This is a genomic window from Mariniflexile aquimaris (assembly GCF_042676825.1).
Taxonomy (GTDB): Bacteria; Bacteroidota; Bacteroidia; order Flavobacteriales; family Flavobacteriaceae; genus Mariniflexile; species Mariniflexile aquimaris.
The window spans coordinates 1-57,671 of sequence record NZ_JBHTIB010000012.1; the positions used below are offsets into that span (position 1 = coordinate 1).

The following is a 57,671-nucleotide window of genomic DNA, read 5'->3' on the forward strand; positions in this document are numbered from 1 at the left end:
AGTCCCCCATAAAAAGATACAACGGATAGCGCGGTTTTTATGTTTTATAAAAACTTGCCATAATAACACTAGAGCCGATTATTTAAAATAAAAAATCCCGTAAACAATTAAGTTTCGGGATGCTTTTAAGTTTGACTTCTTGCGATATAAGTTCTACATCATTTTATTCTAGATTTTTGAATTATGAAGGGTTTATTTACACTATCGATATATTTTGTTTACTTTCTTTTATGGCGATCCTTTTTAAGGTAAAAACGGCTAGTGTAAAATATATGAAAGTTAATAGCCATAAAGATTTCCATTCTGGAAGGATATTTGAAAATGAGGCTTCCATTTGTGAGAGTTTTATAAATCCGTCGATGCCAGAGGTTGAAGGTAATAATTTGCCTAAGTATTGATAGAAAACAGGAAAGCTTTCGGTTGGAAACGATAAACCACTGAGCATTAATGATGGAATGGATAGTAGTACTAAAAATATAATGGAATCTTCCCGTTTTTTGAAAAAGGACGTAATAATTATTCCAAGAAATACAACTGCCAGTATGTAGGGAATTAAAAATAAGTATATAAGAAATATGGATGATCTTATTGGGATTCCGAAAAGACTATATACAATGCCAATTTGAATTGGAATTATTAGTATAAATAACATGAGATACAAAAATGATTTACCTAGCAAAATTGGAATTGTACCACCAAAATGTAGTAATCTGGGGTAATGTGTTGTTAGATTAGAGTTTTCGTTTCTTGACCCATATAATAAGCCCATAGCCATGAGTATGACTAGTTGAACTATCAACGCTGTGAGCATGGGTATTAAATAGGTTGCATAACCAGAATTAATATTGAATAAGCTTGTTGAGATTGGTTTTATGGGTGCATAATATTCGGTTGCTTGGGCGATAGATTTTCCTTTTAAAATTTCCTTTTTTATGGCAATTCCGGCATTAAAATAGCTCGTTATAATAGAAACATCGCCTAGCACCTTTTTATAAAATAGCATGTTGGAAGCATCTGAAAAACTGATTACATCTGTTTGCTTTCCTTGTTTTATGAATTTTTCAAAATCCTTAGGTATAATGATTATACCCATGACCTTTTTAGAATAGTAGGCTAATTTAGCTTCTTCTAAATCACTATAATTTGGGAATGTTTGTATTCCAGACGAGGCATCTAGCATAGAAATATAATCTCTACTTAATTTAGATGCGTCTTCATTAACTATTGCTACAGGAACTTCTCTAATAACTTGTTTGGAATAAATTGACGTATAAAGTACAAGAATTACAAAACAAACAGAAAAGAAAATGGCAAAAACAGCTTTGTCCTTATAAATAGCATCTAGTTCTGTTGTTACAGTGTTCCAAAATGATATTTTGGTTTTGTAATATGTTTTAATGGTTTTTTTCATTTTAAATGCTCGATTTAAACACTCCGTATACAAAAAGATTTTTTAAATTTTTCCAAGCTAGAAATAGGGTAATGGTAAATAATATGAGAAGTATTGCTAATGAAACTAGCGAATAGTATACTGGGAATCCTTGTTGTGATTGTTCTAGAAGAAAATTAAAAAAATGGGTGAACGGAAAAATTTGACTCATCCATTGTAATAGTTTTGGCATTCCAAAAATAGGGAAGGTAATACCTGAAAACGATAAGCTTACCGCTGCAAAACCGGAGCCTATTGTTAAGGCAGTTCTAAAACTTTGACTAACAGATAAAATTAAAAGCGCAAAAGATTGGGTAGTAATAATGAATAATAACAATCCTATAATGATTGCTAGTTTACTACCGTTTAATGGAAAATCATGCCATACAAACATGCTATACAGCATTATTAAACCCACAAAGAAGAACCAAATGGTATAGGGGATTAGTTTTCCGAGAATTAATGGTGATAAATGTCCATTAGATATTCTTAATAATTTAGTTCCTTTCCCATATTTTAAATCTATTCCGAAAATATAAATGGTGGTAAGTATGACGAAAATGTGGAAAAACAAGGTTAAAAAGCCAGTATTTAAATAATATGAATAATTTGTATAGGGGTTTGAAATAACATGACTATTTAAATTTACTGCTTGATAATTGATTAATGCCTGTTGTTTAGACATTCCAGATTTCATTTTTTTTTGAATAAAAATGCCGGCGGAAATTGTTCCAATTACTTTATTGAATGCTTTATTTTCTAAACCGCCAGGTAATAAAATATTGCTATTATATTGATTGATAATATTTACTTGCTTACCATTTTTTAAATGATTTTGTATGTCTTTAGGAATGGTAATTAAACCAATAGCTTTGCCTGTTCTAATTAATTCTTCACCGTCTTTTTCGCTTAATGGATAAAAGTCAACTTGTAATTCTGGGGTGGCATCTATTTGGGCAATGATATTTCTTGACATGGCACTGTTGTCATGATCTATAACAGCAATGGGTAAATCGCGAACAACCCCATTTTTAAATAATCCATGAAAAAATAAAAAAGAAACAAAAGGAAGAATAATAGCAAAAATAATTATTGTTCTATTGTTTAGTAACAGCGCAATTTCTCTTTTTGCTATTCTTTTTACAGGATTCATATTATTTATTAAATTGAGAATAATCTATTAAAATACTCATACCTGGTCTTAAATCTGTTTCTTCTGAAATCGGAGACGCTTTAATTTCGAATGTTCTTATATCGAAATCTCCAGTGGCTTTTGTGGCATTCCATGTAGCATATTCGCCTAATGGGGCTATGTAATAAACTTTAAATTTTACTTGTTTGTTATTTAAAGCGGGTATGGTAGCGACAAATTGGGAGTTTTTCTTAAAATTTAAAAAATAGGTTTCCTTTATATTTAATGTTGCATAGCTGTTTTTTAAATCTACTAAATGAACGACGGGATAACCTGCCGAAATTAACTCACCTTCTTCTGGTAAAAAGTTTAAAACTTCGGCATCAATCGGAGCATTTATTCTGGTTTCATTTTTATAATCTTGAACTTCATTTAAAGCACCCGTAGCTTGTTTCACTAATCCTTCTGCAGCAGTAATATCTTCTTTTCTGGCACCATTTGTAGCCATTTGATACATGCTAAAAGCAGCTTCTTGATCGTTGATAGCTGCTTTCATTTTTGCAAACACTTCATCTTTCTGTTGTTCAGAAATTAAGCCGTCTTTAAATAAATTATCGATTCTGCTATATGTTTTTTGCATCACATTAGCGGCCGATGTTGCTTTATCATAAACGCTTTTAGCAGCTTTAATTTCTTCAATTCTGGCACCATTTGTTGCCTTGGTTTTTTGTGCGTTTGCTGCTTGTTGTGCTCCCAAGGCTTGTTGTTCTTTGGCTAGTATTTCAGGACTTTCAAGTAAGGCTAATAATTCGCCTTTTTTCACACTTGTTCCTTCTAGAACCATAAATGTTTTGATTCTTGTTGGCAATTTAGAGGATAAATATATTTCTTTCGCTTCAATTCTCCCTTGTAATACGATGTCTTTAGGTTTAACCAATAGCCAAATACCGGTTAACACTAAAATAGCAATACTTATTATTGTTAAAGTTAATTTTATTAATCTTGGATTTTTCATTTTTCTATTGATATTGATTTAATAATGTGTCTGTTTTTCCGGAGAGTACCATGAGTTCACCGTATGCAACGTTATATTCGTAAAGTGCTTTTATTTTCTTTAATTGAATTTCTGATAATTTTAAAGTAGCATCTACGACGTCTATTGAAGTTCCTGTGCCTTCTTCAAAAGCCCGTGTTCGCATGAATTTTAATCGTTGTGCGTAGGATTCGTTCGTATCTAAACTTTCATATTGCTCTAACTCCTTTTGCATGGTATTAAACAGCTTTTCAGAATAGGTAGTCAAATCCAGTTTTGCTTGCTTTTCAATGGCTTCAACTTGATTGATTTTGAATTTGGAAGCTTTGATTTTATGTTCTGTTTGAAAGCCATTAAATATTTCCCATTTCGCACCAATTCCAACCATCCATTTGGTGTTTTCTGCCAAGGGTAAATTATCTGTATATGGAATATAATTACTAAAAACGCCAATGCTAGGGTACAAATGACTTTTTTCTAACTTTACGCCAATTTCTGCCAATTCATGATTTTTCTCTATTGTTTTCAGTTGGGTATTGCCAGTTAATACATCGGTTTTAAATTCCTCAAATGAATTGATAATAGATGGTTTATTAAAGTTTGTAGAAATTTGAGATATATTAGTAATTCCGATGGTGTTTTCTAAAGCAGTAGTGGCCAATGCAACATCTTTTTGTGCAGCTTTAAGTTCTGTTTCGGCGTTTGATAAGGCAACTTTGGCATTTAGTGTTTCTACCTCTGGAATGATACCGTTTTCATAAAATTTTGTGGCTTGATTGTAATGCAGCAGAACGGTTTCATATACCTGTTGCCTTACGTGCTCTAATTCTTTGGCAAGTTTTAATTTAAAATAATAGTCGATTAGTTTTATAGTAAGTTCGTCTTCTGTTAATTGCGATGCGTTTTTAGCTAAATCAACCTTTATTTTTGTGGCTTTATTGTAGTTATTTATTTTACCACCTGCAAAAAGGGGCATTGAAAGTTCTACAACACCAAAGCTTAGATCTTTTTCCTGAAGTGTAAAATTCCAATCACCTAAAACCGAAGCGGGATCAGAAATACTTAATAAGCCTCCAACCATGTTTCTGGTGGAATTTAAATCCATCGTAATATCATTTTCTAGTCTTAAGTACGTCGCAGAAGCGCTAAGAGTTGGATATCGTAATCCCTTCGCTGCTTTTTGTTCTTCCTGCTTTTCACTAACTTCAAATAAGGAGGCTTTAATGTGGCCGTTATTTTGCAGCATGATATTATGTGCGTCTTGTAACGTTATTTCTTGGGCACTAAGTATGTTTATAGAGAGGAATAAAATGACAATGATTAAATTACTTTTTGAAGTTGAAATGTGTGAATTATAAAGTGTCATACTTATTAACTTTTTAGGATTTTCATAATATTCTGTGTTAGAAATTCTACGTCGTTATCGATTTTTTCTTTTAAATCAAAAATGTTTTTACGCTTAAAATTGAGATAGTCGATGGTGTAAAGAAAAACATGGTAATACACTTGATACAAACTTATTGACTCGGATATTTCACCAGATTTCAATCCGATTTCGTGGATTCTAGCCAATACTTGAAGGCCTTTTTTTGATAAGTCTTCAGTAAGCGTAAAGTTTTCGTTATGCAGTAATTGGTAATAAAATTGCGAGGCTATAGGTTCGTTAATATAGTTTACAATTCTATTTTGAATAAATGCTTTAATTAGGTTTTCAACCTTAGATTCGTTTAATGCAAGAAGAAATGAGATCTCAGTATAAATGGAATCCATTTTTTCATAATATAATTCATTTATTAAATCTTGTTTTCCGGCGTAGATTCTATACAGATAGCCACCACTAACGTCGGCATTTTTAGCTATCATGGCAATGGTTGTAGCTTCAATACCGTTCTCTACAATGGTTAACATGGTAGCTTCTTTTATTCTTTTAATTTTATCCTGATCGATTTGTCGAGCCATAATTAGTGCATTAAAATTAATAATTACAAATATATGAATAAACATTCATTCATTTAAAAAAACAACAAAATTATTTAATTTGGTTAGTCCCTCATATTTTATTTAGAATTAATTTATATGATTGAAAAACTCAACACAAAGGAATTTAGTAGGGCTTAAATTGTACCAGTGATTGATGATTTGGGACTTGTGAAAACGGAAAACAGTAACACTTACCTAATATTATCGCAGGCTAACTGCCATGCAATACAAAACATATTTTGGATGGGATATAAATGCCTATTAAAGATTATGAGTTTGGTTATAATTTTAAAAGCATCGAAACAAGGTCGTTAAATTAATTGTTCTTTTTGAACATGCTATTTAAAATAATTTTAAGTCCTTTAAAAATAAGAAATACAGCAAAAGCAGAAATTAAACTTCCAAAAATAAGAATTGGCATGTAAAGTGGTTTTTCAGGATTACTTAAAGCTACATGCAGTAGGGTAGGTCCCATAAATAAGCTTAAAAGCGCAAATATTAAAGTTTTTACACCTTTAAAAAGTAATTTTTTATCTGTTCTACTCGTTTCCATCTTTGTAAATTTTAATTGCTGTGCGTACGTTTTTATGTGTGTTTAAAAGAATTTTGGCTTCTTCTTCAGAGATATTAAGTTCCATCATAATCATTTTTGTACCCCTATCTACTAGCTTATTATTGCTAAGCTGCATATCAACCATTTTATTACCTTTTATATGACCTAATTGAATCATGGTTGTGGTTGTAATCATGTTTAGCACTAGTTTTTGAGCTGTACCAGCTTTCATTCGTGAACTTCCAGTAACGAATTCAGGACCAACAATAACCTCGATAGGATACTGTGCTGTTTGGGAAAGCGGACTGTATTTATTGCAGGTAATACACCCCGTAATAATATGATGATCATTGCACGCCTTTAAGGCTGCAATAACATAAGGTGTGGTTCCAGAAGCTGCGATACCTACCACCACATCTTTTTTAGAAATGTTGTAGGATTTCAAATCTTCCCAACCCTGTGTTGTAGAATCTTCGGCGAATTCCACAGCTTTTCTAATAGCGGAGTCGCCTCCAGCAATAATGCCAATTACTAAATTATGTGATACGCCGAATGTTGGAGGACATTCTGAGGCATCTAAAATGCCTAAACGTCCACTGGTTCCTGCACCCATATAAAATAAGCGACCACCATTTTTTAATTTAGAAACAATAATGCTCACTAAAGCTTCAATTTGAGGTAATGCTTTTTCTACAGCTTGAGGTACATTTTTGTCTTCATTATTAATGTTACTTAACAATTCAGAAATGCTCATCTTTTCTAGATGATTGTAATTAGAATCTTGCTCGGTTGTTTTGGTAAAACTCATGCTTCAAAAGTACATATTTTTTAGTTCTTAACGCTGTTTGAATTTGTAGTTATTGGGTTTGCATTTTTGACAAAAATTAAATACATCTAATTTACAATGTATCTAAAAGTAGATACTTCTGATACTCTGAAATACCCTAGCGGAAAATTGTCTGGATTAGTTTGATTAATGCAATTACCTCTAATGGTAGTGGGTTGTGTTTGAAATGGATCGCCAGAGTTATTATCGTCGTTCTGTTGAAGCAAAATACTCATGTATTCAAAATGTTGTTTTGATATACCGTGGTTTTTAATTATCAGTTCGTCTCCAGACTTAAGATCTTCATACGATTGAAATGCAAATATTCTATTGCCGTCTGTAAATTCATCATCATACACATCGATATTTAATTCGTTAGCATTTGTATTTACATATTCGAATAGGTAATAATTTTTTGTATTTGCTGGGTCTGTATAGTATGCTTTTATTTCCGTGTCTTCGCCCGAAAATCCAGCATCGTTTTTTTGTTCTACGTATTCTATTGGAACCACGGGCATTAAAGTTTCAGTACCCGTATAAATTTCGTTGTTGTATAAAATTGTAAGCGTATACACACCATTTATTTCTGGTATAAAATTAAAATTTCTATAAATACCAGTGTTTTCTTCTTCAATAAATTCAAAAGTGTTGTTTTTTGTGTCGGTTACTTTCACGACAGCACCTGTTGCAGGCGGAACACTCGTATCGTAATATGGAGCCGTGAGACTCAATTTAATAAATTGGGTTTTGCCATTAGTGTTTTTAATCCAACCTAACGATGCATCTATTACTAATTTTTGTTCTGATGTTTTTAAATTCAATTCAACTACTTCTTCACAGTTAAAAACTGAAAGACAAATAAATATTATATATATTAAATTTTTCATAGCCTAAAATTTAAAATTATATGAAATGGATGGTACAATTCCAAAAATGGAAAGTTGAGTCGCTTCATTAACTCTGCTGTCCTCGTTCTGACCAAATGCGATGGATGCGGCATTTTTACGATTGTACGCATTATAAATACCAAAAACCCAATAGCTTTGCCAATCTTTACTTTTGTTAACTTTTGGGGTGTAGGTGAAGGAGATATCGAGACGGTGATATGAGGGTAGTCTGTCTGAATTTCTCGCATTGTAGGTCGGTACGCTTATGTTATTATAAACATATTGCCCGTTTGGAAATGTAGCAGGTTGCCCGGTTTGAAATAAAAAATTGGTATTTAGTTGCCAGGTTTTATTGAACTCGTAGCTTCCTGTTACAGAAATATCATGAGTTTTATCGTAAGCTGTTTGGTACCATTTACCATTATTTATACCCAATTCGGTGTCCGTTTTACCTTTGGTTTGCTGTTCCGATTTTGATAGGGTATACGCCAACCAACCTTTTAATTTACCTTCATTTTTCTTAAAAAGCAGTTCTAATCCATAAGATCGGGCTTTCCCATTTAAAATAACCTGTTCAATAGCGTTATTGGCAATAAGATTGGCACCATCTATATAGTCAATTCTGTTTTTTACGGTTTTATAAAAACTTTCAACTTCTAAAGAATAGTTCTGGTTATTAAAATTTTTAAAGTAGCCAATTGCATATTGATCGAGTAATTGCGGTTTTACATATTTACCACTCGGTGTCCAAACATCTAAAGGCGTTGGTGAACTGGTGTTAGATAATAAATGTAAATATTGACTCATTCTGTTATAACTCGCTTTCACAGAATTATCAGAATTAATTAAATAAGAAAACGATAAACGAGGTTCTAAATTGAAGAATTTAGCAATAACATCACTTTTTTTGTAATACAGTGTGTCGATTGGTTCTGCCTTTTCATAAATTTTAAAATCTTCATTAAATAGCACAGGTTGGTTATTTTCGTAGATGTTGAGTCCGTTTTGCCCTAATCTTAAAAAAGAACTAAATCGCAAACCATATGATACTGAAAGTTTGTTGGTTACCTTGTGTTCGGCATCTATATATACAGCATTTTCTAACGCAAATTTATCTGTAAGTTTAAATGAGTTTATTCCTGAAGTTGGGGTAGTTGGATTTATTTCTCCTGGATTAAACTTGTAATAAATACTGTTTAAACCGTATTGAAGTCTAAACTTATCGTTAAGATAGTGTTTGAAATCGTATTTTACATTAAAGTTTTTAATGGCTGAAACCCAATCGAATTCCACAAAATTTAGCTTTAATCCGTAGTAATAATCGGAATAAATTAAAGACAAGTTTGTAAATAGTTTATCTGAAAATAAATGATTCCATCTAAAATTTAAAACCGAATTCCCATAGGTGTTTTCGAACGTGTCGTTAATGTTAAACACGTCACGACCAAAATATCCCGATAAATAAATATTGTTTTTATCGTTTAATTTGTAACTTAATTTGGTATTTAAATCGTAGAAGTAGGCAATGTTATCAATGTCAAAAAGAGGTAAAAATAAGTGTGCATAACTCGATCTGCCTCCTAAAAGAAACGATCCTTTATCTTTTTTTAAAGGACCTTCAAGTAATAATCTGCTGGAAACTATACCTATGCCGCCATTGGCATGAAACTCTTTACTGTTTCCATCTTTTTGATAAATATCTAAAACCGAAGACACTCTTCCGCCATATCTCGCAGGAATTCCACCCTTATAAAGTTTTAAATCTTTAATAGCATCGGGGTTAAACACCGAGAAAAAACCAAATAAATGAGACGAATTATAAATAGTTGCTTCGTCTAAAAGTATTAGATTTTGATCTGCCGAACCGCCACGCACATTAAAACCAGAAGATCCTTCACCTGCAGACGTAACACCTGGTAGGAGCGTAATGGCTTTAATAATATCGGCTTCGCCTAAAACAACAGGTATTTCTTTTATAGTTCCTGAGGTTAAGCTGTTAATACTCATTTGTGGTTTTTGAATATTAAGACTCTCCACATTTTGAGTAATTACAACTTCTTCTAAATTCTCTAAAGCATCACTTAAACTAAAATTTTGAGTGCTGTTTTCGGTAAGTATGATGGTTTTAGTTATGGTTTGAAACCCTAAATAACTAATAACAACTTTATAGGTGCCTTTTGGAAGTGTTATCGAATAAAAACCATATTCATTGGTCGATGTTCCAGTCTGTGCCTCAGGAAAAAATACACTAACACCTATTAAAGATTCGTTGCTTTTTTCTTCTGAAATAGTTCCTTTTAAAGTAAATTTTTCTTGTGCTGCTGAATAATGATTACTAAAACTGAAAATAAAAAGAAAACATAATACTATGTTTTTCATATAATCCTTTTTTTACAAAAGTATAAAAAAAAAGCTCCTTGAAAAAGAAGCTTTTTAAATTGATATTTTAATTCTTAGTTAAGAATTTTGTTTAATGTTTTGCTAGGTCTCATGGCCGCATTTACTAATGCCTCATTTGGTTCGTAATAGCCGCCAATAGTTACAGGTTTTCCTTGAATCTCTATAAGTTCTTTCACTATAACAGATTCATTTTTAGCTAATTCCTTGTAAATGGTGTCGAATTCTGATTTTAATTCGGCGTTTTTAGATTGATTTGCCAGAGCTTCTGCCCAATATAAAGCAAGATAGAAATGGCTTCCTCTATTGTCTAATTCTCCCGCTACACGCGACGGTGATTTTCCGTTGTCGAGTAGTTTTCCGGTAGCCTCATCTAAAGTATCGGCTAATATTTGCGCTTTTTGGTTGCTCTTAGAAATCGCTAAATGTTCTAAGGAAACGGCAAGGGCCAAAAATTCTCCTAAAGAATCCCAACGTAAATGATTTTCAGATAAAAATTGTTCAACATGTTTTGGAGCAGAACCACCTGCGCCGGTTTCAAATAAACCACCACCATTCATTAATGGAACAATTGATAACATTTTTGCGCTCGTTCCAACTTCTAAAATCGGGAATAAATCTGTTAAATAATCGCGTAACACATTTCCTGAAACCGAAATAGTATCTTTTCCTTCTTTAAGTCTTTCGCAAGTAAATAGGGTAGCTTCAGCAGGTGCTAATATTCTTAAATCTAAACCAGTTGTATCGTATTCTTTTAAGTAAGTATTTACTTTTTTAATTAATTCTGCATCGTGTGCTCTTTTTTCATCTAACCAGAAAACGGCAGGAGTTTCGGAAGCTTTTGCACGTGTTACTGCTAATTTTACCCAGTCTTGAACTGGTGCATCTTTAGTTTGGCACATTCTCCAGATATCGCCAGCTTCCACATGGTGTTCTAATAGTGTGTTTCCTGAAGCATCAATAACGCTTACTTTACCATTTGAAGCAATTTCGAAGGTTTTATCATGCGAACCATATTCTTCAGCTTTTTGAGCCATTAGTCCAACATTAGGAACAGTTCCCATGGTTGTTGGATCAAAAGCACCGTGTTTTTTACAAAAATCGATGGTTGCTGAATATATTCCGGCATAACTACTATCTGGGATAACAGCTTTGGTATCTTGAAGTTGTCCTTCGGCATTCCACATTTTTCCAGATGTACGAATCATTGCTGGCATAGAAGCATCAATAATTACGTCACTTGGTACGTGTAAGTTTGTAATACCTTTATCACTGTTAACCATTGCTACGGCAGGACCATTTTTAAAAGCAGCATCTATATCGGCTTGAATTTCACTTCGTTTTGACTCTGGTAATTGTTGTAGTTTTTCAACCAGATTTCCAAAACCATTATTAACATCAACACCTATTTTTTCGAGTGTTTCAGCATGTTTTGCAAACACATTTTTGAAAAATACTTTTACCGCATATCCAAAAATTATTGGGTCGCTCACTTTCATCATGGTGCCTTTCATGTGTAATGAAAACAACACGTCTTTTGCCTTGGCATCATCTATTTGAGCTTCTAAAAAGCTTAACAACGCTTTTTTGCTTAATATGGTAGCGTCAATTATTTCAGCTTTTAATAATTTAAAACTATCTTTTAAAACGGTAGCTGTACCATTTGAATCGGTATGAACAATTTTAATACTTGTTGCTTCTGGAACGGTTACAGATTTTTCGTTATGGAAAAAATCACCCGATTCCATGGTGGCAACATGTGTTTTAGAATCGCTGCTCCACGCACCCATAGAGTGTGGATACTTTTTAGCATAATTTTTAACGGCTTTTGGAGCACGACGGTCTGAATTTCCTTCGCGAAGTACCGGGTTTACAGCACTTCCTTTTATTTTATCGTATCGCGATTTAATATCTTTTTCGGTATCATTTGAAGCTTCATCCGGATAATTTGGAATGGCAAATCCTTGAGATTGCAATTCTTTTATCGCTGCTTTTAGTTGCGGAATAGAAGCACTTATATTCGGTAATTTAATAATATTAGCTTCAGGACTTTTAGCCAATTCACCAAGAATAGCTAAGTCGTCTGAAACTTTTTGATCTTCTTTCAAAAAATCAGGAAAAACAGCTAAAATTCTTGCCGCCAAAGAAATATCTTTCGTTTCAATGTTAATATCAGAAGACTTTACAAAAGCCTTAACAATTGGTAAAAAAGAACGTGTTGCCAGGGCTGGAGCTTCATCGGTTTTTGTATAAATGATTTTTGACATTAATGAGATGGTTTAAATATTATTAATTAGCTGTTTATATTGAACACGATTTACTATATCGTTTTCGCGCTGCGAATATACGAAAATTGAGATTTAAAAATACCCATGGGCATCTTATAAAAGCTACAATGTTACGAAGTTTTAATATAATATCAAAAATGCTAGGTGCCAGTAAGAATTTATTAAAAAACTAATGAAGATGTTATAAAAAACAAAAGCCATATCACTGCAGATGTTACTCTCGCTTTGACATGGCTTTCTTTGAAATAACATAACTTAATCTATTTAGTATTGCTACTAAATCAATTTAAACTGTCGCTTAAATTTTTTCAATTCAGTGCTATTATTTCAACGAAACATTCTGTTTTTGTAATTTTCAATATGCATTGACCTATTACCAAAATGTTTCACATAATTGTTTTTTTTGATGCTGTTAATCTCCCTGTTCGTTTTCACGTCTAGCTTGGTTCGTTTTCACGTCTAGCTTGTTTAAAGCATTGCTTTTATTATAGCATTTAACTTTTCAGTCTTAATGCTTTTTATTGCTTTCAATTAAATTAGTTTCCATCTGTATGCACATATGGTCTTTTTTAATCTCATGGTTTTTTGTTTGTCATGCTTACACATGCTCCCAAAACAACCTCAAAAAACAATTAATAAATAAAGAACGTTACCTTACTAAGAAAAACACTAATTCATTGTTTACATGAAACCAACTTTCGTTGTTGTTATTTCTTAAATGCTAAGATACTACCCAAATTCAAAAAAACAAACATTTTAAGCCTATAGATATCAACGAGTTATAAACCAAAGTTATTAACAAAAGTTAATAAAAAAAGCCTCGAGAGATTTCTCGAGGCTTTAAAATTGCAATGTGCAATAGTAGTTTATTAATGTCTACGCTCTTTAATTCTTGCTTTTTTACCAGTAAGACCTCTAAAGTAGTAGATTCTAGCTCTACGCACTTTACCGCGTTTATTAACTTCTATTTTTTGTAATGCAGGTAAATTAATTGGGAAAATACGCTCCACACCAATAGTACCAGACATTTTTCTAATGGTAAAAGTTTCTGATGCTCCAGATCCTCTTCTTTGTATTACTACGCCTCTAAAAAACTGAGTACGAACTTTTTCGCCCTCTCTAATTTCATAATAAACAGTAATTGTGTCTCCAGCTCCAAACTCTGGAAGGTCTTTTTTTGTTACAAATTCGTCTTGTACAAATTTTACTAAAGATTCCATATCTTTAAATTTTAATAATGATTAATTCGAAACAACATTCACGATTCTCGCCAGAGGTTAACCCGAAATTGGCTGCAAAGATAATTATTAATTCATAATCTACAATTAATAATTATTTTTTTTATTTGGGTGTTTCCCTCCTTTGGTCGGGTCAGGCTATCCGCTATATCTTTTGTTCCGTAAAAACGGAAACAAAAGGATGCCGCTGCTATCCTTAACACAAATCCAGTTTGCAGTCTCAGTCTCAGGCTACAGTGTTCAGGCATTTTTAAAAATATATTCCAAATAAAACAAATTTACCTATAGAACATAGAGATTTACCTAACACCTAACACCTAACACCTAACACCTAAAAAACTACTCCTCCAATAAATCTGGTCTGCGTTCTTTTGTTCTTAAATAAGCTTGCTCTTCACGCCACTTTTCAATTTTGGGTAAATTTCCACTAAATAACAATTCGGGGACTTTTAATCCTTTATATTCTCTTGGTTTGGTGTATATGGGAGGCGCCAATAAATTATCTTGAAAGGAGTCGGTTAGGGCAGAAGTCTCATTACCTAAAACCCCTGGGATTAACCGTATAACGCTGTCGCAAAGAACTGCTGCGGCCAATTCGCCACCAGACAACACATAATCGCCTATAGAGATTTCTCTTGTAATATATGCATCACGAACGCGCTGATCGACGCCTTTATAATGCCCACACAGTATAATAATGTTTTCTTTTAATGAAATCTGATTCGCAATGCCTTGTTTTAAGGTTTCACCATCGGGTGTCATATAAATAACCTCGTCGTAATCTCGCTCGCTTTTTAATGCCGAAATGCATTTATCTATAGGTTCTATCATCATAACCATTCCCGCACCACCACCAAATTGGGTGTCGTCTACAGATTTGTATTTATCGCTTGTATAATCGCGTAAATTATGAAAATGGACTTCTACTAAATTAGCTTCGATAGCGCGTTTTAAAATAGAGGCTTGAAACGGACTTTTAAGTAATTCTGGTAAAACGGTAATAATGTCAATGCGCATGGTTCTGTTTTAAGAACTGCAAAGATAATTGAATTAATCAATTTTTCTTTTTTGAAACCAGATACCTTCTAAACTTAAATTTAAAGATAATAAGTGATAATTCTCTTTAATTAATCCATTTGTAACTAGTCCTTTGTTACCATACGAGTATCCAAGGTTTATCATAGAACTTGTTCCGTTATTTAAAGGAATACCGATGCCAAGGTTTAATGCAGAATTTTGAACACGTTGGTGGTTTACCTCTAAATTACCGTTGTTATAACTGTAACCAACTCTGTATTCTAAATTATTAAAAAATTTAGACACTTTTTTTTCTGCAGCATATTGAAGACCAATACCAAAAGCATCTTGGTCTACGTATTCTCCAAGTCCGTCGGTTTGGTTGGTATCGCTCCAGTAACTTTTTTTATAGTCTGCATTCAAGGTAAAGTAATTTTTAAATGTGGTTTGAAAACCGAATGCGAGTTCTAGGGGTAGTTTAAAATCATCGATATTACTATCGGTATTTTCGGTTAAATCTGCTGTTGAATCTGTTGTGTATAAGGTTATTGTGCTCGATTTACTTCCGTTAAGATAGGTTGGGAAATTTACGGTACCACCAATGGAGGTATTTTTAAAAACATCATACTGAAATCCGGCGCCAAAACGGAATCCGGAATAGCTATTTATATCTTCAATAACAAATGTGTTATCTGGTAAATAATCGGTTTCGGTTTCTGTTATTTGACCAAATAGGGCAGAAGCAGTTACACCCAGTCTCAGTTTACTGGTTAGCGCATAACCGTAATTAAGTTTTAAATCGTTAATACCTCCTTCACCGTCTATGTCGGTTATAAAAATATCTGTAATGCTTCCTTCAATATTCGATTCAATTCCAGAAATGCTATAGCCTACGTTGGTTAAAGGAATAAGTGTTACGCCAAATCCAGATTTTTTTGTCACAGGAAATGCCAATGCTATGTTTGAAAAATTGCCCACAAGATTGGTGTTTGTACTACCTCCTTCTTTTAGGGTATTAGTTTGTCCTTTAAAGCCAAAATCAAAAAAGAATGAATTTGGCAACATGCTACCAAATGAGGCAGGATTGGAGTTGTTAATAAACGTGTTAGAGGGCATTGCTATACCCATTCCGCCTAATCCGTTAATTTTTCCAGTAGTGGTTTCATTACTTAAACCTAAACCATATAAAGAATAGGGTGAGCTAGAAAGTTGATTTGCTTGTGCGTTTACTTGTGTTGTAACCAGCAAAAGTATCAGGCACAAAGGTATATACTTAGTTATCATAGATAGCATACGTTAATTCGAGTTTAGATTTTATTGTATTAGAAGCTGCTTCACCATTAAAAATATATCGGTCTACCGACTGGTTAAAATCATTTGGATAAATAGCTAAATACAATTTGTCGCCATTCAAATCTGTCAATTTTAAGTTTAAAAAATATTTAACAGGAATGGTATAGGTGGTAAAATTAAATTCTGAATCTTCACTCTCAATCGTTGCATAAACGGTGGAGCCTTGGGTGTCTGTTAATACTCCTACTATATCTGAGTATTGATCAATTATATACACATTGAGATTGTCGCTGGTGTGCAAATTGTCTGTTGAAGAATTTTGTTTTAGTTTAAATTTTAAATTGGCGTCTATTATAATTCCAGTTCCTGGTATGTCGTATAGCGATTCTACATTTGGGATATCTATTCTCGTGGCTATACCTGTTCCTGCCTGCATAAAAACATTGTTACTGGTATACTTACTCGATAAATAGGTTTCTTGGTCTGTTAGCGAACTAAAAATAGTTGTTTCAATAGCGCTCGAAATGTTATGAAAACTATTGGTTTCATCAAAAGGCATATCTAAGGTGAGCGATTCGGTTGTTATTTCTTCTGTATCGGAATAATATATTCTTATAAAGCTACTTTTTAAGAAACCTAATATAGCTGTGTTACTGGCATCGGGTTCAATAAGTAGTCCTTTATAAACTCTTAAAAAATCCTCTGAATCATTAATTTTATTATCTCGTAAGTTTTCAAACAATGTTTTTCCAAAGGTATTGCTCATAGTAACATGAAGCGAATCATCCTTATTAGGTTTTGCATAAAAACTTTTAGTAGCTATTGCAGTAGTGCTGGAAGAAATTTTGGTTGTGTTGTAATAACTGGTCGCATCTTCATCTGGTTCAATATCGTTTAAAACTTCATAAACGTTTATTTTTTGAACGGGTATCGTGTCGTTGTAAAAATAGGTATCGTAGTTTAAAATGAGTGCAATCGAATCGAACGTCGTAGAACTTTCTAGCGTATAGGTGCTATTTGTAAACTGCGTATAGACTTTGCTTTTTGTTAAACCAAAAACAGCGTCTGTATAAGCGCCAATTAACAATCTGCTTGTAGAAGAAACAGAGATAGAGTCAAATTTAAACGTAGATGCTTTAACCGACATGGTATCGATAAAGTAAACCTTAGTATCTAAGTTAATCCAGTCTTCACCAACGGGGAAGTTTTCGTCGTCTTTTTCACAAGATATAAATGATGCACACAGCACTATTATAAAAATAGGTACTGCAAATACTTGCTTTATGGTCATAAAAAATATTTTTGGCGAACTTAATTAATCACCATTTCTCAATAAAATTAGTTATACAAAGGCAGGGATTTAATATGCCAATTGGACAATTGTGACGACAAACTTGAATTTTTATAGTTCGTCATCAAAAAAGAGGCGTTTGTATAGACTAAACCTTAGAACAGCTATTATCTTTTTATTTAAAAGATGTTAAAAATAAATTTGTCGAAATTTTATTTGATACATGAAGAGATTTATCATGGTGGCTTTTATTATTACTATTGGAAACCAAACCTATGCACAGTTAAACGAAAACACATTTTCATTTAACTATGGTCTGACACCAATAGGGCATGATGACATAGATTTTTATAAAACCGATTTTAAGTTTAACATACCAATGAAGGTTAATAATGGGGTGTTAATACATAGTCTTGGTTTTGAGAACTATTGTGTTAATTATACCAAAGATTTTAGTTTTTCAACCGAAGATATTACCAAGTTGTACAATATTAATTATGGTTTAAAATATAAACTACCAATAGCACAAACATGGTTATTAACCACAAGTGCCGAGGTAGCCATAGTTTCTAACCTGGTAAACACTATTAATAGTAATGACTTATTAGTAACCGGTAGTCTTTTAGCATCGAAGACTTTAGGAGCTGAAGATCATGCTGAATCATTAACATTTGGACTCAGTTATACCACAATTACAGGCAAACCAAGCATTTTGCCAGTTGTAAGTTATACGAAACAAGTAAATGATAAGTTTTCGTTTGGTGTCGGGTTTCCTGAAACGTTTGCTTATTATAAAATCAACAACATAAGTTCTATACAATCGGTATTGAAGATGGATGGTGTGTATGCCAATTTAAATAATGCAGTGGGGATTAACACAACAACCAATGCCGAAAAACTGTCATTGTCATCTACCTCTTTGGGCTTAGGTTATAATTATGCGATGGACGATTCGTGGAGTATTTCCTTTAATGGTGGGTATGCACTTTCTAACAATTTTGAGCTGCTGAATATAGATGATGATACGGTATATAATTTTGAAACAGAATCAAAACCTTTTTTCTCGGCAGGAATAACATTTAATATAAAAACACAAACAAAAAAATAAATTATGAAAAACAATAAAACACGTTTAATTGCCATAGTAATTATTACACTAAATGCGATCACTTTTATGAGTTGCTCGTCCGATGATGATACGGATAGAGGAAACTGGCAAGAACGATCGGTTTTTGATGGAACACCAAGAAGTAACGCTATAAGTTTTACTATCAACGATTTTGGTTACATGGGAACTGGTTATGATGGCGATGATTATTTAAACGATTTTTGGCAATATAATATTGAAGGCGATTATTGGGTACAAAAAGCTAATTTTCCAGGGGTTGGAAGAAGTGCGGCATCCGGATTTGCTATAGACGACAAAGGTTATGTTGGCGTTGGTTATGATGGCGATGATGAACTTAGCGATTTTTGGGAATATAACCCAAGCACAAACACATGGACACAAAAAGCTAATTTTGGCGGGGGTGTTAGACGTGGTGCAGTACAATTTGGTATAAACGGTATGGGATATGTTGGTACTGGAAATGATGGTGATAACGATAAAAAAGATTTCTGGAAATACAATCCACAAACAGATACATGGTCAGAACTTGTTGGTTTTGGAGGTGAAAAAAGAATTAATGCTACAACATTCATTATAGACAATAAAGTATATTTAGGAACAGGTTCAAGTAACGGTCTTTATAAAGTTGATTTTTGGGAATTCGACCCTTCAACTGAAGTTTGGACGCGACTAAATGATTTAGATGAAGATGATGATTATTCAATCGCTAGATCTAATGCTGTTGGGTTTGATATGGATGGCTTAGGATACATAGCAACTGGTTATTATGGTGGCGCACTTTCATCTATTTGGGAGTACACACCGGCATCAGATGAATGGGAAGAGATTACAGCTTTAGAGGGAACTGTGCGTCAAGATGCTGTAGCTTTTTCTAATGGAAGTAGAGGTTACGTATTGATGGGTAGAACAGGAAGTTTATATTTAGATGATATTTATGAGTTATTCCCTCAGGATGATTATGACGATGAAGATTAATATTGATTAGTAGTTTATTTCTGAATCCAAAGCACGACCTCATTTAGTATGTTATAAATTGAGTGCTTTGGATTCTTTTTTTTAATTTAAAATTACGCATATGAAAGCAAAATATTATATACCAGTATTATTAGTTCTTGGCGTTTTGTTAGTTGGTTTCATTGTAATAAAAACTACGGCAACAAACAAAAAAGAACCGTTTACAACATCGGTTTATAGTACCAATACAGGTTTTGGTTATAGTATAAGTTATAACAAAGTGCTATTAATTAAACAAGATCATATTCCTTCGATACAAAAAAATCAATCTTTTTGCACTGAACAAGACGCTCAAGCAGTAGCCAATTTGGTATTAGAAAAACTATATAAAAAAGTAAATCCAAGCGTTTCACCTTTAGAGTTAAAAAAGCTAGGTATTAAAATAAACTGCATAAATTAGTACCATGGAAAAACTAAGTTTAAAAGATAACCGTAAACGAAAACAAATAATATTACATGTTTCAATTTGGGCTGTTTTTATAACTTTTAGTTTAATGCAACCCAGATTAGAACCAGAACTAATATCAAAGGGTGTTATCGTGGGTTTAGTATGTAACTTGTCGCTTTTTTATAGTAATTATTCGTATTTAGTTCCTAAATTTTTACTTAAAAAGAAGACACTCATTTACATTAGTAGTGTTTTACTACTCATTATACTATCAACAGTTGTTTTAAATGAGTTTGCTGCAGAATTTAGACCTAATCCAGATTTTAAACCACCTTTTCCAAAAAATAAGTTTGATATTTTTTTTCATAGAAAATTAATAGGGCTATTTGTATTTAATGTGTTATTAGTTGTTACAGGAACAGCGCTGGGTGTTTATTCCGAATGGAATACAAACGAACGCAAGAAAAGGGAAATTGAAGTGCAGAAATCCTCCACAGAACTTCATTTTTTAAAGAATCAATTAAGTCCGCATTTTTTATTCAATTCATTAAATAGTATTTATTCGCTTACTACAAAAAAGTCTAACGATGCCCCAGAGGCGGTGATAACCTTGTCGGAATTAATGCGATACATGTTATACGAAACTAATAATGAATTTGTAAGCTTAACAAAAGAGTTAGAGTATATTCAAAACTATTTAAAGTTACAGCGGTTAAGAATAGCCAACAATAAAGATGTCACGCTAAATATACATGGCAATGTTGCTGGTCAAAAAATAAGACCTTTGTTATTTATTTCGTTTATAGAAAATGCCTTTAAATATGGAACAGATTTTACAGGACATACCGAAGTTAAAATAGAAATTACTGTAAGTGGCGATGAATTGCATTTTAATTGTATTAACATAATAGGTAGTAGAAAAACAGATAAAGATAGGTCGGGTATTGGTTTGCAAAATACCAAAGAACGTCTAGAACTTTTATATCCTAATAAGCATGTTCTTGAAGTAACTGAAAAAGACAACCGATTTATTGTAAATTTGACCCTAAAATTGAGTTGATAAAACCTTGCATTGTATAATGTGGTAGCTAAGAAGCAACTTTTGGAAGTTACCAACATGTATAAGTAAATGGGATTTGAGACCGACAGAAACCAATAAATATAAGCAGATGAAATGTGTAATTATAGATGATGAACCTTTAGCGATAGATGTTATCGAGTCTTATATTAAACAAGTTGGCGGTCTTGAAATTGTGGTTAAATGCACCAATCCGTTAGAAGCTATCACGGTATTAAATAAGCACAAAGTCGATCTTATTTTTTTAGATATTGAAATGCCTAACCTTTCGGGTATCGATTTGGTGAAGGCCTTAGATAATATGCCGCAATTTATTTTTACCACGGCTTACCCACAATATGCTTTAGATGGGTTTAACTTAAATGCGACCGATTATTTAGTAAAACCAATTCCATTTCATCGGTTTTTAAAAGCTGTAACACGCGCTAAAGAAAAGTATGAGTTGGAGAATAAGAGTGGAATTACTCAAGATGTCGCTGCAGATACTATATATACAAGAATTCAGGATAATTTTATTTTTGTGAAATCGGAATACGAAAACATTAAAATAGATATCGATAGCATCAAGTATATTCAAGGCTTGAAAGATTATATAAAAATATATACATCAAAGTCTGATAAAGCCATTTTAACACTCTCCAGTTTTAAAGATATTTTAAGCAAGCTACCATCGTCAAATTTTATAAGGGTTCACAGATCCTTTGTGGTAAATATCGATTTTATTACCGCCTTACAAAAAACGAAAATTATTGTGGATGGTATTCACATTCCTATTGGCGATACTTACAAAGAAGATGTTGTAAAACGATTTGGCGTTTAATAAGCCTTAAGTCTTCACATAAAATACAAGCATTCGCTGTCTCAAAATTTTTAATTCTAAATTACTTAATTACTTTTGCGGTTTTAAATATGAGAAAATTAATTATTCAATTTATAGATACGTTCTACTTTTTATTTAAACGTATCATGCCTTTAAAAACCTTTAGGTATGCCTTTTGCGGCGGAAGTAATCTAGTCTTCGATACTATTCTATACTTTGTATTTTACAATTTTATTTTTGCCAAACAAAACATAGATCTATATTTTGTTGTGCTTAGTCCGCATATAGCGGCCTTGTTTTTTGTTTTCCCCATAACATTTGTTACCGGTTTTTTACTTAACAGATTTATTACTTTTCAAGATTCTAATTTGCCCTGGAATGTTCAGTTTTTTAGATATTTTCTAGTGGGCATGGGAGCAATTTTAATAAGTTATATTTCTATGAAGCTTTTGGTAGATTACTTAAAATGGTATCCAACACCCTCGCGATTAATTACCATTATTTTCACAGTGGTTTATGCCTATATTTTGCAAAGCAAGTTCAGCTTTAGAGTACAAAAAAAATCTGCAATAAAAATTACAGATTCTTTAAAGCCTTTGTAAATAACCTTTAATTTATTTTTTAGGTTTTACTATTTTTTGCTTATTTATTTCGTCTTGTAATTGGCGACGAACTTTCTGTTCACGCTCAACGGCAGTTTTGCGGTGTTCTTCATATTCATCTTCCAAATCTTGAAGCACTTGCTTCGCGTGTTTGGTAACAGCATTACTGTTATTAAATTTATAGATAAAAAATAACAGTGCCACCAGTAAAAATCCAATAATAGACCACATAAGCGCACTGTAACTACTTTTACTTATTTGAGCGCCCAAGACCGAAACATTATCTTTTTCGTCTTTAATTTTATTAAGTGAATTTTGATAATTGGTAAGGTTTACCTTTAAATCTTCTATTTCTTTAGCTTGTGCTTTTATGGTATTATTGGTGCTAACAAATTCTTTTCTTAGCGATGCAATCGAATCTAAAGTACTTTCTTTTAATTTAGTTAACCAAAAGGTTTTTATAACTCTATAATTTTGTCCACGCTCATCGTTCCATCCAGTAGATTTTGTTATTACATATTCAAACTGATTATCAAGAGTTCCACCATCTAAAGAAAGGTTATCGTCCTGACTGTTAGTATTTTGTGAGAATGAAGATAACGAGCAAAGAAATATAAGAAGAGCTATTGGCTTTGTAAATGTCATGTTGATTTGGTTTACTGTTTGTTATGGTGTACTAAGTTAAAAAAAAATGTTCATTAAATAATTTAAAAATGCGAAAAGCCGCTGTATATATGGCCTTTTTTTATATACGAGTAATTACAGTACTTAGATTTTTTTTGTTTCAATAATGTCACATAAATTACTATCGGTTTTAAATTAAAATAAATAAGCATGTTAGCTTTGCACGAGATATAAACAAAAAAAAAGAACCTCCAAAAAACATTTGTTTTTTGGAGGTTCTTATTACAAGATAAGCAATTAATTATCTAAAATTATAATGTTGCTTTTCGCCATTAGAATTTATAAGTTCAATTCTTAAAGGCTCATAAGACGATTGATTTTTTAAAGCATTTTGAGCATCATCAACCGAGTATATTTTAATACCGTTTATATTTATAATAATAGCGCCTTCATCAACATTATTGTTTTTCCAATAATCGGCATATTTCTTATCCAACTGAATAATTTTTACACCATAATTAGCTTTAAAGCGTTTTAAATCTTCTTTTTTGGCATTTTTTACTTGTCCCACCAATGGCAAAACAAAGGTTTCATTTCTGGTTAAAGTTACCGGAACCGTTTTAAGGCTGCCATTTCTAGAAATTTTGAGTGTTACAACGTCATTCACGCGTTTCGCTCCAATATGCCCTGTTAAATCGGCAAATTTCGAAACTTTAATGTTATCTATCTCTTTTATAATGTCGCCTCGTTTAATCCCTGCTTTTTCGGCGCCAGATTCTTCAACAACGCTATCTACATAAATACCTTCGGTATCATTAACACCTAATTTTTCTGCCGATTCGCTGTTTAATGCGCCACCGCTTATACCAAGAATACCGTTTTGCACATTACCATATTCCATAATATCTTCAATAACACGGCGTGCAATGTTGCTAGGTACAGCAAACGAGTAACCAATATAAGACCCGGTTTGCGAGCTAATGGCAGTATTTATTCCAATAAGTTCTCCTTTAGAGTTTACTAACGCACCACCCGAATTTCCTGGATTTACAGCGGCATCGGTTTGAATAAACGATTGCGAGCTGGTTCCAGATAAATCTCTTGCCTTGGCACTAATAATACCCGCAGTTACTGTAGATGTTAAATTAAACGGATTTCCTACAGCTAGCACCCATTCGCCAATTTTTGCCTGATCAGAATCAGCAAAAGTTACAAATGGTAATTCTTCATCAGCATCAATTTTTAATAAAGCAATATCCGTTTTTGGATCAGAACCTATAATTTTCGCTTTATAAGATTTGTTATTATTTAAGGTAACTGTTAATTCATCCGAATTATTAATGACATGATTGTTTGTTATAATATACCCGTCTGTGTTAATAATTACCCCAGAACCTGTTCCCATTTGTGCACGTGGCGTCGTAGTGCCAGAAAACAAATCTTGTAAAGTAAGCTGCCCTTTGCTAATCGATACATTTTTAACATGCACAACAGCATTCACAGCATTTTCGGCTGCAATGGTAAAATCTGGCGCCGCATTCAGGCTCGCTAAATTACTCACATTACTGGTGGGTAAAAAAGCAGGGTTAGCGCTTGCAGCAGTTACAACTAACTTATCTTTTGGTTCTAAAAATAGTTTATAAGCACCAAGCGTTAAAGCACCACCTAGCGCAGAAACTAATACTAAGGACAAAATCTTCTTCATAATATTCAATATAGTTTTGTGTTATTAACGATTAAAATTAAAAATTTATTGAATCGTAAAATTCCTTTTAACGATTTTTAACTACGCCTTTAACTACTATTTAACAATCCCTTAAAACAATAGCTTTTTTTGGTTTGGGCGTTACCGCTAGGCGGTCGGGCTTTTTGTTGACCCCGAAGCCTCGGGGCGCGCTCCTGCGTCGCTGTGGGCTTTTCACTGCAATCCCTAACGCACTACCATCAAACGTTTAGATATTATCCGAAATTTTAGTTTGCCCACAATAAGTTAAAAGACTTCTTTATATTTGTGCATTATTATGACACAAACATTTTATAAATATCAGGGAACAGGAAACGATTTTGTGATGATAGATAATCGTCAAGAAACGTTTAACAAAAAAGATACCAAGCATATTGCATTTTTATGCGATAGGCGTTTTGGCATTGGTGCAGACGGACTTATTTTACTAGAAAATCATCCTACATTAGATTTTAAAATGGTGTACTATAACGCCGATGGAAATGAAAGTACCATGTGCGGTAATGGTGGCCGGTGTTTGGTCGCTTTTGCAGAACAACTGGGCGTTATAAAAGACAAAGCTGTTTTCGAAGCGATTGATGGTTTGCATCATGCAAGCATTCAAAATGGTATAGTAAAACTTCAAATGCAAGATGTTAATAAGGTAGAAAAACATAAAAATCACGTTTTTTTGAATACTGGTTCACCACATCATGTACAATTTGAAGATGCTATAGATAATTTCGATATCAAAACACAAGGCGCTGCCATTCGTTACAGAGCGCCGTATAACGAAGCCGGAAGCAATGTTAATTTTGTAAAGAAAATATCCGACCAGATTTTCGCAGTGCGTACCTACGAACGAGGGGTTGAAGACGAAACCTTGTCTTGCGGAACAGGGGTTACCGCTGTGGCTATTGCAATGCATGCTCTAAAGGAAACAAACCAAAATAAAATTACTTTAAAAGTGCAGGGTGGCGAATTGCAAGTGTCTTTTAACGAAGACAACGGCGTCTACAGTAATGTATGGCTTATTGGTCCGGCAACATATGTTTTTAAAGGAACTATATGATAACTTTAAAAGGCGAATATATCTATTTACGTGCTTTGGAACCCGAAGACTTGGAGTTTATTCATACCATAGAGAACGACGAATCTGTATGGGAAATAAGCAATACCATCACACCTTATTCAAAATATTTAATCAAACAGTATTTAGAAAACGCACATAAAGATATTTTTGAGGTGAAGCAATTACGATTAGTTATTTCTAATTATAATGATGTTGCTTTAGGAATGATAGATTTATTCGATTTCGATTTTAAAAATAGTAGGGCAGGCGTGGGTATTTTGGTAAAAGAACTAAACGATCGCTCTAAAGGATATGGTAAAGAAGCCCTAAAACTTCTTGTTAATTATAGTTTTTCTCACCTAAATTTGCATCAGTTATATTGCAATATTTCCGAAGAGAACGAAGCCAGCATCAAATTATTTTCTAATCAGGGTTTTAAAAAAATAGGATTGAAAAAAGATTGGATTCTTTCTAACGGAATTTATAAAAACGAATTAGTATTTCAGCTTATAAATAATTAAAATGTATATAAAAAAGATTCTCCTTGCCATCGTTTTTATCGGGTTAATCGTGGCATCCTATTTTGCATATTATGTGTATAAAGCTATGATGGATGCCAATACAGCCTTTAATAATGAGGTAGCTTACATTTATGTGCCTACAAACGCAACCTATCAAGATGTGCGGGAGCAGTTGGAGCCGCTATTAAAAGACATCAAAACTTTCGATGCGCTTGCAAAGCAAAAAAAGTATAACACCAATGTTAAAGCAGGACGTTTTGCCATTAAGAAAGGCATGAATAACAACGATATTATTAATTCTATAAGAAGCAAAAATCAGCCTATTAATCTGTCTTTTAACAATCAAGAAACGCTTGAAAAATTGGCTGGTCGTGTGGCGTCTCAAATTGAGGCAGACAGTATTTCACTTTTAAAAGCCATGAAAGATTCGTCGTATTTAGCAGAAAATAATTTTTCTAATGCCACGGCCTTAGGGATGTATTTACCCAATAGTTATGAGTTTTTCTGGAACACTTCTGCAGAACAATTCCGTGAGCGTATGTTCATCGAATACAACCGTTTTTGGAATGACACAAGAAACGAAAAGGCAAAAGCTATTGGATTAACAAGAGATAAAGTCATTGCTTTAGCATCTATTGTTTACGAAGAATCTAAACAAGCATCCGAACAACCAAGAATTGCAGGTGTATACATGAACAGGATTAAAATAGGCATGCCTTTACAAGCAGATCCTACGCTTAAATTTGCGGCTTACCAATTACCGCAATATAAAAACACCGTTATAAAACGTGTTTTAAATGTTCATAAAGAAATTGCTTCTCCTTATAATACCTATAAAAATCTCGGTTTACCACCAGGACTCATAGCGATGCCAGATATATCTGCGATAGATGCTGTTTTAAACTACGAAAAGCACCAATATCTCTATTTCTGCGCTGATGCTAAGCTATTAGGGTTTCATAAATTTGCTAAAACCTTGTCACCGCATAATGCCAATGCACGAGAATATCAACAATACTTGTCGTCTCAAGGGATTAATAAATAGTGAATTGTTCCAAAATAAAATATCTGTTCCTGGTTATTTTATTTCCTTGCAACGCTATTGCACAATCGCATCTCGACTCATTTTTAACGAATAGTGATACGCTTAATAAGCCAAGAAGAAATGCCGTAATAATAACGGAAGCTTCATTAGCGAGTGTAACGCTTGTTGGGTTAAATCAGTTATGGTATGCAGACTACGAGCGCTCAAAATTTCATACGCTCGATGATACTAATGAATGGCTGCAAATGGATAAAATGGGGCATGTTTTTACTTCTTATCAGTTAGGGAAACATGGCGCTCAGTTATTACATTGGAGTGGAGTAAGCGAAAAAAATCAATTATTATATGGTGCAACCCTCGGCTTTTCTTTTTTAACTACAGTTGAGGTTTTAGATGGTTTTTCAAAAGAATGGGGCTTTTCTTGGGGCGATATTTTGGCTAATGCAACGGGCACTGGCTTGTATATAGGGCAAGAATTACTCTGGCAAGAACAACGTATTGCTATAAAGTTTTCTTTTCATCAAACTAAATATGCTTTACAGAACCCAGAAAAACTAGGCGATGGACTTCTGGAAGAGATTTTGAAGAATTATAACGGACAAACCTATTGGCTAAGTGCAAATCTTGATGCTTTTTTTAAAGAAAAAAACATACCTAAATGGTTGAATGTTGCAGTAGGATATGGGGCTGACGGTATGTTAACTGGTGCTAAAGTTGTTGACAATCAGTTGTTAACAAATTACGAGCGGCAGCGACAATTCTATTTGAGTTTAGATGTAAATTTGACCAACATTAAAACAAACTCTAAAGTATTAAAGTCGCTTTTTGATATTTTCAATATGATAAAAGTTCCCTTGCCAACTTTAGAATTTAATAAAAATGGGTGTGTATTTCATCTATTCTACTATTAAAAAAAGTCGTTAAACGATTAATTTTGATATTGTTAGAAAAATATGTAATTTTGCACGCTGAAATTTCAAGGTGTTTTTAACAATTAAAAATACTGAAAAAATTTAAACTTTATGAGAAAAAGTATTGCAAGTTACTTAATACTAACACTTACAATATGTATTCTAGTGTTTGTGTCGTTTTCATCAAAAGAAACGATAGATTTAAGTAGGTACTCTACAGCAGGCTTGGAGTTGAATTATACTGTAAGCCAAGATGAAAACATTAACGATAATGTTTTAGCATCAAATGGGGTAAAGAATGCCGATATCCCTTATTTAGGCAAATCGTTTGTCGGATTTAAAGAGGCCTTAGCATTTAAAGAATCCAGAGGAAATTATTTTACAGTTAATACATTAGGTTACCTAGGCAAATATCAGTTTGGTAAGGGAACTTTAAAATTAATTGGAATTCACAATCCTGCTTTATTCTTAAAAACGCCCGAGCTTCAAGAAAAGGCTTTTATTGCGAATACGCAGCGTAATAAATGGATATTACGTAGAGATATCAAGAATTTTGTTGGAAAAACCATTAATGGAATTTTGGTAACGGAATCTGGTATTTTAGCAGCGGCGCATTTAGCGGGTCCGGGAAGTGTAAAAACCTATTTAAGAAGTTATGGACTTAATAGCTTCGAAGATGGTTTTGGTACGTCGATTGAGTATTATATGAAACGCTTTTCGGGGTACGATACATCTTTTATTAAAGGTAATAGAAGAGCAAAAGCAATTTAATTTAAATTGTGAAGCTTTCTTACTAAAGCAGAATTCTAGCTTTTATGAATTATAAATATCGTAGGCCTTTTATGAAGGTCTACGTTATTTTTTTTCCATGATATGGCAGATTGTGTTTTAATAAATTCGGTGGGTAAGGTAATATCACAAGCCACACAAATTTGTGTGTTTTGGTCAAGAACATTGCTTAAATCTTCAAGCATTTTGTTGTTCCTATACGGCGTTTCTATAAATATTTGTGATTGATTGTGTTCAAACGATAAGCGTTCTAAGCGCTTCAATTCGGCTTTTCGTTCACCTTTATCTATAGGTAAGTAGCCATTAAATGCAAAACTTTGGCCATTCATTCCAGAACTCATTAACGCCATTAAAATAGACGATGGTCCTACCAATGGTACTACTTTTATGTTTTTTTGATGTGCAATTTTTACAATATCAGCTCCCGGGTCGGCAACCCCTGGGCAACCCGCTTCCGATAATAAGCCAACATTTACCCCATGTAAGCAAGGTTCTAAAAAACTAGGTAAGTTACTTACTTCTGTAAATTTATTTAAATGAAACATTTTTAATGAGGGTTGCGATTTTTCGGGCGATATTCTTTTTATAAAATGTCGCGCTGTTTTATCATTTTCAACAATAAAAGTGTCTGTTTTATCAATAATTTGTTTAACGGTTAACGGTAATACTTCAAGCGGTTCGTTATCGCCTAATGTTGTTGGTATTAAGTAGAGTATACCTTTAGCTGTTGTCATTACTGGAATTAATAAGTGAATTGGCTATTATTGTGCAGGCTTCATCCAGCATTTTATAAACATTTTCAAAGCCATCATGTCCTCCATAATAGGGATCAGGGACATTGTAATTTTGATCGGGATATATTTCGTTTAAAATAAACTTAACTTTCGCCTTGTCTTGATCATCTCTGGCAAGCGATATGATGTTTCTATAATTCGATTCATCCATGGCGTAAATAATATCGAATTTATCAAAATCTGAAACATTAAATTGTCGGCCTCTTAAATTTGAAATATCTAACCCATATTTTTTTGCAACAGCTATAGAACGACTATCAGGATTTTTTCCAATATGATAAGCGCCTGTCCCAGCCGAATCAATAAAAAATGTATTAGTTGAAAGTTTAGATTTTAAGATACCCTCAGCTAATGGCGAACGACAAATATTGCCCAAACATACCATTAGAATCTTAGTCATTTTTACTTGAATTTATACAGAAAGCTTTTTTGTTATGTCGTCTACGTATTTTCTAAACTGCTTGTCTGTTGTAGATAAATTATCAACAGTTTTACAAGCATGCAATACGGTAGCATGATCGCGTTTCCCAATTTGAGAACCAATACTTGCTAACGAAGCCTTGGTGAATTTTTTAGCAAAAAACATAGCTAATTGACGTGCTTGTACGATATGACGCTTTCTTGTTTTAGATTGTAAGGTATCGATATCCATTTGGAAATAATCAGATACCACTTTTTGAATGTAATCTATTGATACTTCTCGTTTTGTGTTTTTAACAAACTTCTCAACGATAATTCTTGCTAAATCTAAGGTGATTTCTTTTTTGTTAAAAGAAGATTGCGCAATTAACGAAATAATAGCACCTTCTAATTCTCGTACATTAGATTTAATATTTTTAGCCACATACTCAATAATATCTTCTGGCATATCTACACCATCGCGATATAATTTGTTTTTTAATATGGAAACGCGCGTTTCAAAGTCTGGTGTTTGTAATTCGGCCGAAAGTCCCCATTTAAAACGAGATAATAAACGCTGTTCAATATCTTGCATGTCTACAGGAGCTTTGTCGCTTGTTAAAATTACCTGTTTTCCATTTTGATGTAAATGATTGAAAATATGGAAAAATACATCTTGCGTTCCGGTTTTACCAGACAAGAATTGTACATCGTCAATAATTAAAACATCAATAATTTGATAAAAATGAATAAAATCATTTCTATTATTTTTCTTTACAGAATCAATGTATTGCTGTGTGAATTTTTCAGCTGAAATATATAAAACTGTTTTTTCAGGATATTTATCTTTGATATCAACACCAATAGCGTGCGCTAAGTGTGTTTTTCCTAAACCGACACCACCAAAAATAAGTAGCGGATTAAATGATGTGCCTCCTGGTTTTGATGCTACTGCTAATCCAGCACTTCGCGCCAATCGGTTGGAATCACCTTCTAAGAAATTTTCAAAACTATAATTCGGATTAAGCTGCGATTCAATTTTTACATTTCTTATGCCGGGAATTACAAACGGATTGCGTAATTCTGGATTTTTGTTATTTAAAGGAACATCTACTTCTTGAGATTTCATAGCACTTCTGTTAGCGCTTGGAATTTTCTCGGTAAATGGTTGTTTGTTGCCATAAGTGTTTTCCATTTTAATAATGTAAACAAGTTTGGCTGTTTCCCCTAATTCTTTAGTAAGCGATACTTTTAAAATTTTTACGTAATGCTCTTCAAGCCATTCGTAAAAAAATTTGCTAGGTACTTGTATGCTTAAGGCGTTGTCAGTGAGTTTCACTGCTTGTATGGGTTCAAACCACGTTCTGTAAGCTTGCGGTTGAATATTATCCTTTATGAATTCTAGACAATTATTCCATACCGATTGCGCAGTTTTACTCATTTTTGTTATTCGTAGTTTGTTAGTTAGTTTGGACAGAAAATTCTATTTCTATGAGTCCCCCATTAGTTTGGCAAATATGTGAACAAATTTCTTAAAAAAAAAATCATTTTCTATTGGTTTTTAATAAAAAAATGTCCATGTTTAACCTCTAGCCGAAGCTACAAAAAAATATTGAAATATCCTTATGAAATTCGACGAAATACAAATAAGAGTGAGGTATGGCGAAACCGACCAAATGGGGGTTGTTTATCACGGAAATTACCCGTTATACCTTGAAATGGGGCGTATTGAATGGTTACGCAAATTAGGTGTTTCGTATAAAAACATGGAAGAAAATGGTGTAATGCTTCCCGTAATTTCTTTAAGTATAAACTATAAAAAATCAGCTGTTTATGATGATGTAATTAATGTAAAAACACAACTAAAAAATACCCCAACAGCAAAGATTGAATTTGAGTACGAAATTACCAACGAAAAAGGCGAAATTTTAACAACTGCTAGTACTACTTTGGTATTTATTGATAAGAATACAAACCGACCAATTAAGGTCCCTCAATATATTTTAGACCTAATTAATAATTAGTCTAAATTTCTTTTATGTTGATTTCGAAAAGATGATTAAAAATCTCATAAACGATGTCGGCTTCATTTTTTCTCACCGAAATTGTTATTTGGCAATCGAGGTGTAATTTTTGATTGGTAATATTTAGGTTTTTTTCCTTAATTATTCGCATTACGGTATTCATGTTTTTATAGTCGAAAGTAATAAGGAAAGTTTTGTTAATGGTTTTTTCAACTTTTGTGGCAGCTTCAAGTGTTAATTGGGCGGTGGTTTTATAGGCACTTATTAATCCGCCAACACCAAGTTTAACACCTCCAAAATAACGAACAACAACTATTAAAACATTGGTAACATCAAACGATTGGATTTGTCCGTAAATGGGCATACCAGCAGAATTGCTTGGTTCGCCATCGTCGTTTGCGCGATATACCACTTGTTCGGCTCCTATTTGGTATGCATAGCACCAATGCCGTGCACTATGGTGTTCTTTTTTTAAGTTTTCTAAATGAAACTTTACGTCGTCTTCATTTAAAACTGGATAGGCAAAACCAAAAAATTTACTATTTTTTTCTTTAAATAGGATGCCTTCCGTTGCTGTTTCTATAGTATTGTAAGTGTCTTTTTCAATCAAACTATTTAAAATAAGTTGCTTTTAATTTTAAAAAGATTCGAAATATCTTCCAATTCAGGATTAATATGCCATGTTTCGATGCCTAACGATTTTGCGGTATGGCAATTATCTTTATTATCATCTATAAAAAGGCATTCTTTGGCATTCAACTTGTTTTCGTTCAATACAAATTGAAATATTTCCTTTTCTGGTTTTCTTAGATGGATCTCATGACTCAAATAAAAAGCATCAAAACAGTTTTTAAATGTATTGTAAAAAGAGATGTTGTTTTTAATCCAGTCTATATGAAGTTCGTTGGTATTACTTAAAAGAATAAGTTTATAATTAGAATCTTGTTTTAATTGTTGAAGAAACTCTAATCGATGCTTTGGAAAATCTTTTAGCATGAAATTCCAGATAGCAATTAATTCTTCTTCTGAAATCTTCGGAAAGTTTTCTGCATAAAATTCTATGAATTCTTCAGTAGATATCAGGCCTTGTTCGTATAAGCTATTAAAAGCTATCATTTCTTCTGAAAACGAATCAATTTTAAACGTATCGAAAGTATGTTGGATAGCGCCTTCAATATCTAAGTTCACAAATACATTACCAAAGTCGAATATAATGGTTTTAATCATTTTTATATATTTTTAAAATATCATTTAAAATAGTAGTTTCAGAAATTAATGTTCCTGAAAGCCGTGGTGCTTTTACGCCTTTGTTAAATTGAATGGTGCCTGTAAAAACTCTGGCTTCATCCCAAATAGTGTCCTCAATAAATGTTTGAAGTGTTTTAGAGCCACCTTCTATAATCACTGAATTGATGTTGTTCCGGTAAAGCAACTCACAAATTTGAAGCGAACGGTTTTTTGAGAAATCGATATCTTTTTCAGAAATAATAATGGTTTTGGCCTCTGTATTAAAAACAGCTAAATCTTTAGATAATGTCGAGTCTTTATCAAGCACAATACGTACGGGGTTTTCTCCTGTCCAATCCCTAACGGTTAAAGCAGGATTGTCTTGTAATACCGTATTGGTGCCTACTAAAATAGCTTGTTCTTCTGCGCGCCATTTATGTACTAATTGTCTGGAATATTCATTGGTTATCCAAACGGGTTTTTGTTCATTTTTAAATTCAGGAGCTATAAAACCATCGGCGCTTTCTGCCCATTTTAAAATAATATAGGGTCGTTTTTTATTGTGAAAAGTAAAAAAGCGTTTGTGGTGTTCTTTACAATCGTTTTCTAAAACCCCAACAATAACATTACATCCCGATTTTTTAAGCTTTTCAATGCCTTTTCCTGCCACTTCCGGATTATCATCAATACAGCCAATTACCACATTCGGTATTTGGTGTTTAATAATGAGATCGCTGCAAGGTGGTGTTTTTCCAAAATGCGAACAGGGTTCTAGCGTTACGTACAATGTGGCTTGTTTTAAAAGCGCTTTGTCTTTTACGGCATTTATGGCATTAACTTCGGCATGATTGCCACCATAAGCACTGGTAAATCCTTCGCCAATTATTTGGTTACTATGTACAATTACACTGCCAACCATAGGGTTTGGTCTGGTAATGCCTAAACCATTTTTAGCAATTTCTAAACAACGAGATATGTAAGTTTCGTGAATCGTCAAACTGTTTATTTAATGGTGATTTCTTCGGTTTTATCGATAAGATACGTATGAGAAAACCCTAAAACTTTATAATTAATATCGCCCCTATACTGCACTTTTAATCTTCTTGTTAGTAAGGTTCCTAATAAGCCACTTAAATTTTTGTCGTTAAAAATACTGTCCGTTGGAACAAGTGCTGTGAGTGGAATAGTGAATTCTTCTTTAGCAGGAACATTGAAGTTTTCGGCAGATACGGTTGCCATTTCGTTGTCGTTTATATACACTTTTATAGCATCGGTTTGTAATTCGCCTCCTATTATATTCGGATTTATAAATTTAGCATCAGCACTAAAAGTGATAGTATTTGAAGTGGATTCAACTATTTGTATGTTTTCAATACCAATAAATTCGGGCTTTTCATTAACAGAACAGTTAAAAAAAGTAGTTAATATTGTTGATAAGATTATAAAACGTTTCATTTTAGATTTTTTATATTTAGCGTATCTTCATCCACACAAATATTCGTACAAAATTAATATATTAAAGTGAGTAAAGGTACTATTGTTATAAGGAAAATTGAACCTAAAGATAACCAGCAAATAGAACAGGTTATTAGAGCTTGTTTTCATGAATTTAAAATTCCTTTGGAAGGAACGGCGTATTCCGATAAAGAAACGCCTCAAATGTATGAATCTTATCAAAATGATAACGACGTTTATTTTGTAATTGATAAAGATGGTGAAATTTTAGGAGGTGCAGGCGTAAAACCATTAAAGGATTTTGAAGCTAAGGTATGTGAAATTCAAAAAATGTATTTTTCACCCAAGGTTAGGGGACAAGGTTTTGGTAAATTGTTGTTTGAAAAATGCCTAGAAGCAGCCAAAGAATTAGGTTATAAGCAATGTTATTTAGAGTCTGCGCCACAGTTAAAGGCTGCTATTCATATATACGAAAGCTTTGGTTTTAAACATTTGCCAAAAGCACTCGGAAATACAGGTCATTTTTCTTGTGGCATTTGGATGATAAAAGATTTGTAAATAATTATTTTAAAGACTGCATTAAAGGAAAAACAGTGAATTTAAAAGACGTACAAAACACATTTCATAAAGAATTAGATCCGTTATACGGAAAAGAAGAAGTCGATAACTTCTTTTTTATGCTAACCGATGCTTTTTATAAAGTTTCGAGACTTGATTTAGCATTAAACACTAAGTATGCTATTGATAATTATGATGCCATAGAAAAGGCACTACAATTATTAAAAGACGAGCAGCCAATTCAATACATTTTGGGTGAAACCGAGTTTTGCGGGTATCCTTTTAAAGTAAATGCCTCAACCTTAATACCGCGACCTGAAACCGAAGAGTTGGTGGAATGGATTGTAAAGCAACAATCAGCACTTAACAAACAACAATTACATATCTTAGATATTGGTACAGGCTCTGGGTGCATTGCTATTTCTTTGGCTAAAAAATTGCCGGAAGCAAAAGTTTATGCGTTAGATATTAGTGATAAGGCATTAACGATGTCTAGGCAAAACGCCGAATTAAATAATGTTAATGTGGAATTTATTGAAGCCAATATTTTAAAGTCGGATACTTGGAATTCAAATCTTGAAAATATGAAATTCGATATCATCGTTTCAAATCCGCCTTATGTAAGAGAGAAGGAAAAAAAACAAATGAAAGCCAATGTTTTAAATAATGAACCACATTTGGCTTTGTTTGTAAAAGATGAAAACCCATTGCAGTTTTATAAAGCCATTATTGAGTTTTCTAAAAGTAATTTAAATAGCGATGGCGTGCTCTTTTTTGAAATTAATGAGTTTTTAGGAAAAGAGATGATTCAGCTTTTGGTAGATAATAATTTTAAAGACATTGTGTTAAAACAAGATATTTTCAAAAAAGACAGAATGATTAAAGGACGAAAGAATAATGAGTAAAATTCAACATAAAATACTAGAGCTTCGTAAAGAATTAAATGAACATAATTACAATTATTATGTTTTAGATAATGCCACGATTAGCGACTACGAGTTCGATATAAAGTTAAAAGAACTTCAGGAGTTGGAATCGCAGCATCCAGAATTTTTTGATGCCAATTCGCCTACACAGCGGGTAGGAGGTGAAGTGGTTAAAAGTTTTGAAACCATGCCTCACGACTATAGAATGTATTCTTTAGATAATTCGTATTCTAAAGAAGATTTGCTGGATTGGGAAACCCGTATAAAAAAATTGATAGATGGAAATATTCAGTACGTATGTGAGCTTAAATACGACGGAGCTTCTATTAGTTTAACCTATGAAATGGGCATGTTAGTTAGAGCTTTAACTCGAGGCGATGGGTTTCAGGGCGATAATGTAACAACAAATATCAGAACAATAAAATCGATACCATTACAACTAAAAGGCGATTTTCCTGAGAAATTCGACATTCGGGGAGAAATTGTCTTGCCGTTTGAAGGGTTTAATAAAATGAACGAAGAACGCATCGAAATTGGCGAAGAGCCTTATCGAAATCCGCGTAATACGGCTTCAGGAAGTTTAAAATTACAAGATAGTGCCGAGGTTGCAAAACGTCCGTTAGAATGCTTATTGTATAATTTAACGGGGGCTAATCTGGGAGTTCAATCTCAGTTTGAAAGTTTAGAAAAGGCCAGACAATGGGGTTTTAAAGTACCAGGTGCTGCAAAACTGGCAAAATCTATGGAGGAGGTTTTTGAGTATATAAACTATTGGAATGTTCATAGGCACGACTTGCCTTATGAAACCGATGGGGTTGTAATAAAAGTAAACAACCTTCAACAGCAAGAAGAATTGGGTTATACGGCAAAATCTCCGCGTTGGGCCATTGCCTATAAATTTAAATCGGAACAGGTTTCAACAAAATTAAATAGTATTTCGTATCAGGTTGGTCGCACGGGAGCCATTACGCCTGTTGCCAATTTAGAACCTGTTGAATTGGCTGGAACTATTGTAAAAAGAGCGTCGTTGCACAATGCTGATCAAATTGAAAAATTAGATATCCGCGTTGGCGATGAGGTTTACGTAGAAAAAGGAGGCGAAATTATCCCAAAAATATTGGGAGTCGATTTAAGTAAACGCCCATTAAATTCGCAACCAACAGTTTATATTACACATTGTCCCGAATGTTTTACAGAATTGGTGAGGCAAGAAGGAGAAGCGCAACATTACTGTCCTAATTACAATGGTTGTAAACCTCAAATTATTGGTCGTATTCAGCATTTTATATCGCGAAAAGCCATGGATATAGAAGGATTGGGAGGCGAAACAGTAGCGCTTTTGGTGAATGAAGGGTTGATTACAAATTATTCAGATTTATACGACTTAACAAAGGCACAGGTAATTCCATTAGAGCGTATGGCAGATAAAAGTGCCGATAATTTAATTCTAGGAATCGAAGAATCTAAAAAGATTCCTTTTGAGCGCGTTTTGTTTGCTTTAGGAATACGATATGTTGGCGAAACTGTTGCGAAAAAATTAGCTAAACATTATAAAAGCATCGAGGCTATTGCAAATGCCAGCGAGGACGAACTAGTGAATGTGGATGAAATTGGTGTTAAAATTGCTCAGAGTGTTAAAGCCTTTTTTTCTTCAGAAGAAAACCAGTTTATCATAAATAGATTAAAGGACTTTGGACTGCAATTAGAAATTTCCGCAGAACAACTCATAGGGCAAACAGATCTATTAAAAGGAAAAAGTATTGTTGTTTCTGGTGTCTTTGAATCGCTCTCGAGAGATGAACTAAAAAAGCTTATTGAAGATAACGGAGGTAAAGTGAGTAGTTCTATATCATCGAAAACCGATTTTATCGTGGCAGGCGATAATATGGGGCCAAGTAAAAAGAAAAAGGCTGAAGATTTAAATATTTCTATTATAAATGAATATAATTTCTTACAAAAAATAAAAAAAATTTGATTTTCATCGATAAAATGTATTTTTTTAACGTTTAATTGTAAATTATGTTTATATTTGTTTAGCAACCTTGAATTCATGTTATGGACAAGTCAAAGTTTTTATTAGGTGTAGCAGCGATAGTTTATGCGTTGTATGTATATTTTCAGTTTCAAAATGAAATAGTTGTTTCCAATACTTTAAGGTCATTTATACTGCCAACAATCACGTTGTTGTATTTTTTGACTGTAAAAAGGAAATCTTTGTATTTCGCGCTTTTTTTGGTAATATATGCTGTTTCAGATTTATTAATGGTAATAGAACCTTATATTTCTAATAAGGTAAATTATTACTTGGGTAATTCATTATATATTCTTGCTTACACATTTTTATTGCTAGAGGTTTGTAAATCGGTTTGTGTTTTTCATGTAGTTAAAAATTTTAAAATTCATATAATCGTGCTAAGCATTTTAAATGTTTACATTATTTATGTATTGCACGTTATTGTAGATCCGCGTGTTGGCAATACAAATAAATTATATATAGAAATAGTCTATAATGTTGTTATGCTTTTGGCATTATCATTGGCTCTTGTTAATTATTTTTATAGAGATAATGTCAAGTCTCTTTACCTGTTTTTAGCGTCTATGTGTCTAGTGTTTAGCGAGGTAATTTGGGTGGCTTATATTTATATATCTGCCAGTATCTTTCTTAACATATTGTCTACTTCTTTATATGTTATTGCGTTTTACTTCTTTTATAGACAATCTCAATTATTTAATACAAATAGATCGGAAGAAATGAGCATTTTAACCCACTAAGTTAAATGCACTGATATCGTCGTTTTTGTCGCAATTCTTAAAAAAAATATGCTTCGTTTTTAATTGGTGATGACCCATTTTTATAAAAATGTCCGATAAACGGTACGTTTTACGTGTATTTTATCGATAAAGCGCTTAATTTTACCGTTGAAACAAAATTTTATTTATACATTTGAATCAACCTACTTATTTTAACTATTGTGAACAGCTGGTTTAATCTTACGTATAACAAAGTGTTTTTAGGAGCTTTATTGCTCTTAATAGGAATTAATGTATTCGGTTCTTTTACAGGAAATACTATTGTGATGAATTCTGCGATGCCGTTATTTATTCCGGTATTTCTAATTTTTTATTTCGTAAAATACAAAGCCTTACGAATTACCTTTATATCTTTTCTGTTATTTTCATTTTTAGGTGATACATCTTCTATGTTTTTCTCTGAAGAATCTTTAATACAAACTTCCAGTATTCTGTATTTATTGAGTTATTTATATTTAATAATAATTGTTGCTCCTAAATTTAAGATTTTTGAAGTGAATAAATTAATTGGCGCCTACCTATTGGTTGTTTTTCTAATCGCAGTATATTTCTTGTACATAATATATAGCATTATGCAATCTGTAATAGCCAATCAAACAGAAGTGTTGTTGTTTGGTATAAAAAGTTTAAGTTTAATTATTTTAACTTTTGTGTCTTTCGGAGTTTATTTAAATACGCAAACTAAGCATTCTGCGCTGTTTTTAACAGCGGCTATTTTTATTGGGTTTTCTGTAATAATGAATTATATAAACTTGTATTATTTATATAACTGGAGTTTTGTATTGCTACAACGTGTGCTATATGCTGTTGGCCTTTTCATCATATTTAAATTTATTATGATGACTAATGTTGATAGAGACCCAAAGCCGATTCAAATTAACGAACGTTATTCTTCCGATAATATATTAGCTTAAACAATTATTGAAGTACCGTTCGCAGATTTGTTCTTCGCCGCATCAAAATAAAAATCTATTTTACCTAAATTAATACCGTAGCAACCTACTTGGTTAATTAGCATGTTTTTACCTTCGCTATTCTTAACAACGGTTGGTTTCGATAAAAATGTGTGGGTATGTCCTCCAATAATTAAGTCGATATCTTTTGTCAAAGAAGCTAGTTTTAAGTCGCTAATTTTATTCGAATTAGTTTTATAATTATACCCCAAATGTGATAGGCAAATTATTAAATCGCAATGCGCTTCCGTTTTTAAAATACGAGTCATTTCCTGAGTCATCTCAACAGGATCCAAATATTTTGTTTCTTTATACATAGCAGGGTCTACTAAACCTTCTAATTCGATTCCTAACCCGAACACGCCTATTTTTATCCCATCCTTTTTAAAGATTTTATATGGTTTTGCATGTGTATTCATGATGGTATTCGAGAAATCGTAATTTGCCGAAAGAAATTCAAATTCTGCATGAGGAAGCTGCGCATATAAACCGTCAATGCCATTATCAAAATCATGATTACCAATGGTGGCAGCATCGTATTTTAATTTGCTCATTAATTTAAATTCCAATTCACCTCCATAATAGTTAAAATAGGGGGTTCCTTGAAAAATATCGCCTGCGTCTAATAAAAGTGAATGCGGATTTTCTTTTCGAATCGATTCAATTAACGAGGCTCTTCTGGCAACACCACCCATGTTTGCATTTCTGCCATCTTCAGATCCAAATGGGTCTATATGAGAATGCACATCATTAGTATGTAAAATAGTAATTTTAGTTGTTTTTGGTACTGATGAAAACGATTGAAGTCCAAAGCTTCCAAGAGTTACTAATGCTGTTGTTGCTGTTGTTTGTTTTATAAATGCTCTCCGCTTCATAAAGTTTATTTTATTTGAATAAATCTATCGTCTCGTACAGGATTAATAGTGTCTATTTTTTTAAAATTATCAATCAGGGCGTTTCTTATTTTATAATTTAAAGCAAAAAAACCTTCATTTGGTTTAAAAAAATCCATGTCGTCTCCACCATTATATAGATAGTCGTTTGTTGCTACATAATATATTTTATCTGCATCAATGTTATCACCATTTATTGAAGATTCAAGAACATCAAAACTCTTATTAAGTACTAGTTTAAGTTTCGATATGGGATGGGCAGTTTTTACTTTGCTTAAATAATTCACTAAACTAGCTATCTGTGTTCCTTTTAATGCGACAACCACAATGCTGTTTTCAAACGGCATCAGCTCATAGGCAGTTCGTGTGGTAATGTTTCCTTTTGAAATAATCGACCGGATACCACCATGATTTAAAAGAACCATATCAATGTTTTTTCCAGTTCTACTATTAAAAATGGGATTGGCTTCATCAAAAACGGCATCAGCCATAAAATTACCAAGTGCGGTATTAAAATTTCCGTCCGTTTTTGAATACGTTTCTTTAGAATAGGCCAAAACACTATCTAAATCCTTTTTAATATGTTCTCGGTACGGTTTTATAAAAGCTTCAATTTGAGAATCGGTATTTAACGAATCTGAAATTTTAATTTGTGTGCCTTCTATTTTTGAAAGATATGCTTTAGGTTGTTTGCAATTGAATACTAAAAGAGTGAAAACGGCTAATAATAAATATTTAAAACTCATTATTTAATCTTATAATTTTTGACGAATATTTGGATGTACTTTTGTTACCTTTGCGCAAAGTATAAAGATAAATGATTTTAAAGGGTTTTAAAGAAAAATCTATTAAAAAGTATTTGAACAAATTGTTGTCTGAAGCGCATGAATATGAGGCAGATAATAAGATTGAAAGTCTAGGCGTTATTGTAAATGTAGATGAAATTCAAGATTTTAATTGGTTTAATGAATTGGCAAACGCCTTAAACATACATCCAAATAAATTAAAAATTATAGCATTTTCAACGCAAAAAAAAGAAACACTTAATCTTTGGGATGATTGTTATAACGCTAAAGATATTGGTTGGAAAGGCGCGATTCTTAATAATGATTTAAAACTTTTTTTAGACACAAAATTTGATGCTTTATTAAGTTATTATGAAGCAGATGTTACGGAGTTAAAGCTTATTACAGCATTATCTAAGGCAAAATTTAAAATAGGAATATTACAAACCGATGAGCGGTTAAACGACTTAATCATCAATACCAAATTAAACGATTTTAATGTATTTAAAAATGAAATGTTTAAATACTTAACTATATTAAACAAAATTAAAAATGAATATTAAGTTTTTAGGAACTGGAGTTGCTTTAGTTACGCCATTTAAATCAGATTTAAGTGTAGATCATGATGCGCTAGCGGCTATTGTTAATTTCAATATTGAGAATGGAGTAGAATACCTTGTTATTTGTGGTACAACAGGAGAAAGTGTTACCATTACAAAACAAGAAAAAAAAGAGATTATCGCCACCGTTTCTAAAACAAACAATGGGCGCGTACCTATGGTTTTAGGTATTGGCGGTAATAATACAGCCCAGGTTGTAGAAGAAATTAAAACGACCGATTTAAGTAATATCGATGCCGTATTATCGGTTTCACCTTATTATAGCAAGCCTTCGCAAGAGGGAATTTATCAGCATTTTAAAGCCGTTGCCGAAGCTTCTCCAATAGATGTTATTTTATACAATGTGCCTGGTCGTACTTCTAGAAATGTAGAGGTGCAAACAACACTTAGGTTAGCAAATGATTTTAAAAACGTAATTGGGGTTAAAGAAGCGGGAAATAATGTAGCGCAGTATTTACAGTTAATAAAAAATAAACCAGAAGATTTTTTAATTATTTCTGGCGACGACGATTTAGCTCTTGGTGTAGTATTAGCCGGTGGTGCAGGTGTTATTTCTGTAATTGGTCAAGCATTCCCTAAAGAATTTTCAGAAATGATTCGATTAGGATTAAAAGGCGATGCTAAAAGCGCTTATAAACTGCATTACAGATTAATGGATGTTATCGGTTATATCTTCGAAGAAAACAATCCGGCAGGAATTAAAGGTGTTTTTGAAGCATTGGGCATGTGTAGAGATACTGTGAGATTACCTTTGGTTCCGGCATCTGATCAACTTAAAGAAAAAATTAAAAATTTTGTAAATAAGTTTTAGTTCTGTTAAATATTACTTAAACCTTATGATTGCTGTATTTAAGCCATTATTTTAGCGTTGAAATAATATTTTTAAAATCCATATTAATAACTTAATTTTGCATCCTGTTTTAAATTTATGAAATGAGCACGGTTAACAATTTGAGTGTTAAACTTTAATTTAGTTGTGTGCATAACATGTTACGGGAAAAAAATAATGACTCTAAACAGATGAAACATTTTATTTACATAGTAATTGCACTTATTACCTTAAATTCTTGTAGCGAATATCAAAAGGCTTTAAAATCTGAAGATATTGCGGCAAAGTTTAAGTTAGGTGACTCACTATATAGCCAAGGTAAATTTGCAAAAGCAAATAAATTGTTTGCGCAAATAGTTCCAGAATATAGAGGGAAACCACAAGCTGAAAAATTGATGTATTTATATTCTAATTCGTTTTATGAAATGAAAGAGTATTATACAGCAGGTTATCAGTTTGAGCGTTTTGCTTCTAGTTACCCGAAAAGTGAAAAACTAGAAATTGCTTCGTTCTTAGCGGCTAAGAGTGCTTATATGTTGTCGCCTGTTTATACCAAAGACCAGAAGGAAACAAAAGTAGCCTTAGAAAAACTACAAAACTTTATTAACTTGTTTCCAGAATCTGAGCATTTAAGCGAAGCAAATAAGTTAATTAAAGAATTAGATTTTAAACTGGAGAAAAAGGCGTTTAGTATTGCAAAACAATACAATACCATATCAGATTATCCAGCAGCGGTTAAATCTTGCGATAATTTTATAATTGAATTTCCGGGATCTTCACTTCGTGAAGAAACCTTGTTTATAAGACTTGATTCGGCCTTTAAATTAGCCATCAATAGTGTAGAATTAAAAAGAACACTAAATGGTTTGGTTAACCTTAAAAAAGATCGTTTAAATCAGGCAAAAGAGTATTATACATCATTTAAAAAATCATTCAAAAATTCTTCACATTTAGAAGATGTAGAAAAAATGGGGAATGCTATAGATGAAGAATTACAAAAATACAGCACTAAAAGTTAAATTACTATGACAATGGACTTAAAAAAAACCAATGCACCTGTTAATACTATTACTTACGACAGAAATCAAATTGACGAGCCAACAGATAATATCTATGAGTCAATTTCTATAATTGCTAGACGTGCAGAGCAAATTAACACAGAGATTAAAAAAGAACTTATCGATAAGTTAGAAGAATTTGCTACTTACAACGATAGTTTAGAAGAAATCTTTGAAAACAAAGAGCAAATTGAGGTATCTAAATTTTATGAAAAATTACCTAAGCCTCACGCGTTAGCTGTTCAAGAATGGTTAACAGATAAAATTTATTTTAGAAATACTGAGGAAGACGCTCAATAATTATTTTTAAAATGTCAATATTAAGCGGCAAAAACATACTATTAGGCATTACTGGTGGTATTGCCGCTTATAAAACAGCTTCATTAGTAAGGCTTTTTATAAAAGCGGGCGCCAATGTAAAAGTGGTCATGACCCCGGCTTCAAAAGAATTTGTTACGCCTTTAACCTTATCAACGCTATCAAAAAACCCTGTGTATTCATCTTTTGTAAATGAAGATGATGATAATGCTGTGTGGAATAGTCATGTGGATTTAGGGTTGTGGGGAGACTTATTCCTTATTGCCCCTGCTACAGCAAACACCTTGTCTAAAATGGCAAATGGGGTGTGCGATAACTTGTTATTGGCTACCTACCTGTCTGCAAAATGTCCGGTGTATTACGCACCCGCCATGGATTTAGATATGTACATTCACCCTAGTACGTTACAAACTTTTAAAATTTTAAATAGTTACGGAAATATCATGGTACCTGCCACTAGTGGAGAATTAGCAAGTGGTTTAGTGGGTGAGGGACGCATGGCAGAACCAGAAGATATTGTAGCATTTATTGAAAACGATATTTTAAATAATCTGCCGCTTAAAGGTAAAAAAGTGCTTATTACAGCAGGACCAACCTACGAAGCTATTGATCCCGTGCGCTATATTGGCAATCATTCTAGCGGCAAAATGGGATTCGAGATTGCAAAAGCTTCGGCAAATTTAGGTGCTGAGGTTATTTTGGTAACGGGCCCAACGCACCAAAGTGTTTCAAATAATCTTATAAAGGTCATTCCGGTAACCAGTGCTTCAGAAATGTATTCCGAGGTTCATAACTACTTTAATACGGTCGATATCGCCATACTTTCTGCCGCAGTTGCCGATTATAAACCAAAAGAAGTCGCTAGTCAGAAAATAAAAAAGAAAGATTCTACGTTAACTTTAGAGTTAGAAAAAACTCAGGATATCTTGGCGTCTTTAGGTAAAATAAAAACGAATCAGTATTTGGTTGGATTTGCTTTAGAAACGAATAACGAGCTCGAAAACGCAAAAGAAAAACTAAAAAGTAAGAATTTAAATTTAATTGTTTTAAATTCGTTAAACGACGAAGGTGCAGGTTTTAAAAGTAATACTAACAAAGTAACTTTTATTGACGACGACGAAACAGTAACCGAATTTCAACTAAAGTCGAAGGCAGAAGTTGCATCAGATTTACTAAATAAAATTTTACAACAAATTAATGCGTAATATTCTTATCGTTTTAATGTTAAGTCTTGGAGCAATTGGCTTTTCTCAAGAATTAAACTGTGCCGTGGTTGTTAATGCGCAACAAACTGGTAATGAAAACTTTCCAATATTTAAAACCTTAGAAAAGCAATTAAAGGAATTTGTAAACAATACACGATGGACCAATAAAGCATTTGCCCCACAAGAGCGTATAGATTGCAGTATGGTTATTAATATTGTAAATTACAGTGGCGAATCCTTTCAAGCATCTATACAAGTACAATCATCCAGACCTGTTTATGGATCTTCTTATACAACGCCTATATATAGTTTTAACGATAAAGACTTTAATTTCAGGTATTTAGAGTTTCAGAATTTAATATTTAATCCGTCGCAGTACGAATCTAATTTAGTATCTGTTTTGGCGTTTCATATTTATATGGTTTTAGGTTTAGATGCCGAATCTTTTTCTGAAAATGGCGGCGATGCCTATTTTAAGCAAGCTCAAACTATTGTTAATTATTCACAGCAAGACCTAAGTTTTAAAGGTTGGCAATTAGCCGATGGTTTACAAAGCAGATTTGCACTAATTGATAATATCTTATCGCCAACTTTTAAAGAATACAAACAAGTTATTTATAGTTACCACCGAAACGGATTAGATGTTATGAGTGGGAATGTTAAAGAAGGTAAAGAACAAATAGCAGCCTCGCTAAAGTTGTTTCAAGCTATGAATACAAGACGTCCAAATTCTTTTTTACTACGAACATTTTTTGATGCCAAAGCCGATGAAATTGAACAAATTTTTAGCGATGGTCCAAATGTAAATATCGCGAGTGTTAAAGAAACACTTCAAAAAGTGGCGCCCATGCATAGTAGCAAATGGCAAAATATTAAGTTTTAGTTTTCTTTAAGTTTCAAAGTTTCAAAGTTTCAAAGTAAAATAGTTTTTAGATAAAGTACCACGGCCAAAAACATGTTAACATCACTTTCCATAAAAAACTACGCTTTAATTGATAATCTTCAAGTAGATTTTAATGATGGATTTTCAATAATTACGGGCGAAACTGGAGCAGGGAAATCCATTCTCTTAGGTGGTTTGTCTTTAATTCTTGGAAAACGTGCCGATTTAAGTAGTTTGAAGAATACCGAAGAAAAATGCGTGATTGAAGCCGTTTTTAATGTTTCAAATTATAAACTACAAGCACTTTTTAAATCTGAAGATTTAGATTATGAAGATGAAACCATCATACGTCGCGAAATTTTGCCATCAGGTAAATCGCGGGCATTTGTAAATGATTCTCCCGTAAATTTAAATAGTCTGCAACTGTTAGGCGAACGCTTAATTGATGTGCATTCGCAACACGAAACACTTCAATTAACAAGTAACGAATTTCAGTTTCAAATTATTGATGCTTTAGCAAAAAACGACGAAACACTTCAATCTTATAAAACCGAATTAAAAGCGTATAAAAAGCTTAAAAAAGAACTTCGTGAGCTTTTAGATTTTCAGGCAGATGCTATAAAAGAACACGATTACAATTCCTTTTTATTGAATGAACTTACTGAAGCGAATTTGCAAGTTGGGGAAGTTGAATTACTTGAAGAAGAATACGAAACTTTAAATAATATTGAAGGCATCAAAGAAAAACTTTCTGAAGCTTATCAATTATTAAACGAAGAGCAAATAGGTGTTTTAGCTTCGTTGAACAATTTGAAGATTACCTTTCAAAAATTAACAGGATATTCTAATAAATACGAAGATTTATTAAATAGGGTAACAAGTGGCCTTATAGAAATGGATGACGTGTTTAAGGAGGTAGATGTGTTGCAAGAAAATTTAGAAGCAGATCCCAATAGATTGACGGTAGTAGATTCTAAATTACGAGTGCTTCATAATTTGATGCAAAAGCATGTGGTAAGTAGTGTTTCAGAATTAATTGATATTAAAAATCAGTTGGAAGAAAAGGTGTCGTTTACAGAAAATTTAGACGATTCTATTCATAATAAACGAATGGAAATTGAAGCTAAAGAAATGACACTTAATAAAATTTCAGAAACAATTCATAATAACCGAATCGCCATTATTCCGCAGTTAAAATCGCAATTAGAAACTATTTTAGAAAGTTTGGGGATGCCTAATGCGCAGTTTAAAATTGATGTTGTTTTAGGCGATGAGTATTTTGCTAATGGAAAAGATGACTTGATATTTTTATTTTCTGCGAATAAAGGAGGAAATTTTAACGAATTAAAAAAGGCAGCCTCTGGTGGTGAATTATCACGTATCATGCTTGCCATAAAATCGGTTTTATCAAAATACATTCAATTACCAACCATCATGTTCGACGAAATTGACACAGGTGTTTCGGGTGAAATATCTAATAAAATGGGTGATATAATGCTGGATATGAGTAAAACCATGCAGGTGTTTTCTATAACGCATTTGCCACAAATTGCGGCCAAAGGGCACTCGCATTTTAAAGTATTTAAAGAGGATGTTAATGATGTAACCCAAACTAATTTGGTGAAATTAAACCATGATGAACGCATTGTAGAAATCGCACAAATGCTTGGTGGTTTAGAAATGTCTTCTTCGGCGATTGCACATGCTAAAGAATTATTGAATTAATTGTATCTTTGAGCGCTAATAATAAAAAATAATAGAATCAACATATAAACCAATAAATATGTCATACAATTTACTAAAAGGAAAAAGAGGAATCATTTTTGGGGCATTAGACTCAAATTCAATAGCTTGGAAAACTGCAGAGCGAGTACATGAAGAAGGTGGAACGTTTGTTTTAACCAATGCACCAGTTGCGATGCGTATGGGGCAAATTAATGAGTTAGCCGAAAAAACTGGATCTAAAATTATTCCTGCTGATGCTACTTCTGTCGAAGATTTAGAAAATCTGGTAAAACAATCTGTAGAAATTTTAGGTGGTAAATTAGATTTTGTATTGCATTCTATTGGAATGTCTATCAATGTTAGAAAAGGACAGCATTATACCAATCAAAATTACGAATGGACACAAAAAGGAACAGATGTTTCTGCTATGTCTTTTCATAAAGTAATGCAAACTTTGTACAAAGCCGATGCCATGAATGAGTGGGGAAGCATTGTAGCCTTAAGTTATATGGCAGCACAACGTGTATTTCCAGATTATAATGATATGGCCGATAACAAAGCGTATTTAGAAAGTATTGCCCGTAGTTTTGGGTATTTCTTTGGTCGCGATAAAAAAGTGCGTGTTAACACCATTTCACAATCGCCAACGCCTACAACAGCGGGTAGCGGTGTAAAAGGATTTGACGGGTTTATTTCTTATGCCGATAAAATGTCGCCACTTGGTAATGCCACTGCTCTAGATTGTGCTAACTATACAGTAACTTTATTTAGTGATTTAACTAAACGTGTTACATTACAAAACCTTTATAACGATGGTGGTTTTAGTAACATGGGCGTAAGTACTGCTGTTATGGAAACCTTTATGGATAAATAGCATTTAATGTGCTAGACCTAGCTGGTTAAAATCCAGCGATGTCTTTTAAAAATATAAAATATAGCCACTTTTATAAGGTGGCTTTTTTGTTTGGTTTAGTTACATTTGTGTTATGCAATTACAGTTTTCTTTTATAATTCCCGTGTATAATCGTCCAGACGAAATACAGGAACTTTTACAAAGTTTTGTAGAGTTAAAAACTACTACCAACTTTGAAATTGTAATTGTAGAAGATGGCTCGACAATCACCTCAAAAGAAGTGGTTGATGCCTTTAAATCTAAACTCACTATTTCCTATTTTTTTAAGGAAAACTCCGGACCTGGTGATTCTAGAAACTACGGGATGCAGCGCGCTAAGGGCAACTATTTTATTATTTTAGATTCCGATTGTATTTTACCACAAAACTACTTAAATGACGTTGAAAACGCTTTAAATGCAGATTATGTAGATTGCTTTGGCGGACCAGATGCGGCACACGAATCGTTTAGTAATTTGCAGAAAGCCATTAATTTTTCAATGACATCTTTTATTACAACAGGTGGTATACGCGGTAGTAAAAAAAGCATCAACACATTTCAACCTAGAAGTTTTAATATGGGAATTTCTAAAGAAGCTTTCGAAGCTTCGAAAGGTTTTGGGTACATTCATCCGGGTGAAGATCCAGATTTATCTATTCGGCTTTGGAATTTAGGGTATAAAACAGCCCTAATCCCCGAAGCATTTGTTTTTCATAAGCGTAGAATTTCTTGGAGTAAATTTTATACACAGGTGCATAAGTTCGGGTTGGTGCGTCCTATTTTAAACACATGGCATCCATCCACTAAAAAAATAACCTATTGGTTTCCAACCTTATTTAGTCTGGGGCTTGTATTTTCAATTTTATTGTATTTGCTTCAGTTTAAAATATTTTTATTCATCTATATTTTATATTTTATAATAGCATTTTTAGTAGCTATGGTTTCTACAAAAAATCTACTCGTTTCAATACTGGCTATAGTTGCCATATTTGTGCAGTTTTTCGGGTATGGAATGGGATTTTTAACATCGACATTTGCTTTAGAAGTTTTAAATAAAGAACCAGAAGATTATTTTCCTAATTTGTTTTTTAAACCTAAATGTTAAGAAAATTAAGGTCAGACATATTAACCTCTATCAAGAACAAAAAAATAAATGTTTTCTTTTTATTTTTATTGCTGGCTGTGGTTATTCTATTATTCACGAAACTTTCCAAAGATTACACCAAAACCATTGCTTTTTCAATCGAAAAAATTAATGTGCCGCAGGAAAATATTATTTTAAAAGATTCCACACCATTATATATTACGTTAAAAACCAACGGGTTTAATTGGTTGCGTTTCTATTTTTCGAAAGCAAAAATTAAAATTGATTTTAGTAAAGATGTCACTAAAAACGACAAATTGTTTATCTGGAATAAATCCAAAGCCTATATCGCGAATACCCAATTCGACAAGAATATTGAGCTCCTTAATATATATCCAGAAACGCTGGTATTTCGTTATGGTGAAAATATGGTGAAAAAAGTACCGGTTAAATTAAATTCTACAATTGAATTTATGCCCGGTTTCAATATGTCGAAACCCTTGGTATTAGAGCCAGATTCTGTTGTGGTTGTGGGTCCGAAAGCTTTGGTAAATTCTATAAATTATATTGAAACTGTAAAAGCTCAAGTATCGAATGTTAAAGCAGATTTGAACGAAACGGTGAAACTTAAATTGCCTAAAAAGAGTTCTGATATTACCTTTTCAAACGAAACCATACAGCTTAAGGCACAAGTTGAAAAGTTTACAGAGGGTACATTAAAAATTCCTGTAACACTAATTAATGTGCCAGAAAAAATACAGCTTAAATTTTATCCCAAAGAGGTGAGTGTATCGTATTACGTAAGTTTAAGTAATTTTAGTGCTGTTACGAAAAAAGATTTTGAAATTATTTGTGATTATAATAAAATCTTAAAAAATCAGTATTTAATGGTTCCTGAATTATCAAAATACCCGGAATTCGTTAAAAACGTGAAAATTAATCAGCAGCGTATCGAATTTATAATAATAGAATGATTGTAGTTGGATTAACAGGAGGTATAGGTAGTGGTAAAACAACGGTAGCGAAACAGTTTGAAGCCTTAGGTATACCTGTTTATATAGCCGATGAAGAAGCCAAAAAGCTAATGAATCGATCGAAAGTAATTAAAAGAAAATTAATTGAATTATTTGGAAGCGACGCCTATAATAATGATGAATTAAACCGACCATTTATTGCACAAATTATATTTTCTAACGAAGCGGTTTTAAAAAAAATGAATGCCATTATACATCCGCGGGTTGCTACCCATTTTAACAAATGGATGTTAAAGCAAACGGCGCCATATGTTATAAAAGAAGCAGCCATTTTGTTTGAAAATGATGGCTATAAATTATGCGATTTTGTAATTACCGTTGTGGCACCTAAAGAGTTGCGTTTTAAACGTTTACTTAAACGCGATACCACTACAAAAGATAAAATTGAAGCCATTATTAAAAATCAGTGGAGCGACGAGCAAAAAATAAAACTTTCGCATTTTGTCATTACTAATATTGATCTCGAAGACACTAAAAAACAAGTAGTTGAAGTGCATAATCAGCTACTGAAAAAAATACCTTAAACATAAATTTTAACATTTTTGTTAATGTAAGGTTAAAAGCTAATTGCACTAAATGTTAAAATGTTAAATTTGGCTAATGAGCAAAAGAGTTTTCGTACTGTTAATACTATTAATGAGTTTGTCGTTAATAGGTATAATTTCTATTCAGGCTTATTATATAAACGGTTCTGTTAAAAATGAAAAGGAACGATTTGAGTTTAATGTCAATAAAGTACTTAACTACGTATCTAATACGTTAGAAGAAAGAGAAAAATCTGAATACGTATATAAACTCCAAGATTTAATGGCTCAAGGGGTGAAGGTTGATACCGCTGCCATTAGAAATTTGTACATAATTCAGGAAGATTTCGATTCTAAAGAAACGGTAATTTATAGAAGCGGAACGCTTGAAGAAAACTATAAGTTTAATTCGTCGATCTTTGACATAGGTTTAGATACCATTAATTTAAAACGCGTTTTAAACGAACGAGAAACTAAAGTATATAAAAGCACGGGAGCTAATTTGGAGTACGATTTAAGCGCGAAAGATAAACTCTTACTTTTAGATAAAATGTCGAGTACGGATAAGATTGTTTTCGACGATGTTTATAAAGATTTAGCATCAAGAATGCCAATACATAAAAGAGTAACAAAACAAGGCATACACGATTTATTAGCGACTAAATTAATTGAAAACGGCATCAATATTAATTTTGAATTTGCAATTTATAGCAATGAATTAGCAACGCGAGTTAGAAGTGATGATTTTGAGTTTAATAGAAATGATTATAGCGTTCATTTATTTTATAATGAAAATAATCAAAGTTCTTATAAATTATTGGTGAATTTTCCAGAGGATAAAAAATTTATTTTATCGTCTATTATGGGTATGATTATGCTTTCAATCATTTTCACAGGCATCATAATTATAGCTTATACCAGTGCTTTGTATCAATTGGTTAAACAACGTAAAATCTCAGAAATAAAAACAGATTTTATAAATAATATGACGCATGAGTTTAAAACACCCATTGCAACAATAAATTTAGCTTTAGATTCTATTAAAAATCCAAAAGTTATAGACGATAAAGAAAAGGTAATTCGTTACCTTAACATGATAAAAGAAGAAAACAAACGAATGCATGCACAAGTTGAAAATGTGCTTAGAATATCTAAACTAGAAAAAAACGAGTTAAATATAAGTAAGGATAGGTTAAATTTACACGACTTAGTGGAGGATGCGATAACCCATGTGGAGCTGCTGGTAGAAGATAGACAAGGTTATATTAAAACATACTTTGATGCAACAAAATCGTCGGTTTTAGCTAACGATACGCACTTTACTAACGTGATAGTAAATATTCTGGATAATGCTATTAAGTATTCGCCAGATGCACCAAAAATCGAAGTTTACACCGAAAATGTTGGAAACAATATATTATTAAAAATAAAAGATCACGGAAGCGGTATGAGTAAAGCTGCTGCCAAACGTGCGTTCGAAAAATTTTATAGAGAACACACAGGAAATATTCATAACGTTAAAGGTCATGGTTTAGGTTTGGCCTATGTAAAACGTATCGTTGAAGACCATCAAGGTCATGTATCAGTAGAAAGCGAAAAAGACAAAGGAAGCACTTTTATAATAAAGCTTCCAATAATATCATAACAATGGAAGAACAAAAAAAACGAATTTTATTAGTAGAAGACGATCCTAACTTTGGAACCGTTCTTAAGGATTATTTAATGATGAATGATTATGATGTAGTTCATGCGAAGAATGGCATGGAAGGATTTGAAAAATTTAAGAAGGACGATTTCGATTTATGCATTCTAGACGTGATGATGCCATATAAAGATGGCTTTACACTGGCTAAAGAAATTAGGGAGAAAAATACCGATGTGCCAATTGTGTTTTTAACTGCTAAAACAATGAAAGAAGATGTTTTGAAGGGTTATAAAGTAGGCGCAGACGATTATTTAAACAAGCCGTTTGATAGTGAAGTACTTTTAATGAAAATAAAGGCTATCATGCAGCGTAAAGCGACCGAAACAATTTCTGACAGCAAACAATTTGAATTTAAAATTGGCAAGTTCGAATTAAATTCTAAACTTCGTTTTTTAAGATATAATGGCGGTGAACCAGTTAAATTGTCGCCAAAAGAAAACGAACTATTGCGTTTGTTAGCTTTACATGAAAACGATTTAATGCCACGAGAACTGGCACTTACCAAAATTTGGAGAGACGACAACTATTTTACGTCGCGTAGTATGGATGTTTATATTGCTAAATTACGTAAGTACTTAAAATTAGATGATAAAGTAGAAATACTTAACATTCACGGCGAAGGATTTAGGTTAGTGGTAAACTAATTAACCATATACACCTTAACAAAGTAAAAAATCCAGCAATTAGCTGGATTTTTTTTGGTCTTAAAATAAGGATGCTTATTAAATTTTATGGTGTAAGCAAAAGTTTAAAAACTAAATAATAGTTATAAAAATTTAGATTGTACTATTTTACTAACTTTCCGTCTTCTAGTAAAACATCATATTTATAACCATGCCCAAAGTCTTTATCTAAAATTAATTTTCCATTAAATTTTATTGTATCGCCTACTTTAACATTTTCCAAGGTAGTGATGGTTAAATCACTTTTGTTATTAAATTTGGTTCCATCAACAATATGTACCCAATTTTTATCCATAATGTCATTATTCACTTTAACGGCTACTCCGTAAACCAAGATTGTTTTGTTAGCAAATGTTTTTGGATTGGTAAACAGCTCTTCAATGGTAACGCCATTTTTAATTTTAGGTAATGAAACCTCTTTAATTTCTGGTTTGTCTTTAACTTGTCCGTGACCCATATGACCGCCCATGGCCGCAGACTGCGCATTGTTTAAAAGTACAATCGATTCGAAAATGCCTTCTGAAAAGATTATTTCATCAAAGGTTCTATTTAATTGTTCACTTACAAAATCCTTCATAACCATAGCGGCCTTATAATAATATGTTTTGCCAAGTTCCACAGGCGAATCGGGAATGGCCATCCAATATTCCTTACCATCTTCTTTAACTTTTAGGTAATCGTAGGTGCCAGCTTCAATAAAATCTTTAACTACTATTTTGTGAACTATTTCGGCATTTGCAATTTCATTTCCTTTTTCTATATCCTGATACTTGGTTTTTTCTTTACATCCAACTATTAGAAATAGACTTAAAACTGCGGTAAAACTTATTAATTTAGTGTTCATTTTGAGTTTTTTTAAATTTACTGAAATGTAACAATTGTTACGTAATTGATTTATGATAAATATCACTATTTAGTTATTGTTTTACTTGCTTTTAAATTTTTTTCAAACAAAAAATCCTGATAGGTTTCCATCAGGATTTAAATATTTTAATCTATAGTTTTTTACTAAGTACGTGTGCTTAACCAATCTTTAAATTCAAAGAAATTTTGAGGTGCTACGCCATGTCCTACAGGAAACTCTGAGTATTTGTGTTTAATATTCAGGTTATTTAAAAATGGTGCTATTTGGCGCGCCCACGCCACAGGAATTACCTGGTCTACACTACCATGTGAACAATAAAAATCTAAATGCGAATAGTCTTTTTTATCCATGTCTTTTGGTAATATATCTTTATTTATATAACCACTTAACGCAACGATATTTTTAACTTTTTCTGGATAGGTTAAGGCTACGGCGTAACTTAATATAGTACCTTGGCTAAAACCTAAAAGGGTAACATTATTTTTATCTACAGGATATTCGTCAACAGCTTCATCTATAAATTTAGCAATTAAATCTCTTGATTCTGTTGCTTGTTCATTGTCGTTCCATTTGCCTTGATCTTCATCAAAATTAATAGCATACCAAGCATTTCCGTAAGGATGCATAGGGTAGGGAGCTCTTACTGAAATGATGAAAAGTTCTTCTGGTAATTCAGACGAAAATGAAAATAAATCGTTTTCATCGCTACCATATCCGTGCATCATTATTAGTAATGGTGCATTTTGAGATAGCGTAGATTTACGTACTATATGCTGTAAAGAGAGTGAGGTGTTTATCATAATTAATTATATTCCTAAATTTGCAAACCATTTTTGAAATAATTCGCCAACCAATGGTACCGTTTGGTCTTTTCCTGCCAAGGCATTAATAAAACCATATATAAATAAAATACCAAAGAATACCCAGAACCCAAAAGTGGCAAACCAACTATCTAAGCCGCTTACTACCCAGGCTAAAATAAAGTACATAGCCCATAAGCCTAAGGCTTGCCTAACATGAAAACTGGTAAAGGCATTTTTTTTATCATTATTCATAAAATAGGCGATAATGGTACCAATAATGGTTAAATAACTAATTATTGCTAAACCTTTGCCGTCTTCAACTTCTGCTTCTGTCATGATTACGAATTTAGATTAATTTTATTATTTGAAATAATACCGTAGACTTTTCCTTTTAAAGGCTCATTTTCAAAAATAGCATTTTTAGATTTAGAAATAATATGCTTAGTTGAGAACGTGTATTTGGACTCCGGATTAAAAAGGGTGATATTTAATTTGCTTCCAATGTTAATTGGTGTAGGTTTTAACCCAAATCTGGCTTTACCTTTGTTAAGTATTTCTATTGTTTTTTTGGTTGAAAAAATGGTTTGTAAGGCTCCAAAGGCACTTTCTAATCCAATACTTCCATATGAGGCATAATCGAATTCAATTTTTTTATGCTCAATGTCTAACGGATTATGGTCGCTGGTTACCATATCGATGGTGCCATCTTTAACTCCTTCAATTAAGGCATCTATATCTGATTGTATTCGTAATGGAGGCAACACTTTAAAGTGGGTATTGAAATCGGTTAACACCGCATCAGTAAAATATAAATTATGAATAGCGACGCTACAACTTACATCGAGTTTTTTCTTTTTGGCTTCTCTTATTAGCTCCACCGATTTGGCTGTAGAAATGGTTGGGATATGTAATTTGCCGCCTGTGTACTCTAATAAAAATAAATCTCTTGCAATTTGTAACTCTTCAGCTAGACCAGGAATTCCTTTTAAACCTAAGGTTGTACTGGTTATGTTTTCGTTCATAACACCATGTCCTGCAATTTTGTTTTCCTGAGGAAAAGAGCAAACCAGTCCATTAAAATTACTAGCATATTGCAACGCTATTTTTAAAAGATTCGAATTAGAAACCGCTTTTTTATAATCGTAAAAGGCTACGGCTCCGGCAGAATTCATATCATACAATTCGGCTAAATGTTCCCCTTTACTCGATTCGGTTAAAGCACCTATTGGCAGCAAGGTAACAGCGTTATTAGCAGCCTTAGAGTTTACAAAGGTGATGTCTGCGTTACAATCTATCACAGGATTTGTGTTCGGATTCATAGCAACTGCCGTAAACCCAGATGCTGCTGCTGTTTTAAGTCCGTTTGTAATGGTTTCGCGCTCTTCAAATCCAGGTTCACCAAAGCAAACACTGCTATCAAACCAACCTTGCGATACATGTAAGTTTTCTAAAGTTATTTCCTGATAGTTTTTAGGATTTTTAATAGAATCGGCAATCAGGGTAATCACACCTTTTTCTACTAAGATGTCTTGAGTGGT

Annotated in this window: 59 protein-coding genes (1 of these 59 running past the window's edge); 30 read left to right on the forward strand and 29 right to left on the reverse strand. The window is 32.7% G+C overall.

What is annotated here, in order from left to right; translation table 11 throughout:
- Nucleotides 1–196: 196 nt before the first annotated feature.
- From ACFQ0I_RS08015 to ACFQ0I_RS08080, 14 genes are all read right to left on the reverse strand, one after another.
- Entirely contained in the window at nt 197–1,411 is a 1,215-nt protein-coding gene (locus ACFQ0I_RS08015) for an ABC transporter permease (RefSeq protein WP_379941076.1), read from the reverse strand.
- Nucleotide 1,412: 1 nt separating this feature from the next.
- Nucleotides 1,413–2,582: an ABC transporter permease gene (locus ACFQ0I_RS08020; protein WP_379941078.1), complete on the reverse strand. Its 1,170-nt coding sequence runs from the start codon at nt 2,580–2,582 to the stop codon at nt 1,413–1,415.
- Nucleotide 2,583: 1 nt separating this feature from the next.
- The gene (locus ACFQ0I_RS08025) at nt 2,584–3,576 is read right to left on the reverse strand and encodes an HlyD family secretion protein (protein ID WP_379941080.1); all 993 of its coding nucleotides are present in this window, start codon (nt 3,574–3,576) and stop codon (nt 2,584–2,586) included.
- Between the two features lie 4 nt (nt 3,577–3,580).
- Nucleotides 3,581–4,960: a TolC family protein gene (locus ACFQ0I_RS08030; RefSeq protein WP_379941082.1), complete on the reverse strand. Its 1,380-nt coding sequence runs from the start codon at nt 4,958–4,960 to the stop codon at nt 3,581–3,583.
- Nucleotides 4,961–4,965: 5 nt separating this feature from the next.
- The gene (locus ACFQ0I_RS08035; RefSeq protein ID WP_379941083.1) at nt 4,966–5,553 is read right to left on the reverse strand and encodes a TetR/AcrR family transcriptional regulator; all 588 of its coding nucleotides are present in this window, start codon (nt 5,551–5,553) and stop codon (nt 4,966–4,968) included.
- Nucleotides 5,554–5,890: 337 nt separating this feature from the next.
- Entirely contained in the window at nt 5,891–6,127 is a 237-nt protein-coding gene (locus ACFQ0I_RS08040; RefSeq protein ID WP_379941085.1) for a DUF6095 family protein, read from the reverse strand.
- A complete protein-coding gene (murQ, locus tag ACFQ0I_RS08045; protein WP_379941086.1) occupies nt 6,114–6,935 on the reverse strand; it encodes an N-acetylmuramic acid 6-phosphate etherase in 822 nt (273 codons plus the stop codon). Before murQ ends, ACFQ0I_RS08040 begins: the two co-directional genes overlap by 14 nt.
- Before the next feature lie 86 nt (nt 6,936–7,021).
- Nucleotides 7,022–7,840: a DUF4249 domain-containing protein gene (locus ACFQ0I_RS08050; RefSeq protein ID WP_379941088.1), complete on the reverse strand. Its 819-nt coding sequence runs from the start codon at nt 7,838–7,840 to the stop codon at nt 7,022–7,024.
- 3 nt (nt 7,841–7,843) lie between these two features.
- The gene (locus ACFQ0I_RS08055) at nt 7,844–10,219 is read right to left on the reverse strand and encodes a TonB-dependent receptor (RefSeq protein WP_379941090.1); all 2,376 of its coding nucleotides are present in this window, start codon (nt 10,217–10,219) and stop codon (nt 7,844–7,846) included.
- A 74-nt stretch (nt 10,220–10,293) separates the two neighbouring features.
- Nucleotides 10,294–12,504 carry an NADP-dependent isocitrate dehydrogenase gene (locus ACFQ0I_RS08060; protein WP_379941092.1) on the reverse strand — a complete coding sequence of 737 codons (2,211 nt, stop codon included), beginning with the start codon at nt 12,502–12,504 and terminating at the stop codon, nt 10,294–10,296.
- 890 nt (nt 12,505–13,394) lie between these two features.
- Entirely contained in the window at nt 13,395–13,745 is a 351-nt protein-coding gene (rplS, locus tag ACFQ0I_RS08065) for a 50S ribosomal protein L19 (RefSeq protein WP_379941094.1), read from the reverse strand.
- 357 nt (nt 13,746–14,102) lie between these two features.
- Nucleotides 14,103–14,780, reverse strand: a complete 678-nt coding sequence (gene trmD / locus ACFQ0I_RS08070; RefSeq protein WP_379941096.1) for a tRNA (guanosine(37)-N1)-methyltransferase TrmD — start codon at nt 14,778–14,780, stop codon at nt 14,103–14,105.
- Between the two features lie 33 nt (nt 14,781–14,813).
- Complete coding sequence (locus ACFQ0I_RS08075) at nt 14,814–16,064, reverse strand: hypothetical protein (protein WP_379941098.1); 1,251 nt, start codon at nt 16,062–16,064, stop codon at nt 14,814–14,816.
- Nucleotides 16,054–17,364 (reverse strand): DUF4270 family protein, encoded by a 1,311-nt coding sequence (locus ACFQ0I_RS08080; RefSeq protein ID WP_379941100.1) that lies wholly within the window; start codon nt 17,362–17,364, stop codon nt 16,054–16,056. The genes ACFQ0I_RS08075 and ACFQ0I_RS08080 overlap by 11 nt, the downstream gene beginning before the upstream one ends.
- Before the next feature lie 223 nt (nt 17,365–17,587).
- On the opposite strand from ACFQ0I_RS08080, the gene ACFQ0I_RS08085 reads away from it, so the two are divergent.
- From ACFQ0I_RS08085 to ACFQ0I_RS08110, 6 genes are all read left to right on the forward strand, one after another.
- Nucleotides 17,588–18,472, forward strand: coding sequence for a DUF6268 family outer membrane beta-barrel protein (locus ACFQ0I_RS08085; protein WP_379941102.1), 885 nt, complete (start codon nt 17,588–17,590; stop codon nt 18,470–18,472).
- A 3-nt stretch (nt 18,473–18,475) separates the two neighbouring features.
- Nucleotides 18,476–19,468: a Kelch repeat-containing protein gene (locus tag ACFQ0I_RS08090; RefSeq protein WP_379941104.1), complete on the forward strand. Its 993-nt coding sequence runs from the start codon at nt 18,476–18,478 to the stop codon at nt 19,466–19,468.
- Nucleotides 19,469–19,568: 100 nt separating this feature from the next.
- Nucleotides 19,569–19,907, forward strand: a complete 339-nt coding sequence (locus ACFQ0I_RS08095) for a DUF4907 domain-containing protein (RefSeq protein ID WP_379941106.1) — start codon at nt 19,569–19,571, stop codon at nt 19,905–19,907.
- 4 nt (nt 19,908–19,911) lie between these two features.
- Nucleotides 19,912–20,955, forward strand: coding sequence for a sensor histidine kinase (locus ACFQ0I_RS08100; RefSeq protein WP_379941108.1), 1,044 nt, complete (start codon nt 19,912–19,914; stop codon nt 20,953–20,955).
- A 109-nt stretch (nt 20,956–21,064) separates the two neighbouring features.
- A complete protein-coding gene (locus tag ACFQ0I_RS08105; RefSeq protein ID WP_379941109.1) occupies nt 21,065–21,793 on the forward strand; it encodes a LytR/AlgR family response regulator transcription factor in 729 nt (242 codons plus the stop codon).
- 89 nt (nt 21,794–21,882) lie between these two features.
- Nucleotides 21,883–22,395, forward strand: a complete 513-nt coding sequence (locus tag ACFQ0I_RS08110; protein ID WP_379941111.1) for a GtrA family protein — start codon at nt 21,883–21,885, stop codon at nt 22,393–22,395.
- Between the two features lie 12 nt (nt 22,396–22,407).
- Here ACFQ0I_RS08110 and ACFQ0I_RS08115 read toward each other — a convergent pair whose 3' ends face one another.
- Both ACFQ0I_RS08115 and ACFQ0I_RS08120 read right to left on the reverse strand, forming a co-directional pair.
- Complete coding sequence (locus ACFQ0I_RS08115) at nt 22,408–23,040, reverse strand: tRNA (guanine-N1)-methyltransferase (protein WP_379941112.1); 633 nt, start codon at nt 23,038–23,040, stop codon at nt 22,408–22,410.
- A gap of 280 nt (nt 23,041–23,320) precedes the next feature.
- Nucleotides 23,321–24,724, reverse strand: coding sequence for a S1C family serine protease (locus ACFQ0I_RS08120; RefSeq protein WP_379941114.1), 1,404 nt, complete (start codon nt 24,722–24,724; stop codon nt 23,321–23,323).
- 316 nt (nt 24,725–25,040) lie between these two features.
- Between ACFQ0I_RS08120 and dapF the strand changes: the two genes are divergently transcribed.
- From dapF to ACFQ0I_RS08145, 5 genes are all read left to right on the forward strand, one after another.
- Nucleotides 25,041–25,814 (forward strand): diaminopimelate epimerase, encoded by a 774-nt coding sequence (gene dapF / locus ACFQ0I_RS08125; RefSeq protein WP_379941115.1) that lies wholly within the window; start codon nt 25,041–25,043, stop codon nt 25,812–25,814.
- A complete protein-coding gene (locus ACFQ0I_RS08130; protein WP_379941116.1) occupies nt 25,811–26,335 on the forward strand; it encodes a GNAT family N-acetyltransferase in 525 nt (174 codons plus the stop codon). The genes dapF and ACFQ0I_RS08130 overlap by 4 nt, the downstream gene beginning before the upstream one ends.
- A 1-nt stretch (nt 26,336) precedes the next feature.
- Nucleotides 26,337–27,380: an endolytic transglycosylase MltG gene (gene mltG / locus ACFQ0I_RS08135; RefSeq protein WP_379941118.1), complete on the forward strand. Its 1,044-nt coding sequence runs from the start codon at nt 26,337–26,339 to the stop codon at nt 27,378–27,380.
- Complete coding sequence (locus ACFQ0I_RS08140; RefSeq protein ID WP_379941120.1) at nt 27,380–28,291, forward strand: DUF2279 domain-containing protein; 912 nt, start codon at nt 27,380–27,382, stop codon at nt 28,289–28,291. The genes mltG and ACFQ0I_RS08140 overlap by 1 nt, the downstream gene beginning before the upstream one ends.
- A gap of 111 nt (nt 28,292–28,402) precedes the next feature.
- Nucleotides 28,403–29,062 carry a peptidoglycan-binding protein LysM gene (locus ACFQ0I_RS08145; protein ID WP_379941122.1) on the forward strand — a complete coding sequence of 220 codons (660 nt, stop codon included), beginning with the start codon at nt 28,403–28,405 and terminating at the stop codon, nt 29,060–29,062.
- Between the two features lie 35 nt (nt 29,063–29,097).
- On the opposite strand, the gene ACFQ0I_RS08150 is transcribed toward ACFQ0I_RS08145, so the two are convergent.
- From ACFQ0I_RS08150 to dnaA, 3 genes are read right to left on the reverse strand one after another with little or no spacing between them, the layout of a single operon-like run.
- Entirely contained in the window at nt 29,098–29,814 is a 717-nt protein-coding gene (locus ACFQ0I_RS08150) for an SAM-dependent methyltransferase (RefSeq protein ID WP_379941123.1), read from the reverse strand.
- On the reverse strand, nt 29,801–30,274 hold the full coding sequence (locus ACFQ0I_RS08155; protein WP_379941125.1) for a low molecular weight protein-tyrosine-phosphatase: 474 nt from the start codon (nt 30,272–30,274) through the stop codon (nt 29,801–29,803). Before ACFQ0I_RS08155 ends, ACFQ0I_RS08150 begins: the two co-directional genes overlap by 14 nt.
- A 12-nt stretch (nt 30,275–30,286) precedes the next feature.
- On the reverse strand, nt 30,287–31,714 hold the full coding sequence (gene dnaA, locus ACFQ0I_RS08160) for a chromosomal replication initiator protein DnaA (RefSeq protein WP_379941127.1): 1,428 nt from the start codon (nt 31,712–31,714) through the stop codon (nt 30,287–30,289).
- 184 nt (nt 31,715–31,898) lie between these two features.
- Here dnaA and ACFQ0I_RS08165 point away from each other — a divergent pair, with 184 nt between their 5' ends.
- Nucleotides 31,899–32,297 (forward strand): acyl-CoA thioesterase, encoded by a 399-nt coding sequence (locus ACFQ0I_RS08165; protein WP_379941129.1) that lies wholly within the window; start codon nt 31,899–31,901, stop codon nt 32,295–32,297.
- A 1-nt stretch (nt 32,298) separates the two neighbouring features.
- Here ACFQ0I_RS08165 and ACFQ0I_RS08170 read toward each other — a convergent pair whose 3' ends face one another.
- Genes ACFQ0I_RS08170 through ACFQ0I_RS08185 form a run of 4 tightly spaced genes read right to left on the reverse strand, consistent with a single transcriptional unit; the run spans nt 32,299 to nt 34,979 of the window.
- Complete coding sequence (locus tag ACFQ0I_RS08170; protein ID WP_379941130.1) at nt 32,299–32,907, reverse strand: IMPACT family protein; 609 nt, start codon at nt 32,905–32,907, stop codon at nt 32,299–32,301.
- Between the two features lie 5 nt (nt 32,908–32,912).
- Nucleotides 32,913–33,524 carry an HAD family hydrolase gene (locus ACFQ0I_RS08175; protein WP_379941132.1) on the reverse strand — a complete coding sequence of 204 codons (612 nt, stop codon included), beginning with the start codon at nt 33,522–33,524 and terminating at the stop codon, nt 32,913–32,915.
- Complete coding sequence (gene ribD / locus ACFQ0I_RS08180; RefSeq protein ID WP_379941133.1) at nt 33,517–34,521, reverse strand: bifunctional diaminohydroxyphosphoribosylaminopyrimidine deaminase/5-amino-6-(5-phosphoribosylamino)uracil reductase RibD; 1,005 nt, start codon at nt 34,519–34,521, stop codon at nt 33,517–33,519. Before ribD ends, ACFQ0I_RS08175 begins: the two co-directional genes overlap by 8 nt.
- Nucleotides 34,522–34,526: 5 nt before the next feature.
- Nucleotides 34,527–34,979: an LEA type 2 family protein gene (locus ACFQ0I_RS08185; RefSeq protein WP_379941135.1), complete on the reverse strand. Its 453-nt coding sequence runs from the start codon at nt 34,977–34,979 to the stop codon at nt 34,527–34,529.
- 66 nt (nt 34,980–35,045) lie between these two features.
- On the opposite strand from ACFQ0I_RS08185, the gene ACFQ0I_RS08190 reads away from it, so the two are divergent.
- The 5 genes from ACFQ0I_RS08190 (at nt 35,046) to ACFQ0I_RS08210 (ending at nt 40,188) form a co-directional block, all read left to right on the forward strand.
- The gene (locus tag ACFQ0I_RS08190) at nt 35,046–35,537 is read left to right on the forward strand and encodes a GNAT family N-acetyltransferase (RefSeq protein ID WP_379941137.1); all 492 of its coding nucleotides are present in this window, start codon (nt 35,046–35,048) and stop codon (nt 35,535–35,537) included.
- 35 nt (nt 35,538–35,572) lie between these two features.
- Nucleotides 35,573–36,442 carry a peptide chain release factor N(5)-glutamine methyltransferase gene (gene prmC / locus ACFQ0I_RS08195; RefSeq protein ID WP_379941139.1) on the forward strand — a complete coding sequence of 290 codons (870 nt, stop codon included), beginning with the start codon at nt 35,573–35,575 and terminating at the stop codon, nt 36,440–36,442.
- On the forward strand, nt 36,435–38,438 hold the full coding sequence (gene ligA, locus ACFQ0I_RS08200; protein ID WP_379941141.1) for an NAD-dependent DNA ligase LigA: 2,004 nt from the start codon (nt 36,435–36,437) through the stop codon (nt 38,436–38,438). The genes prmC and ligA overlap by 8 nt, the downstream gene beginning before the upstream one ends.
- 80 nt (nt 38,439–38,518) lie before the next feature.
- Nucleotides 38,519–39,235: a hypothetical protein gene (locus tag ACFQ0I_RS08205; RefSeq protein WP_379941143.1), complete on the forward strand. Its 717-nt coding sequence runs from the start codon at nt 38,519–38,521 to the stop codon at nt 39,233–39,235.
- 200 nt (nt 39,236–39,435) lie between these two features.
- The gene (locus ACFQ0I_RS08210; RefSeq protein WP_379941145.1) at nt 39,436–40,188 is read left to right on the forward strand and encodes a hypothetical protein; all 753 of its coding nucleotides are present in this window, start codon (nt 39,436–39,438) and stop codon (nt 40,186–40,188) included.
- On the opposite strand, the gene ACFQ0I_RS08215 is transcribed toward ACFQ0I_RS08210, so the two are convergent.
- Together ACFQ0I_RS08215 and ACFQ0I_RS08220 are read right to left on the reverse strand one after the other, a co-directional pair.
- A complete protein-coding gene (locus tag ACFQ0I_RS08215; RefSeq protein WP_379941147.1) occupies nt 40,185–41,102 on the reverse strand; it encodes a bifunctional metallophosphatase/5'-nucleotidase in 918 nt (305 codons plus the stop codon). The genes ACFQ0I_RS08210 and ACFQ0I_RS08215 overlap by 4 nt on opposite strands.
- A gap of 5 nt (nt 41,103–41,107) precedes the next feature.
- Complete coding sequence (locus ACFQ0I_RS08220) at nt 41,108–41,866, reverse strand: 5'-nucleotidase C-terminal domain-containing protein (protein ID WP_379941148.1); 759 nt, start codon at nt 41,864–41,866, stop codon at nt 41,108–41,110.
- A 71-nt stretch (nt 41,867–41,937) separates the two neighbouring features.
- On the opposite strand from ACFQ0I_RS08220, the gene ACFQ0I_RS08225 reads away from it, so the two are divergent.
- The 13 genes from ACFQ0I_RS08225 (at nt 41,938) to ACFQ0I_RS08285 (ending at nt 54,426) form a co-directional block, all read left to right on the forward strand.
- Entirely contained in the window at nt 41,938–42,468 is a 531-nt protein-coding gene (locus ACFQ0I_RS08225; RefSeq protein WP_379941150.1) for a DUF6913 domain-containing protein, read from the forward strand.
- Entirely contained in the window at nt 42,458–43,336 is an 879-nt protein-coding gene (gene dapA, locus ACFQ0I_RS08230; protein WP_379941152.1) for a 4-hydroxy-tetrahydrodipicolinate synthase, read from the forward strand. Before ACFQ0I_RS08225 ends, dapA begins: the two co-directional genes overlap by 11 nt.
- 209 nt (nt 43,337–43,545) lie before the next feature.
- Nucleotides 43,546–44,373 (forward strand): outer membrane protein assembly factor BamD, encoded by an 828-nt coding sequence (locus tag ACFQ0I_RS08235; protein ID WP_379941153.1) that lies wholly within the window; start codon nt 43,546–43,548, stop codon nt 44,371–44,373.
- Nucleotides 44,374–44,385: 12 nt separating this feature from the next.
- Nucleotides 44,386–44,712: a DNA-directed RNA polymerase subunit omega gene (locus ACFQ0I_RS08240; protein ID WP_379943032.1), complete on the forward strand. Its 327-nt coding sequence runs from the start codon at nt 44,386–44,388 to the stop codon at nt 44,710–44,712.
- Between the two features lie 11 nt (nt 44,713–44,723).
- The gene (coaBC, locus tag ACFQ0I_RS08245) at nt 44,724–45,935 is read left to right on the forward strand and encodes a bifunctional phosphopantothenoylcysteine decarboxylase/phosphopantothenate--cysteine ligase CoaBC (protein ID WP_379941154.1); all 1,212 of its coding nucleotides are present in this window, start codon (nt 44,724–44,726) and stop codon (nt 45,933–45,935) included.
- Nucleotides 45,928–46,818, forward strand: a complete 891-nt coding sequence (gene porD / locus ACFQ0I_RS08250; RefSeq protein WP_379941156.1) for a type IX secretion system protein PorD — start codon at nt 45,928–45,930, stop codon at nt 46,816–46,818. Before coaBC ends, porD begins: the two co-directional genes overlap by 8 nt.
- 72 nt (nt 46,819–46,890) lie before the next feature.
- Nucleotides 46,891–48,543: a DNA repair protein RecN gene (recN, locus tag ACFQ0I_RS08255; RefSeq protein WP_379941157.1), complete on the forward strand. Its 1,653-nt coding sequence runs from the start codon at nt 46,891–46,893 to the stop codon at nt 48,541–48,543.
- A gap of 58 nt (nt 48,544–48,601) precedes the next feature.
- Nucleotides 48,602–49,417, forward strand: a complete 816-nt coding sequence (locus ACFQ0I_RS08260) for an enoyl-ACP reductase FabI (RefSeq protein ID WP_379941158.1) — start codon at nt 48,602–48,604, stop codon at nt 49,415–49,417.
- A gap of 112 nt (nt 49,418–49,529) precedes the next feature.
- The gene (locus ACFQ0I_RS08265; protein ID WP_379941160.1) at nt 49,530–50,540 is read left to right on the forward strand and encodes a glycosyltransferase; all 1,011 of its coding nucleotides are present in this window, start codon (nt 49,530–49,532) and stop codon (nt 50,538–50,540) included.
- Complete coding sequence (locus ACFQ0I_RS08270) at nt 50,534–51,493, forward strand: CdaR family protein (protein WP_379941162.1); 960 nt, start codon at nt 50,534–50,536, stop codon at nt 51,491–51,493. The genes ACFQ0I_RS08265 and ACFQ0I_RS08270 overlap by 7 nt, the downstream gene beginning before the upstream one ends.
- Complete coding sequence (coaE, locus tag ACFQ0I_RS08275; RefSeq protein ID WP_379941164.1) at nt 51,490–52,077, forward strand: dephospho-CoA kinase; 588 nt, start codon at nt 51,490–51,492, stop codon at nt 52,075–52,077. Before ACFQ0I_RS08270 ends, coaE begins: the two co-directional genes overlap by 4 nt.
- A 76-nt stretch (nt 52,078–52,153) precedes the next feature.
- A complete protein-coding gene (locus ACFQ0I_RS08280) occupies nt 52,154–53,722 on the forward strand; it encodes a sensor histidine kinase (protein WP_379941166.1) in 1,569 nt (522 codons plus the stop codon).
- 2 nt (nt 53,723–53,724) lie between these two features.
- A complete protein-coding gene (locus ACFQ0I_RS08285) occupies nt 53,725–54,426 on the forward strand; it encodes a response regulator transcription factor (protein ID WP_379941167.1) in 702 nt (233 codons plus the stop codon).
- 142 nt (nt 54,427–54,568) lie between these two features.
- Here the strand turns inward: ACFQ0I_RS08285 and ACFQ0I_RS08290 are convergent, their stop codons facing one another.
- From ACFQ0I_RS08290 to ACFQ0I_RS08305, 4 genes are all read right to left on the reverse strand, one after another.
- Complete coding sequence (locus ACFQ0I_RS08290; protein ID WP_379941169.1) at nt 54,569–55,309, reverse strand: hypothetical protein; 741 nt, start codon at nt 55,307–55,309, stop codon at nt 54,569–54,571.
- A gap of 164 nt (nt 55,310–55,473) precedes the next feature.
- Complete coding sequence (locus tag ACFQ0I_RS08295; RefSeq protein ID WP_379941171.1) at nt 55,474–56,130, reverse strand: alpha/beta hydrolase; 657 nt, start codon at nt 56,128–56,130, stop codon at nt 55,474–55,476.
- 6 nt (nt 56,131–56,136) lie between these two features.
- On the reverse strand, nt 56,137–56,469 hold the full coding sequence (locus ACFQ0I_RS08300) for a hypothetical protein (protein ID WP_379941173.1): 333 nt from the start codon (nt 56,467–56,469) through the stop codon (nt 56,137–56,139).
- Nucleotides 56,470–56,471: 2 nt separating this feature from the next.
- On the reverse strand, nt 56,472–57,671 hold the 3' portion of the coding sequence (locus ACFQ0I_RS08305) for a dihydroorotase (RefSeq protein WP_379941174.1). 57 nt of this gene lie beyond the right edge of the window; only the last 1,200 of its 1,257 coding nucleotides appear in the window; the start codon falls outside the window, past its right edge; the stop codon is at nt 56,472–56,474.

Bases quoted from the DNA above. Each gene is read 5' to 3' on its own strand.
- trmD (WP_379941096.1), bottom strand. From the start codon at position 14,780: ATGCGCATTGACATTATTACCGTTTTACCAGAATTACTTAAAAGTCCG.
- porD (WP_379941156.1), top strand. From the start codon at position 45,928: ATGCGTAATATTCTTATCGTTTTAATGTTAAGTCTTGGAGCAATTGGC.
- ACFQ0I_RS08095 (WP_379941106.1), top strand. From the start codon at position 19,569: ATGAAAGCAAAATATTATATACCAGTATTATTAGTTCTTGGCGTTTTG.
- ACFQ0I_RS08295 (WP_379941171.1), bottom strand. From the start codon at position 56,130: ATGATAAACACCTCACTCTCTTTACAGCATATAGTACGTAAATCTACG.
- ACFQ0I_RS08090 (WP_379941104.1), top strand. From the start codon at position 18,476: ATGAAAAACAATAAAACACGTTTAATTGCCATAGTAATTATTACACTA.
- dapF (WP_379941115.1), top strand. From the start codon at position 25,041: ATGACACAAACATTTTATAAATATCAGGGAACAGGAAACGATTTTGTG.
- ACFQ0I_RS08030 (WP_379941082.1), bottom strand. From the start codon at position 4,960: ATGACACTTTATAATTCACACATTTCAACTTCAAAAAGTAATTTAATC.
- ACFQ0I_RS08040 (WP_379941085.1), bottom strand. From the start codon at position 6,127: ATGGAAACGAGTAGAACAGATAAAAAATTACTTTTTAAAGGTGTAAAA.
- ACFQ0I_RS08050 (WP_379941088.1), bottom strand. From the start codon at position 7,840: ATGAAAAATTTAATATATATAATATTTATTTGTCTTTCAGTTTTTAAC.
- ACFQ0I_RS08285 (WP_379941167.1), top strand. From the start codon at position 53,725: ATGGAAGAACAAAAAAAACGAATTTTATTAGTAGAAGACGATCCTAAC.
- ACFQ0I_RS08105 (WP_379941109.1), top strand. From the start codon at position 21,065: ATGAAATGTGTAATTATAGATGATGAACCTTTAGCGATAGATGTTATC.
- ACFQ0I_RS08145 (WP_379941122.1), top strand. From the start codon at position 28,403: ATGAGAAAAAGTATTGCAAGTTACTTAATACTAACACTTACAATATGT.
- ACFQ0I_RS08115 (WP_379941112.1), bottom strand. From the start codon at position 23,040: ATGACATTTACAAAGCCAATAGCTCTTCTTATATTTCTTTGCTCGTTA.
- ACFQ0I_RS08055 (WP_379941090.1), bottom strand. From the start codon at position 10,219: ATGAAAAACATAGTATTATGTTTTCTTTTTATTTTCAGTTTTAGTAAT.
- ACFQ0I_RS08300 (WP_379941173.1), bottom strand. From the start codon at position 56,469: ATGACAGAAGCAGAAGTTGAAGACGGCAAAGGTTTAGCAATAATTAGT.
- murQ (WP_379941086.1), bottom strand. From the start codon at position 6,935: ATGAGTTTTACCAAAACAACCGAGCAAGATTCTAATTACAATCATCTA.
- ACFQ0I_RS08100 (WP_379941108.1), top strand. From the start codon at position 19,912: ATGGAAAAACTAAGTTTAAAAGATAACCGTAAACGAAAACAAATAATA.
- ACFQ0I_RS08165 (WP_379941129.1), top strand. From the start codon at position 31,899: ATGAAATTCGACGAAATACAAATAAGAGTGAGGTATGGCGAAACCGAC.
- coaE (WP_379941164.1), top strand. From the start codon at position 51,490: ATGATTGTAGTTGGATTAACAGGAGGTATAGGTAGTGGTAAAACAACG.
- dnaA (WP_379941127.1), bottom strand. From the start codon at position 31,714: ATGAGTAAAACTGCGCAATCGGTATGGAATAATTGTCTAGAATTCATA.
- ACFQ0I_RS08235 (WP_379941153.1), top strand. From the start codon at position 43,546: ATGAAACATTTTATTTACATAGTAATTGCACTTATTACCTTAAATTCT.
- ACFQ0I_RS08175 (WP_379941132.1), bottom strand. From the start codon at position 33,524: ATGATTAAAACCATTATATTCGACTTTGGTAATGTATTTGTGAACTTA.
- ACFQ0I_RS08060 (WP_379941092.1), bottom strand. From the start codon at position 12,504: ATGTCAAAAATCATTTATACAAAAACCGATGAAGCTCCAGCCCTGGCA.
- ACFQ0I_RS08270 (WP_379941162.1), top strand. From the start codon at position 50,534: ATGTTAAGAAAATTAAGGTCAGACATATTAACCTCTATCAAGAACAAA.
- ACFQ0I_RS08220 (WP_379941148.1), bottom strand. From the start codon at position 41,866: ATGAGTTTTAAATATTTATTATTAGCCGTTTTCACTCTTTTAGTATTC.
- ACFQ0I_RS08080 (WP_379941100.1), bottom strand. From the start codon at position 17,364: ATGACCATAAAGCAAGTATTTGCAGTACCTATTTTTATAATAGTGCTG.
- ACFQ0I_RS08205 (WP_379941143.1), top strand. From the start codon at position 38,519: ATGGACAAGTCAAAGTTTTTATTAGGTGTAGCAGCGATAGTTTATGCG.
- ACFQ0I_RS08215 (WP_379941147.1), bottom strand. From the start codon at position 41,102: ATGAAGCGGAGAGCATTTATAAAACAAACAACAGCAACAACAGCATTA.
- coaBC (WP_379941154.1), top strand. From the start codon at position 44,724: ATGTCAATATTAAGCGGCAAAAACATACTATTAGGCATTACTGGTGGT.
- ACFQ0I_RS08110 (WP_379941111.1), top strand. From the start codon at position 21,883: ATGAGAAAATTAATTATTCAATTTATAGATACGTTCTACTTTTTATTT.
- ACFQ0I_RS08240 (WP_379943032.1), top strand. From the start codon at position 44,386: ATGGACTTAAAAAAAACCAATGCACCTGTTAATACTATTACTTACGAC.
- ACFQ0I_RS08150 (WP_379941123.1), bottom strand. From the start codon at position 29,814: ATGACAACAGCTAAAGGTATACTCTACTTAATACCAACAACATTAGGC.
- ACFQ0I_RS08120 (WP_379941114.1), bottom strand. From the start codon at position 24,724: ATGAAGAAGATTTTGTCCTTAGTATTAGTTTCTGCGCTAGGTGGTGCT.
- ACFQ0I_RS08290 (WP_379941169.1), bottom strand. From the start codon at position 55,309: ATGAACACTAAATTAATAAGTTTTACCGCAGTTTTAAGTCTATTTCTA.
- ligA (WP_379941141.1), top strand. From the start codon at position 36,435: ATGAGTAAAATTCAACATAAAATACTAGAGCTTCGTAAAGAATTAAAT.
- ACFQ0I_RS08265 (WP_379941160.1), top strand. From the start codon at position 49,530: ATGCAATTACAGTTTTCTTTTATAATTCCCGTGTATAATCGTCCAGAC.
- ACFQ0I_RS08035 (WP_379941083.1), bottom strand. From the start codon at position 5,553: ATGGCTCGACAAATCGATCAGGATAAAATTAAAAGAATAAAAGAAGCT.
- ACFQ0I_RS08025 (WP_379941080.1), bottom strand. From the start codon at position 3,576: ATGAAAAATCCAAGATTAATAAAATTAACTTTAACAATAATAAGTATT.
- dapA (WP_379941152.1), top strand. From the start codon at position 42,458: ATGAATATTAAGTTTTTAGGAACTGGAGTTGCTTTAGTTACGCCATTT.
- rplS (WP_379941094.1), bottom strand. From the start codon at position 13,745: ATGGAATCTTTAGTAAAATTTGTACAAGACGAATTTGTAACAAAAAAA.
- ACFQ0I_RS08015 (WP_379941076.1), bottom strand. From the start codon at position 1,411: ATGAAAAAAACCATTAAAACATATTACAAAACCAAAATATCATTTTGG.
- ACFQ0I_RS08260 (WP_379941158.1), top strand. From the start codon at position 48,602: ATGTCATACAATTTACTAAAAGGAAAAAGAGGAATCATTTTTGGGGCA.
- ACFQ0I_RS08185 (WP_379941135.1), bottom strand. From the start codon at position 34,979: ATGAAACGTTTTATAATCTTATCAACAATATTAACTACTTTTTTTAAC.
- ACFQ0I_RS08085 (WP_379941102.1), top strand. From the start codon at position 17,588: ATGAAGAGATTTATCATGGTGGCTTTTATTATTACTATTGGAAACCAA.
- mltG (WP_379941118.1), top strand. From the start codon at position 26,337: ATGTATATAAAAAAGATTCTCCTTGCCATCGTTTTTATCGGGTTAATC.
- ACFQ0I_RS08130 (WP_379941116.1), top strand. From the start codon at position 25,811: ATGATAACTTTAAAAGGCGAATATATCTATTTACGTGCTTTGGAACCC.
- recN (WP_379941157.1), top strand. From the start codon at position 46,891: ATGTTAACATCACTTTCCATAAAAAACTACGCTTTAATTGATAATCTT.
- ACFQ0I_RS08075 (WP_379941098.1), bottom strand. From the start codon at position 16,064: ATGATAACTAAGTATATACCTTTGTGCCTGATACTTTTGCTGGTTACA.
- ACFQ0I_RS08280 (WP_379941166.1), top strand. From the start codon at position 52,154: ATGAGCAAAAGAGTTTTCGTACTGTTAATACTATTAATGAGTTTGTCG.
- ACFQ0I_RS08155 (WP_379941125.1), bottom strand. From the start codon at position 30,274: ATGACTAAGATTCTAATGGTATGTTTGGGCAATATTTGTCGTTCGCCA.
- ACFQ0I_RS08020 (WP_379941078.1), bottom strand. From the start codon at position 2,582: ATGAATCCTGTAAAAAGAATAGCAAAAAGAGAAATTGCGCTGTTACTA.
- ACFQ0I_RS08225 (WP_379941150.1), top strand. From the start codon at position 41,938: ATGATTTTAAAGGGTTTTAAAGAAAAATCTATTAAAAAGTATTTGAAC.